Below are 57,671 nucleotides of genomic sequence, written 5' to 3'. Positions count from 1 at the left end.
CAGATAGGCGAAATACAGCCATTGCACTGCCTCACGGGCATTCACCGCCGGCTTCGCGATATCGGAGCCGTACGACTGAGCCATCTTCTTCAGCTCCTGCAAACTGCGAATTTGTTCAGATAGCTCTTCCCGCAGTCGAATAACCTCTTCTGTAATTGCGTCCACTTCCAATTGCAGAAGATCTTGCTTCTTCTCCTCGATCAGCCGGTCTACCCCATACAAGGCAACACGTCTGTAGTCACCGATGATGCGGCCGCGGCCATAAGCATCCGGCAAGCCAGTAATAATGGCAGCCTTGCGCGCTGTTTTCATCTCGGACGTATAAGCGTCGAATACGCCTTGATTGTGCGTTTTGCGAATATCCGTAAACACTTGTATGATTTCTTCCGGCAGCTTGAAGCCATAAGCCTCACAGGCGTCAATGACCATGCGAATCCCGCCAAAAGGCTGTACAGAACGCTTGAGTGGAGCATCCGTTTGCAAGCCGACAATTTGCTCCTTGCTCTGGGCGATATAGCCTGGCGCATGCGAGGTAATGGAAGAGACCGTCTGAACATCAATGTCCAAGACGCCTCCATTTTCTCTCTCTTGGTTGGTTAGCTCGCTGACGATACGCCATAGCTCTTTCGTAGCCTCTGTTGGCCCCGCCAAGAAGGAATGATCTCCTGTATATACCGTCAAATTATGATCGATAAAATCTTTCACATCGACGGCTTTCTGCCAGTGTCCTGACACGAATCCATCCCAACAGCTGCCTGCCTGTATTGTCTCTTCTCGTACTGACATGACGACACCTCCTAAGAAATTGTGGGGGATATTCGCGGCATTAAAATTTACCGTAAAAGGCATTCCGATACACATCAGCCAATTCCGTGACTAACGGCATACGCGGATTCGCCGTCGTACATTGGTCTTCAAAGGCGCGATCCGCCAAGTAATCCACACGTTTCTCGAACTGCTCTGCAGCGAAGCCAAGATCCTGGAACTTCTCCGGAATACCGAGAATGGCGTTCAGCTTGCGGATAGCCTCGATAAGGCTATTTACGCCTTCTTCCGTAGTCTTCGCAGGAAGTCCCAGCATACGGGCAATTTCGGCATAACGTTGATCTGCTATGAAATGATCGTATTTCGGGAACGATGTGAACTTGGTTGGCTTTTGAGCATTATAGCGAATCACATGCGGCAGCAAGATCGCATTCGTGCGTCCATGGGCCGTGTGGTATTCTCCGCCCCATTTGTGCGCCAAGCTATGATTAATGCCCAGAAATGCATTGGCAAAAGCCATGCCGGCGATCGTGGAAGCATTATGCATCTTCTCACGCGCAATGGGATCTGCTGTAGCAAATGACTTTTCCAAGTTTTGGAACACTAGTTGAATAGCCTTCATCGCCAAACCATCCGAATAGTCATTAGCCATTACCGAGACGTACGCTTCAATGGCATGAGTCAGGACGTCCATCCCTGTGTCGGCCACCGCTGTTTTCGGCAAACTGTACACATAATCAGGATCAATGATGGCTACGTCCGGTGTTAGCTCATAATCGGCGAGCGGATATTTGGTATTGCCCTTCTCTTTGTCCGTAATGACGGCGAATGACGTTACTTCCGAACCTGTCCCCGAGGTCGTAGGAATCGCGACGAATTTGGCTCTTCGCCCTAGACGCGGATATTTGTAAACCCGTTTGCGGATGTCCATGAACTTCTGCTTCAGGGCATCGAAGCTGGTATCCGGGTACTCGTAGAACAGCCACATCGCTTTCGCGGCATCCATAGGCGACCCGCCGCCCAAGGCGATAATGCAATCCGGCTGAAAGCTTGCCATCTGCGCCCGGCCTCGTTCCACCGTTTCCACAGACGGATCAGGCTCCACATCAGAGAATACTTCGATGTACACGGGAAGCTGTCGCTTGCGGAGATAATATTCCACACGCTCTACGTAACCCAGCTTCACCATCATCGGGTCAGTGACGATCATCACCCGCGTAATGTCGGGCATTTTCTCCAAATATTGCGTTGCGCCTTTCTCGAAATATATCTTCGGCGGTATTTTGAACCACTGCATATTGACCGTACGGTAGGCCACCCGCTTCACATTGATCAAGTTCACGGCACTCACGTTAGAGGTGGTCGAGTTATGCCCATAAGAACCACAGCCAAGTGTCAGGGATGGCAAGTTTGTATTATAAATATCGCCAATTGCGCCATGCGTGGAAGGCGAATTAACAATAATGCGCCCCGTTTGAAGCTTGCTTGCAAACGCCTGAATGACCTCTTCATTCTGCGAATGAATCACAGAGGAATGCCCCATTCCGCCGAATTTAACCACTTCTACCGCTCGATCAATCCCCTGCTCTGCGTTCTTCACCTTGTAGCACGCCAGTACGGGACTTAGTTTCTCCGCCGACAGCGGGTAGGCTTCACCAACACCAGCCAGCTCCGCGACGAGTATTTTCGTTGCCGCAGGCACCTTAATGCCTGCCATCTCAGCTATTTTCACAGCGGATTGGCCAACAATGACTGCGTTAACCGCACATTTCTCCGCATTGATCACAAGGCCGGAAACAGCTTCGTTTTCTTCTTTATTCAAGAAATAACAGCCCTGATCGACCAGCAGCTTCCTTGTTTCCGCATAGATGGATTCCTCGATAATGACAGCCTGCTCAGAGGCACAAATCATGCCGTTATCGAACGTCTTCGACAGGATCAAATCGTTGACAGCCTGCTGAAGATTGGCCGTTTTCTCAATGAAGCAAGGGACATTCCCAGGTCCGACCCCGAGGGCCGGCTTGCCGGTGCTGTAGGCCGCTTTCACCATGGAAGAGCCGCCCGTAGCCAAAACCAGCGCCACATCCGGGTGGTTCATCAGCAGTTGAGTAGCTTCTACGGATGGATGCCGCACCCATTGAATGCAGTGCTCAGGCGCTCCAGCCTTAACGGCCGCCTCCAGCAAAGTTGCCGCTGCTGCGCTGCTGGATTGCTGAGCCGACGGATGGAATGCGAAGATGATCGGATTCCGCGTTTTCGTGGCAATCAAAGATTTGAACATCGTCGTTGAAGTCGGATTGGTGACCGGGGTTACCCCCGCGATAATGCCGACCGGCTCAGCCACCATTTGGTAATTCTCGTAGTGGTTTTCCTCGATAATACCAACCGTCTTGTTATTTTTGATGCTATGGTAAATGTACTCTGTCGCGAATAAATTTTTTGTAATCTTATCCTCATAGACCCCGCGACCGGTTTCCTCCACAGCGAACTTGGCGAGAACCATATGACGGTCAATGCCGGCCAATGCCATTTGCTGTACAATTTGATCTATCTGAGCTTGATCCAGCTTGAGAAACTGCTGCTGTGCTTGCTTCGCTCTAGCTACCAGTTGGTTCACTTCTTCTTGTGCAGAAAGCTGTTCGGCGATTTTTGCTTCTTTGGTTGCCACGATTCATCCACTCCTTTATTGGTTAAACCTGTCTGCTGCCGTCTTCTGATTGGTACGCCTTTAGATTAACCTTAATCTGGAACCTGAACTATGATAAATATCACACGTTAAAGCCCAATCCCATGAACATCTTGTGAATACAATCACACATTAGTAGAGAGACAAAGCAGCAGTGCTATTTCAAAATAACTGCCGCCCATGCTGCAAGATTTCATAATCCTCAAATGTTTTGATATTCGTGACAAAATTCAAATCAATGCCATTCTCTTGCAGGAACCGATCTCCCATTTCGCTCCAAAAAACATGGTTTAATAAAGCTGACACGCTGGTCTCACCTTGGTTCAGGAGCGGTACAATATGAGAAGCGCAAGCGCGATCGTAAATCCCATGCAGCGGAAACACCTCTCCGGCTACGAAAGGAACAACCGCTTCAAATCCATCCAGCTTTCTTTGCATCAACAGGTGCCCGGCTTTACTGGAGATAAAGGGCATGTCGCAGCCAACAACCCAAACAGAGGCATTTTTGGCTAAAGATAAGGCTGCATGCATGCCGCCAAGAGGCCCGTGGCCAACAAAAAAATCCGTAATAATACGAACTGAGCGGTCTACGATGTTTAAGTAGGGTTTGGGCTCATTGGTCACAACAATCATCTCTTCGCATATTTCCCTCATGGTTTCGATTTGCTGCGCAATCAGAGGCTTTCCGTCAAACGGAAGCAGTGCCTTCAGTTCTCCCTTCATGCGACGGTTTGCTCCACCAGCCAGAATCACTCCTGAAAGCATATCCATCACGTCTCCTTCTCCAAGTGTTTTGTCTAGTTCAACTGTAGACAAAATTACTATGCCTGTAAGTGAAAAATGTCACACTCACCTATAGGTCCAGCGCGTACAAGCAGCCATGCATCAAAGCAAAAAGCCTATTCTTGGTCCCAACTGCTGAGTAGGGAGAATAGGCTTTTTTCCAAATATCATCATGTTAGCAGCCCTCAGCTTATCTGTATTTAGGCTTTACATGCAGTCGATCGGCGATCTTGTCGAACCATTTGTGGAGATAAGGCAGAATCACATGATCCACGCCATATTTGCCTGCATTAGCACCAGCCGCCAAGATGATGAAACCAAGCAGCATTAACCATGGATTCGTGCTAACCGTCCCAGCGAACATATACATCACATTCATTAGAACACCAAAGAAAATCGCTGTCGTTGTTAAGGCCCCTATGAGTAAGCCTATGCCGACCAAAAGTTCACCCCATGGAACCAGAACATTAAACCAGCCTACATGCGGAAGCGCGAAATTTTTGAGGAAAGCAACGTAATTGCCATACACCATATCCGTCGTTCCGGCCTCCAGAACCGGTTTAGCGATGGCTCCTTTTAGGAAGCCTGTTGCATCAAAAGCTTTGTCTCCTGTGATTTTATGCCATCCAGCTATCATCCATTCCCAACCTACATACAAGCGAATGATCGTCAACAAGATGGCCGCGTAATTGTTCTCTCTTAACCATTTCATCATGTGAACCAACTCCTTCGTTCTTTATGACTTGATTATAGCTCTCCGAAAATGAACCGTATGTGATAAAAATCACAACCTTAAAAAAACCTTTTCTTTATAATAAGCTTCATACTCATTAAGGTAAGGAATAAAGGAACAAGGAGAGGATCCATGATGAAACACGAAATCACCGTACATTTTAAAGTTATTCATTCGGACAAAAGCTCGCTGCTAAGAGGCATCCTATTCTTAGAAGAGAATCAGAAGCCAACCTTGTACGACTATGAACAATGTCTTAAAGCTTGTGGTCATGATGTTGCTTTAGTTGATAAAGAAAATGTCATTTTCAAAGCTAGGAAGCCTGGTGAAACCTATCTCATTCATATTTTGGAGGAGAGAGAATCTACGGTTCGAGATCAAATTGTCGAAAATTTGGTCAGAAATTTGATGGGCTGATTTGCTCAGTAGACGAAGAGGGCGGTTTTAGCTTACGTGGTTTGAGCAGTTTGGCTCAGATCCATGAATCTCCCATATTCCTGCGTAATTCCTGCAATTATGCAGGCTTTTCGTCTTGTGCATAGGCCAAAAGCGGAAAAGCCTGCGATTATGCATCCTTTAGAGAGCTTTTCTCCTTTCTTCGGAGGAAAAGCTTAAAAAGCCTGCATAATCGCAGGCTTCTTCATGTTTCTATACGATTTGATCGAAAAAGCCTGCACTTATGCAGCTTTTCCACTTGAACCTCTAAATCTCATAAAACTTGTGACCGCAGACGGAACAGAATTTGGTATCCGCCAGAACAACTTTTCCGCAGACACATTCCTTTTCATTGCGAGCTTCGCTTATTTTCTGTTCAATCAGCGCTATTTCCTGCTTGATAGAAGTAATGCCTTCGCACAGATCAGCCACATCTGTCTCCGATTGCGCTGCATTACCAGCAAGATGAGCTGCATACACGGATTCGCCAATCAAATTATAGTGCTTTTCAATCTCTTTTTCCTTTGACGAAATTTGCGTCTTCAACTTAGTAATCTCTACCGTTTGCTGTGCTTTTTTCGCAGCGTCAGTTGCTCCCTGTTTTACTTTATCAAAAAAAGACATACGTACACTTCCTCCCTAGACAATTTTCATCTTCCTAACGAATCATATGCTTACGCTGACCAAAGTAACACCTTCGCCAGATCCCTTAGGGACCGCTGCCAGAGCTAACGATAGACCATCACCATGCATCCTTATTCAGGTAAAAGGTATACCAATTATCTCCGCTTAATCTTCCCTGTCCCTCATGCCAAAAATTGTATTTACAATCACATAGTACAATCATAGCATATTTCCCATTCCCTTGCCCGTCCTGACGAACAGTTGAAGTTCACCGCTTTGCTTCATGTGATATTCCGTTGTTCGGTGATGAAAATATGAGATGAAAGAAAGACCATATGCTTTCGCAATATGGCCTAGTAAACTCAAGTACTTGGCTTAATGCTTGAAGATTTCCTACAACTGGCGTTTGATCTGCCGGTATGACCGAAACCGTAACCTTGCCGTCTGAAGTTAAAGCATCTGCTGGGGAGGGAACTCGGCTTTCGGAGACTGAGACTGCCTTTTTGGCTGGCTCGGCTGCTTTTGGCGGTGGAAGCTCGGCTTTCGGCACTTGAGGCTGCCTTTTTCGCTGGCTCGTCTACTTTTTGCGGAGGTAGATCGGCTTTCGGCTCGTGAGACTGCCTTTTGGGCAGGCTCGGCTACTTTTTGCGGAGGTAGATCGGATTTCGGCTCGTGAGACTGCCTTTTTGGCTGGCTCGGCTGCTTTTTGTGGAGGTAGATCGGCTTTTGGCGCTTGAAACTGCCTTTTTCGCTGGCTCGGCTACTTTTTGCGGAGGTAGATCGGCTTTCGGCTCGTGAGACTGCCTTTTTCGCTGGCTCGGCTGCTTTTTGCGGAGGTAGATCGGCTTTTGGCGCTTGAGACTGCCTTTTTGGCTGGCTCGGCTACTTTTTGTGGAGGTAGATTGGCTTTTGGCGCTTGAGACTGCCTTTTTGGCTGGCTCGGCTACTTTTTGTGGAGGTAGATTGGCTTTTGGCGCTTGAGACTGCCTTTTTGGCTGGCTCGGCTGCTTTTTGCGGTGGAAGTTCGGCTTTCGGCTCGTGAGACTGCCTTTTTCGCTGGCTCAAGCTCAGCTTGCTGCTTTCCCCCTTCCGAGACAGTTGCGGATACCCTTCATATACAAAAAAGGAGCCGCCAAATGGCAAGCTCCCTCCATATTTCAATCGTTTACTTATGAATTCCAATTGTCACAATTTCACAGGGTCCGATGGGCAACGCCATCTCGCCTTCAGCATCAACTTCGAGCATTGTACCGTTAGTTTCCATAATGGTACTCTTGTAGAAGTTTTTGTGCGGAATGTTGGATTGGACTTTGAGCTCGGTGTTGCTTGAGCTCATGTTGTACCAACGGAGCAGCAGATCGCCGGTTTCTTCGTTCATTTTCATTGAAGAAAACGCCATCTCGCCGCCTTTCCACTGGAATGGCGTATACGTAGGTGCGATACGTCCATTGTGAATGCCCGTTTGACATAAGGTCCACGGAATTTGGAACTGATAGGCTTCCTCATACGCGCCGAATTGTGTGCCTTCTCCGTTATGCGGAATAAGGGACAAGCGGACCGTATGCTCGCCTAAACACTGCGCTTCCGGTGTTGGGAACAATCCCCAGTCGCCTAACTCGCCCACAGCACGAAGCAGTGTTACTGCAATTGTATTGCGTCCATCACGCAAAACTTCGTATTCGTTCAACCCGAGGTTGGCAACGACCAGACCTGCATTTGCATTTGCACTCGTACTTGCACTCGCACTTGCACTTGCACTCGCACTTGCACTCGCACTTGCACTCGCACTTGCACTCGCACTTGCACTTGCACTTGCACCTACACTTGCTCCTGCACCTGCACCTGCTCCCGCCTCGCAAACCTCAACAAATGCCTGCTGATGCTGCGTATTGCTAGGGTTTTCCCATTCAACCGCCGGCACGTTGTCCCGCTGCGAAATTTCAAACATGGAATCAACGCGGTGAACATCCGCACTCAAATCAGTCGGGAACAACATCCGCAGCCGATGATCTTTGGCCTGATTGTTGAAGGAAGATTCGATCTCAACCCCTTTGCCACTGCGGCTCAGACTGAGCACGGTGCGAATCTGCATCGGCACCATTTGCGCAGAGCGCTGCGCTTTGCGATGCGGGTAATAGACCAAATCACGCTGCTCTTCTTCCAGCGTTTCGTTACCCGACGCTGGAATGGCCCAGTCGTGAATAATTTCAACAGAAGCTTGATAGGCTGTATCCTGCAGCACGCGAATTTGTGCGAGCAAGCCGTGAGTTGTCAAAGCCTTCTCACCATCCGGCTGTCTAAACATATATTCGTTGCCGATGTCCCCCGTGTTCTCATAGACGCCCAAATCCTGGTAGGTACGGCCATTCTTCTTATCTGTCATGGAGAAGGAACCGTTATCCGCGATTGCGATCTTCACTGTGTCATTTTCCATTACCCGATCTCCCGCAAGCAGTGAGGAATGGGCCAGTTTGGCTTCCCGTTTCACCCAGGCGTATGTCTTCAAACCAAGCGCAGGAACCTTCTCTGCTTCAAAAGTCACTCTCACTCTGCGGCACATATACGGTTGACGGAATTTGTCGTCAGGCAAATCGTAGCCGAACTGTAATCCCAGATCCTCGAACGTGCTTGGAATCAAATTCCCATGCTCATCCACAAGCACTCTGCCTGACAGATCCGCTGCCTTAACAAAAGCGCTGGCTTCCTCAAGGGAATAACCATCCCGGAAGTACAAACGCAAAGCATCCAACTCGATGCTCACTACGCCTGTACGCTCCCACCCTGTTGTATTGAAAACAACAACAGGCACTGCGTTTTCGCCGGCCTGAGCAAAACGCGACGTATCAACCACATCCGCAATCGCTTGCTTGCTGTCATCGACGATCGCTTCCGCGACATGGCGGCTTTTCTCAAAGCGCGTCACCATCTCTCGGTGTACTTCGTCCACGGAACAGCCGCAGATGCTGTCATGCGGGTGATTCTGCATCAATGTCTTCCACGCGTAAGTAAACAGATGATGGGGATACTTCTCCCCAGCTTTAAGAATATGTGCAAAAGCAGCCAGCGGTTCAGCTACTTTTTCCAGCATGGCTTGCCCAAGCTGATTCATCTGCTTCAAATAAACACGAGCTGACGCGGTGTTCACAAGCGTTGACCAGCCGTCCGTCCGCTGACTGCGCAGCTCGCCTTTTACCGTCGAAAGCTCCTGCTTCCCTGAACGCTGAACAGCCTCCAAGTAATCATTAAAGTTCGAATGAACAAAAGTCGTATCCGGGAACAGCTCGCTGGCGACTCGAATCGCTTCCGGCAGGTCTAATTGAACCGGCTGATGATCACAGCCATTCATGAAGAGCAGCTCGCTCGTCGACGCATATTTCTCGGCATCCGCCAGCTTGCGCTCCCAATAGGCCTTCGCTTCTTCGCGGTCTACAGGAATTTCATTCCCATTGGAATACCAGTTGGCGAAAAGAATGCCAAGCACTTGGGAACCGTCAGCTCCCTCCCAAAGAAGTTCCGAGAATGATGATTCATAATCACCATCCGAGACCGTATTGTTAAAGCCTGTTGGCTTGACGCCGCGGCCAAACAAAGCATTCGTGATGCCCGACTGCTGCATCAATTGCGGTGTTTGTCCTACTAGACCAAACGTGTCGGGGAAATAACCGATTTTGGAAACTTGGCCCACCTTTTTGGCATCTTGATGACCAATCTGCATATTGCGTACATTAGCTTCACCGCTAGTCAGGAATGCATCTTGCAAAATATACCAAGGCCCAATCAGAATTCTGCCTTCCTGAATCAATGTATGCAATCGGTCCTTCTGCTCTGGTCTGACCTGCAGATAGTCCTCTAGAATAATCGTTTGTCCATCTAAAAAGAAGCTGCGATAATTCGGATCCTGATCCATTTTATCGATCAAGGTATCAACCAGCTTAACGAGACGAACATGGTGCTTCTCATAAGGCAAATACCATTCCCGATCCCAATGTGTATGGGAAATAATATGAGCGGTTCTCTTCGTACTCATCGTTTAACTCCTCTCAATATGGACTTCGTTCGGACGGTATACGGAAATGAGATGGCCACCCGCATCTGCTGCAAAAAGAACGGAACGCTCTTTCTCCAGTGTGAACGCATAAGCAGCCCCGGTATCCGTATCCTTCACTTCGATCGTCACGTCCCAGGCAAACTCGGATACAAATACGTACAGGAAGCCATCCTTAAAGCTTAATTTTCTTCCGTATACGCCTGCGATATCGCCACCTTGCAACCAATGCAATCCGCTTGCAGCACCCGCTGACTCGATGGCATGCCGATACAGCTCGACTAACGTATCCGTTCGCTCGTTCAATTCTACAGGTAGCGGACTCCAAATCAGTCGGCCTTCCCCAAGCGGTATATCAACAACGGCATCACCAGTACTGGATTCTGCATTTCCTGCTCGCACTTCCTTCGCGATTTCAGCGATCCGGCGCTGTCCATAAGAAACCGGAAGCGCAGCACCTTGCAGCTGTAGTCTTTCTTCTCTGCGTACATTGTGCAGCTCGGCGGATCCCAGCTCCTCGGTTAGACGCGGCGTTGGTTTCCAATACGCATCAAGGCTGATTGGCCCCGTTGCGAGCAAGGTCGCGCCCGTACGCTTAACAATATCGACAAGCTGATTCCAAGCTTGCTCATCCAGATTGTGTGCACTCGGGAGCAGAATAAGCTTCGCCGGCTGTTCCTCGAGCACATCCAAATGATATTCCGAGGCGCCGCGGAATGGCATCTTCATCTGATACGCCAGCACACGGGTCATTCTGGTTGTTGCATCGAAGGCCAACTTCCGATTGGAGAAATCATTCGAATAAGGGAAGATCGCGACGATGTCCTCCAAGGCCCGATCCTGGAATAGATCCTTGATTTCCGCCATAAATCGACCAAATTCATAAGAGACATCCGCTTCTGGCTTCTCCGTACCATCGGCACGAAGCGCACCGATATGCGACTCATTCGCATTATCCATATAGAAATTGGTGTTCCAGATCCAATGAATAGCTCCTGCGCCTCCGGTTGAGAAGGCATAGGCATACTTGCGCTCGAGTAGGCTCCGCAGCTCGATCTCCGAGCGCTTCGCCCGTCCATCCGGCGTTTCGACATACATGATGCCTGTTTCTTGAATCACATTCGGCTTATGCGCTGTTTTGGCGAAAATACCATCCCAAACGAGGTTGTCATTCAACCACCACGAGTGCACAGTTGTGTAATCCACCGCTTGCTCATAGAAGAATGGGGAAGGCCGCTGAGCGCCAAGCGCTTCGTCCTGACCGACCACAACAAGATGATCCGGGCAAATTTCCTTAATCGTATCATAGAGCTCTTTGGCCCAGCGATTATGCATCTCCATTGAAAATAAACAGTAATCCAGCCAGCGTGTTCCTTTTTTAGCCCGGTGCATGTCCTGAACGTCAAAATTGATTTCTGCCACTTCAGGAATGGCTGCTGCTTCAAAAGTCGGAAGCTGCTTCGGCGACATATTCCATCGCTCCTGAAGAAGCTCGATGTGCTTGTGACGCTGCTTCAGCCACTCGACAAAAGCTTCCCGTTCATAGATATCCCGACTGGAGCGCGGACCATCGGAAAAGATTTGAGCCGGATCAAACATCGAAGGCTCGTTGATCAGATCCCAATCCACATGTGTTGTCGCACGATGGCGAGAAACAATGGAGCGGATAAAACGCTTCTGTGCTTCTACGCTTTGCGGGTCCAGATAGGGATTAACGCCCTCCCACGTCTCAGGCGTGAAGGAGAAGAAGGTGAAGGTCACCTGCAAATTGTGTTTTTTGGCGGTTAAGAAGAAAGCATCGATCGCTCTCAGCACTTCTTCCGACGCATGTCCGTCCACCTGCATGATATTGCGGTAAGCCGTCCAAATTCCTGTGCGTATCCAGTTGATCCCTGCCTTGGCCATCTGGGCCATATCCCGATCCCAAACATCGGCGTTGGGCAGGAATAGAAATTTGCGTGCCACATCCGAAGTCATATAGGTCATACCGACAACTGGCAGCGGCTGTCCATCCTTGATGAAATAATCGCGACCGCAAGCAATCGGTTGTCCCTCCGCAAGAAGCTGGTGATCGTGTCCCCAGAATCCTTGACGAAGCACGCGAAGCTCCCCATCCTCGGATGTTGCCGTGCAGGTCACTCGGTATAAACCACGTTGTATATCAAGCGGTACCGGAATGCGCACCACGTTGAATTCTTTGTTTACTTGAGCCGTCATCTGGTGATTCCAGCCTGCCTGCTCACCCTTTTCATGCTCGACACGAAGATCAAAGGTCCAGGTCTTCGAAGCGGCGCCTTTGCCAAGCAGCTGCGATTGGATCGTCAGCATCGCATGTTCACCTTGTTCAAAGCTGGCATAATTCGGCTTGATCCACAGCTCGGTAACGCCCTTCGCACAGAACGATGCCCAAGCCAGCAAGGTTTGAGTGCCCTCTTCACTCCAAAACGAAGGACTTAGCGGGACATTGACGAACATCCAGCGCGAACCTATGAACTCACCGCGTGTGTTCTCCCAAAGCACAACAGGCGCTGCGATCTCGCGGCCTTCCTTGCCGATGCTTTTCAAAAGCGGATAAATCTGTGTGCTCATCGTCCCCGCTGCACCCATTTGATGAGGCAGATCGCTGTTGCGCGTCGTATACGGCACCATATTCCATGTATCCGCAAGCGCAAACAGAGATTCCTGCTCTTGCAGCAGTGGGATCGTATCTAATGCGGTATAGGAACGAATAGGAGATCCTTCGACACGAAGAATCTCATGAATATACAACTGTTGATGGTAAGCTGTCTGCTCGCTCTCCACCATCCAGCCGCTTCCTTCCCGGCGCACAGGGCGCTTAAATGCAGCGCCGCCAACGCTTAGCAGCCCGCCGCCGCGCTGCAAGAACGCGAGAATATCGGGCCATGCCGACTTCGGAAAATAAGGAGCATGCAGATTGACGAAGCATCCGCCCTCTGCCTTGCGAAGAGCCTCGCCTAAGCGATCGGCCCCAACAACCTTTGCGCCTTGTGCTTCCAACAGCTCTTTCTGCACATCGCAGAAAGAGCTGTTTGGGAATCCCGCTTCATGAAAAATAATGACGGTTCGACTCATAGATGACCATCCTTCATTGCTTTATACACTAATTGAGAAAACAGGCTGTTCGACCACGCGAACCATTTTCGTGTAAAAATCGTTGGATCATCCACATGAAAACCCTCATGCATGAAACCCGTGTCTGCATCTGTCGCTTCAAGCATGGCAATCATCGCCAGCTTTTCTTCCACCGTGGAAGCCGTTATGCCTTGCATGGACAGCGCCATATGCCAAATGTAGTCGTCAGGCGTATGCGGGCTGCCGATGCCTTTGGCCACTTTGCCTTCGAAATAGAACGGATTCTCTTTGCTAAGCGCAAATTGTCTTGTGTTCTGATAAATCGGATCATCAGCAGATACATAGCCCAGATAAGGAATAGACATAAGCCCTGGCGTTCCCGCATCATCCATGAGGCAGTAGTTGCCGAAACCGTCCGTCTCATAGGCATAAATCGGGCCAAACGTCGGATGACGGTAAATGCCGTATAATTGGATGCCATGATCAATATCCGCTTCAAGTGCTTTCAGCTCTTGGAGGAAATCCATATCCCTGAACACCCACTCCGCGAATTCTTGCATATGGCGCAGGGCTACAACCGCGAACATGTTCGCCGGAATATTGTAGTGGAAGTCACAGGCATCGTCGCTGGAACGAAAGCCTGACCAGACCATGCCCGTATAATTCACCGGCATTCCGAGCCCGTTATTGCGCAGCGAATCCGTCGGAATTCCGTTATTGCGGGTGAACCGATATGGCGACTTTTCAAAATGATGCTGCTCTGTTTTGAACAATTCATAGATCTTGAACATCGCAGCTTTGAATCCGGCATCGAAAATATCAGTTAGCTCGGTTTCCTTCCAGTACGCGTAAGCCAATCGCATCGAAAAGCATAAGGAGTCGAGCTCAAATTTACGCTCCCAGACCCATGGCGACATTTCCGTTTGGTCGGCTTTATTCCAGTGCCAATCATTGGCCGATTCGTTAAACGCATTCGCATAAGGATCAATGTGGATGTACTGAATATGACGTTTAATCAACCCGCTAATAATGCGCTGAAGCTCTGCATCATCCTTGGCGAACGGCACATAATGCATCACTTGCTCGACGGAATCCCGCAGCCATGACGCAGGAATATCCCCCGTGATCACAAACGTGGTTCCATCCTCCATTAATTTGGTCGTTGTCTCCAAGGTATTAGGAAAACAATTTTTGAATAATTGCAAAAGCTTCGGACGATGCGCCAGCTTCTCCTCGGCTTCCTGCAATACAGCTTGAATCGCCTTAGGCAGCTCCAGCTTAGGCATCGGAATTTTCGGCAGTCTGAATTGTTCCACGGTAAGTCCTCCAAATCTATCTATTCACGAATGTGATTTTCCTCTTATTCTTTCACAGCACCGATCGTCAAACCTTGAATGAAGTAACGCTGGAAGAACGGATAAGCAAAAATAATCGGCCCGGTAGCCAGTACGACCATCGCCATCCGTGACGTATCCTGCGGCAGCGATTGCAGCAAGCCTATGCCCACAGAAGGATTGCTCGTGTTCTGGAGCAGGAACTGCATGCTGTTCTCAATACGCATCAGCATTGACTGCAAAGGCACCAAACTCGGCGTATCAATATAGAGCAGCGCATTGAACCAGTCATTCCAGTACCCCAAGGTACTGAATAGGCCAATCGTCGCCAACCCCGGAAGGGACAGCGGCAGCACCAGCTTGACGAAGATGCCGAATTCGCCGGCACCGTCTATTTTGCCAGATTCGATAATCGCATCCGGAACGGATGTACTAAAGAAGGTTCGCATAATCATGATATAAAATGCATTGCCGGCGAGCGGCAAAACTAACGCCCAGAGCGAATCCTTCAGTCCGAGCAGCTGCGTCATTACAATATAAGTCGGCACAAGTCCGCCGTTGAACAGCATCGTAAAAAAAGCGAAAAAACCGAAGAAATTACGAAATTTAAAACTTTTACGTGAAATGGCATAAGCAAAGGTAGCAGTTAAAAGCAAACTTACGATCGTCCCTACTACCGTCACAAGGATGGTAACGCCATAGGACATAAGCAGTTGATCACCGGCTTTGAAGAGATAGCGATAAGCTTCGAAACTCCATTTCTCCGGGATAATGCGGTACCCGTTCGTGTTCAGCGATTTCTCGTCCGTAAACGATATGATCGTCACAAACAGAAACGGGAACACACAGGCAATGGCGAAAAGTCCCGCGGCAAGATGTGCCATTATATTCAGTGTGGGCGGTAATTTATGAAAATCACGGGGTTTCTTCAAAGTAGCTGTTTTCACGTCAAAATTCCTCCTTTCATCGAAAAGTGATTAAAACAACGCATTATCTTTATCAAATTTTCTAACAATATAGTTGGATGTCATAACGAGAACAAAACCAATGACAGATTGATACAAGCCTGCGGCTGTACTCATGCCGATTTCTCCCGTAGATTTAAGCCCGCGGTAGACATACGTGTCAATAACATTCGTAACCGAGTATAGCGTCCCAGAATCTCTAGGCACTTGCAGGAACAAACCAAAGTCCGCATAGAAAATACGTCCGATAGCAAGCAGCGTCAGAATCGTCATCAACGGCTTCAGCATCGGGAAGGTGATATGTTTGATCTGCTGCCATTTGCTCGCACCGTCGATCATGGCTGCTTCATAAAGTGATTTATCGATCCCCATAATTGCCGCCAAATACACAACACTGCTGTATCCGACCGATTTCCAGAGATAAACGAGAACAATAATAATAGGCCAATACGTCTTGTCGTTGTACCACCGAATAGGATCGACACCGAACCAAGGAAGAATATGATTAAGCATTCCTTTATCCACGCTAAGGAAACTGAATACGAAATAGCCGACAATAACCCAAGATAAGAAGTAGGGTAAGAACATCCCTGTTTGATATAACTTCGCTAGTTTTTTATTCGTAATTTCTGACAAAATAATAGCTAACCCGACGGATAGCACTAGTCCCAAAACAATAAACACAATGTTGTATAAAAGCGTGTTGCGCGTAATGATATAAGCGTCATTCGTACTAAACAAAAATTTGAAATTTTGCAGTCCTACCCACTTACTCTCTATAATGCTTGCCCAAAAACCGTCACGGCTATATCGATATTGCTTAAAAGCAATCACCATACCGGCCATCGGCAAATAAGAGAAGAACAGGAACCAAAGCGTTGCTGGCAATGCCATAAGCAGCAGCACGCGGCTTTGTTTAACATCTCTAAAGAATGCTCCTATTCTCTGCATACTTTCCACCCCTCACCTTAGTTGCGAATAAAAAGATCAGGTGAATGCAGAACATTCACCTCATCGCTAATGTAAACTTATTTTTTACTTGCAGCTCTCCAAGCATCAACTTGGCTTTGCGCTTCTGCCATAATTTTATCCAGACCAGCCGCTTTGAACTTTTCATTCGCGAGCGGGATATATTTATCCGGATCAACAGTACCTGTCATCAGGGTTGCCCAGAACTCTTCTTTTACGTTTTGAACAGCCGCGATTTCATTGATGACCTTGGTTGGATCGAAGTTGAAGCCAAGCAGCGGCGCAGGTACGCCCGTGTCATTGAACTTCTTGAACTCTTCCCATTTGTTCTCTGGATCTTTGACATCTTTATACGTCAACAGAACGTTACCAAGAGAGAATGTTGGCATATCGTAATTTTTGGATTCCGGTAAGTTTTCCATTTTGTCGGTACCGACTTTTTTGTAATGCACGCCTTCAATCCCAGAGTCGATCATATTGCGCAATACGGGATCTGTATTCAACAGGTTCAGGAATTCCATAGCTTTCTCCGGATATTTCGAATTCGCCGAAATCGCCTGCATAGAGCCCATAACGGACCAGTTGTAAATTAAAGCCGGGCTTGCTTGCTTGGAAACAATCGGGTAGCCGTAGCTTGCCGACCACAGGTTGTCAGCGAATGGTTGGTTTGTCGCTTTATCCGAGAACCATTTGCCCGTTACTTGGACATCATTCAGCGAAGTCAACGTGGATGCTTCCGTCGGAACGTAGCCCGCTTTGTAATACTTGTTCATTGTTTTCAGAGCTTGTTTCATTTCTGGTGTATCCAAAATGTTAACCACTTTGAAATCTTTATTGTCTACGCTCACGGCCATTGGCATTTTCTCAATAATGTAATCATATGGCACGTATGGCATGTAATTTTTATCTACGGCTAATCCGTAAACGTTTGGTTCTTTGGCTTTAATCGTTTGAAGCAGCGGCTCCAAGCTTTCAAGTGATTTCACGTTATCTAGATTAAGGTTGTATTTGTCTACCAGGTTTTTGTTGAAACGCCACACGTCTTGAGCTGGCAGCTCTTTGTTGGCAGGTACGCCGTAATTATGCCCGTCTACCTTGGAGCCGTTCAGGAACGCAGGATCTAACGCTTTCACGATGCCTTGTCCATTTTTTTGCAAAAGCTCGTCAATCGGCTTGAATGCGCCTTTACGTGCGTTTTGTACGTAATCAAATGCCCATGAAGAGGTAAACATAATATCCATCGGTGTGCCGGATGCTGTCATGACTTGCATTTTCTGTGCGTAGTCGCCCCAGTCCGTCATATTCATCTTCACAGTTACGCCGATTTTCTCAGCCGTGTACTTGCTGACTTCCGCCATAACGCGGTCAACATCTTTTTGCGGTGTGCCAATCGTATACCAAATTAACTCTACAGGTTTATTTGTTGACGCATTGCCTTTCGCATCGCCAGCGTCTTTGCTGCCGCACGCGCTAAGCGTCATTGAAACAGCTAACGTCAGTCCCAGTGTAGTGACCAAGTTTCTTTTCATCTTGCTCATGTTGTATCCTCCCTAATGAATGCTTTATTGATTACGCCCAAGGGGGCTATATTTACAGTACCGCATGAAAGCATTTACAAATAGACGATAAAGTAAATGAACCTTGTCTAAACTCAAGAAAAAAACGCTACCAAAGCGTTTATATAGTAAAAAACAAGGAATGGAGAATAGAAATTAGGCTAGGGTTTCTGTTCAAATATCATACCCAGTGCCATTTACATTTCTCCATTTAAAATAAAGTAACAGCTTGCAGGTTAAAGTTATCAATAGCCTTTTCCATTATGTCCTGATTGATGGCAATATATCTGAGGGTCATGATTGCGGAGTGATTGAAGAAATGGATGCCAGAACTCTTTCTTGTGGTGTGGGAACCAATTCGGTGCGCAGCGTGTGTGCTGCGCGACGCCCCCCCCCTCTAAGCTACATGCGCCCGAGCTACCGTCGTTACTTCAGCCAAATTGACGGTAAACAGCGCATGCGTTCTGGCGCACCTTTCATTCTCCGCGTAATCTGAGAAGATCACGGCAGAGCGGCTTGCTAAGTTCCTTCGCAAGCATAGCAACAACGCTTGCTCGACGAAGAAACAAGCATTCATCTGCGTGATGCGGCGGCTTGTGAACATCGTGTATGGGATACTCAAAAGTAAAACGGTGTATCGCCTGTCGGAACCGTTGAAACAAGATGCAAAATGAATTTGTGAGCCGTCTTTTAAAAAAAGGTGTGGACGAAGCTCAACCGTAGGGGCGAGAGCCAATCTTGGTTTTGATGGGTTGGAGCTTTCCTGTAACTGGCGGGTTAGATGGAAAGTTCCGCTTAAAACCAAGAATGTGCTGATAAACAACTGAAAATTGTTCCAAAAACCGTAAATAAATGCTATTTTATGGATAGGACTTCTCTGTCTTTGAGGGTCGAGCTTTATAGCGTAAGATAGCTATGAGGGGCAGATTGATAATCCGTTAACGCTAAATCTTTACACTTATGTTGGGAATAATCCCCTAACTCGTACTGATCCAAGTGGTCATTGTTGGGGACCACAAGTAGCCTGTGATTATGTAGGCCAGTGGAAACAGGCGACTGTAGAGCACCTAACGGATATCAAAGACAATGCTTTTAAATATTTAGGTTACTATTATGCTACTGTTCTCTCTTTAGCTGGCCCCGACATTATAGCCGAAGGAATTGCAGAGGGGCTAGTAGCTGTAAAAGCAGTACAAGTATCAATTCCAGCAGTAAAAGAAGCTGGACGATACTCCGGCGCTCTAATGAAAGTAAATAAACCCGATGCAGCAGCCGATTTATTAGCAAATAGAATTGGTGGGGAATCCAGAGTGAAGTTTGCTAATGACCCATCAGGAAGAGAATTTGATGTGGTAGGTGATCAGTACGTTGCCCAAACAAAACCTGCGCTAAAGAGCCTGGATAAGCAATTTAGGAATCAGGCTAAGGCTACGATTGAAGCTGCACTAGAAACCGGTAGAAAGGCATATTTCCATTTTGAAGGACAGCCCGCCGACAGTGTTCTGCGACAATTAAATGAATATGCCGGAAGGTATAAAACAGAAATTATTATTGATATCAATCCTTTGAATCCATAGTAAAGAGGGGGCATATATGTTTGAATATCACGGATGGGCTACAATTAGAGAAAGTACAGCAGATGACGATGAAATTAAACTTTTAAACGCTGTCAATCGAATACATGAATATATAAATGACTTAAAATGGGATTCAGGCGTTATTGATTTAAAAGCAGTAAATGGTGAGTTCCATTTTTGGCTTTCTGGCCTCGATAACCATAGGCCAAGCGGGAAATACGACCCTATAGAAATATATAAATTTATTGGTAGTATTTCACCCGGTTCTTATGGGTTACTTTATTTTAAAGATAGTGACGACATCAACAATCAAAATAACATGTTTAAAGTAGTGACCCTAAAGCGTGGAAGGATCATGGAAATGGAGGATATGCTTCTTTCACCTATTATTCAAGAAATTGAAGATGAAGTTTAATAATTATTTCATCTAGCATCACCTTGCGATTAACCTCGCAAGGTTTTTCTTTCATCGCGCTTCCTAATCTCAAAGCGCATCAAAATACCGAAGGATCAAAGCCCATGCCTCCGGCAACCTCCACAGCCTCACTGTGCCTTATGCAGGGATAAACGGCTTGCCCCCAAGTTGATTCCTTGCAGGGATGGCTTGCAGTCTTTCAAACTCATTCGGACAGGCTACGCTGTCAGGAGTGGTTTGAAAGGCGCAAGCTCCCTGCTCAGTGAATCAACAGCGGCAAGCCGTTTATGCGCATAAGGCCCAGCGTGAGGCGTTTCGGTTGCCATCGGCAGCGGCTTTGATCCTTCGGATCGGTTTAAAACCCTCGTTCGCGCCGCGGCCAAGGACAGACGGCTTTTTACAAACGCGCTCCCGCAGCGCTTCGCTCCTCCCCCCTTTTGGGGCTGGATACGCTCATGCTCCTGCTGGCTTGCTCCTCACCTCGACCCTTATTCACGGCTGCACAGGCGTCCTCGGTCGATTCTCCTGCTTCATGATGCAGGTGTCTGTCCAAACAACGCTTGGACAGACAGGCATCAGGGTAGGAAGGGGAATCGATCGGCGAGGAAGCCGTTTGCCACGAATAAGGGATCGGTAAGGATAGGCAAGCCAGCAGGGCATGAACATGTATCCAGCCCCAAAGCGGAAGAAGCGAAGCCAGGGAAGTTGGGGTTTGTAAAAAGCCGTCTTTGTCCTTGTGGAAGCCGCGATCGGGAAGGTTGATCTTGGTTGTCAGGTCACAACCAAGGATTCAGTTGCTTTTTCTTCGAAGCCTAGGCAGAGAAGTTTTTCTTCAAAGCATAACCCGCAAGGTCTCCCCCCCCCATTTTTTGAATGTTTTGCTTCGAAGAACTGCCTAGTAAGAAGCTGAAATCCTTGATCTTAAATTCTCCCCTCCTGTTTTTTTTGATTGTATTACTTTGAATCCAGAAAACAACAAAAGACAAAATAACCCAAACTCATTTGATTTTTGTTATTATACTTCTATTGGTGCAAATCGTTGCTTTAGTGTTATTGCCAAAATTATTAAGCTAAGCTAGATACCTCTACAAATGCAAAGAATATCGTTTGGATTAAATATCGATTAATTTAAATAGCATAGTTAAGTCAAAAAGTAAGGATTATTATATGATGAAACTATTAGTTCTGTGACGGAAATCCCTGCTTCAATGCCTTTTCAGCCCTTATTCTAAAAGGGTTCTAACGACGAAAGAGAAGGCGGCAGTCTTAATAATTAATATTAATAAGAGCAGTGTGACAAATTTTACACTCGGGGAGATATATGAATCAATATAGTAGCTGGATAAAGCAATATTTTTATAAGCAAAACAAATACATGTTAGGTCAAGAATTAAATGAACGTATTCAAAAAAAATTTGGTGTCACTGCTGTTCACGCCAGGAAGATTATTCAACGTGCTGTAGAGGATCACGTGATTAAATCTAGCGCACCTGTTACGTTTGGAAAAGGACAATATGTCTATTGTTACTACAAGAGTGTATTGCATAAGAGATACATTTTGGAAATTGCCGAAAAAGAACGTCCTCCTGTTTTCCGTTTGTTAACTGCCATTGAAAAGTGTAATGGTGTAATATCGTTTTACGAAGCCTTGAAAATTACTGCAAGTCCGTTAGATGGCACAAAAACAAAAATGGACACCCTTTCCAATATATTAGACGATCTCAGTACACTTAGGCTTGTTAAAGTGATAAATCACGAAGGAATCAAATTCATCGTTGAAGATTATATGTCAGAAGACCACGCGTATCAAGCAGCGATCCTACATAAAGCTAATATGGAATTAGATTGCGCACTTCTACCTGATATGTTACGATGGCTAACCCTTCATAACTTTATAGATAATCAGAGTTATATTTACCGAAATAAGACCTTCCCCTCAAAGGGAGCGGAACAGAATAATTTCGTTTGGGATGCGTATGCCTATACTAAAGTAACAGGATATAATACGGTTAATTCAAGCAATCAGAACACCGAAAATAAGCAAATGTTGGTTGTATTAGATATGGTGATTCACCGGGAGTATGATTCAATGGATGTTCAGGGACTGTATAACAGGCTCCAGGGCGTATTACATAGTTCAAAAAATAAAAGGAAGGTTTTACCTATCGTCATAACTAGAGATATCTCAATATTCGCAGCAAAGCAACTAAAAAGCCTAGGATTCCTACATTTCGGCATTTCTACTATATATGGTGAAAGAATACTTGAAATCATTACGAGTTTAAAAAGAATCAAACATTTGCAGTTATTAAAGTATTCAGAGTCCGATCAATTAACAGAATTTGTTGCTAATACGCTGCTTACTATGGAAGAAAGTGGGCAAGAAGGTAATTTGCAAAATATTAAGGGGGATTTATTTGAAGTATTATTATATCCGCTCATTAAGGCTTTATATCCTAATGGTTCAATTGAATCAAACAAAATATATAAGGATGTGAATGAAGAAGGAAGTAAATTTCCGCATGAATTTGATGCGATAGTTATTGACCGGGGTCTAAAAGAAGCTATCGTATTTGAGCTAAAGGGACATAAATCAAGTAAATTCATACCTAAAGGTCCTTATGATAAACGTGATACAGTCAAATGGTTTTTCAATAACACCCTACTATGGGCAAAAAAACATTTAGAGAATGAGAATCCGCATTTTAAAGTAACTGCATGTTATATGACGACTGCACAATTTACCAAAGATGCCGTGGAGTTATTAGAAAGTTATAACCAAGGAGATCTTAAACCTAAATTAGCTGAAGTATATTACGATGGATACAAACTTCTACAATTAGCTGAATCCCGTGGGCTCGATCATATCAACAAAATATTGAGAAAACATTATATTAATAAATCGGATTTTGTAGACGGGTCTATTCCATTTTAATTGAGGAGAGAAGTAAGCTTTGCTGTCTATTATTGCGGGGCTTTTATCTGAAACTGATTATATTATATACATAGACGTAAACATTAAATAGCATAGTGTATAATAAAACCTACAAAATAAAATTCTATACGCAATAATGCTCCCAGATCGGTTTCCATGACCTGAGCCTGGTCTAAACTTAGGCTCAGGGGGATCATTTATATGGTTCATGAGCGTTAATTATCCCTTTTAAAATCCTTAAAGACCGCGATAGTAGTGAATTAATGGAGGATGTTCATCATCATCCGGTGTCATATGGTTCACTATAATTTGTTCCTCATTTAAATAATACTCTTTGAGCGATGTTTCTTCAGGTCCAAAATATTCCTTATCAACAATGATTAGCTGCCTATCCTTAAGTTCAGTTGCAAATAGTTGATAAATAAAACGATAGAACCCTTCAAATATATCTTTGTTTTCGCGTTCACTTATATTTTTCATAGGTGTATCTATCATTAAGAATGAGGGAATTTCTATCTCTTTTTTAGCTGCAAGTCGATGAACTGCAAGAGCAAAACAGCATTTAAATATCGTTTTCTTTCCACCGCTGCTCAAATTAGAGAAATTCATCACAAATAAATCATCATGTCCCATCCTTGCGATATGTGGGATAAAGTCGGTTGTATTTATTTCTACCAAATCATCTTGGTGGATACCTGAGAACCCTACTTGCCAAAGATTATCGAGAAAAAGATCTTTAAGTTCCTGTAAGTTAGTCGCATCTTTTTCAGCTTTCGATCTTGCCTCTTTAAGCTCCCGTTTTATCCTCTCCTCTTCGACACTTAAACTTTCAACTTCTTTATAAAGTTGTTCAACCTTAGCGGGTAGAGGTAATAGTTTCATTAGAGATTCCTTTCTTGCCTGGATGCCGCCAATCTCCCGCTCAAGTTCTCTTGCAAAAGCCAAGTATGCAGAATCATACTCAGATTCAAGCTCTACTAAACGTTGATCTATTTTTATTTTTTCTCTTGAAATGTTCATTCGTTCCAGCTCAACTGCATTCTTTTGACGTTCAAGTCTTATTAAGGAGTCTTGAAGTTCAAATTGTCTAGTCTTCAAATCAACTTGAAGCAGTTCAGTCTCCTCAAAGCTGGTTTCTTCTTTGATCTCTTGAGTACAAAGTTTGCAATGATTAATTGGAACCTCAAAATCTAAATCTTGTCCACACTCCGGGCACGAGCAAAAAGAGACGCCTTTTAGTGCTATTTTCGCAACAACCGACCTGTTTACTTTCATTGAAGTAATGTTGTACTCGTTTTGTAGTCTTTTTCTTGTCTTTATTTGATCCTCTATATCCAAAAAAGCTTTTGATAGTTCCATTAATGTTCTTGAATAGGCCATAGCAGCGGCTTTATATTCATCGACCAAATGGGTGTTCTTTTTAGTAATTGAATTTTTAAGTTCACGTAACTCTTGCGTCTTTTTCTCAAATTCAACATTCAATTGTTCTAATTCAACTAAAATTCCTGATGTTTCAGCAATATTGTTTTCTTTCAAAAAATTGTTTATCTGGTTGGCTGCTTCCAACTTCGACGCTTTTGTTCTTCTTGTTTCGTAAAGTTCACCTTCCAAATAAGCAACACTCTCTTGATGAAACCCCAGTAATAGTCGCATAATGTCACGACTTTTATAGCGTTTATAATCATGCTCTTCTCGACCTAAATAGTAAAACGAGCTGTCGATTTCATCTTGGCTCAGATAGCAGTACCACATAAGATCCCTAAAGCTCAATCGAATTAATTCGGTGTCCTCCCGTAATTTACTTTTACGTACTCTCGGAGGTTTAATATCGCATAAATAAAATATAAGATCAGATAAATTGTAAACAGAGCTAGAAGGGATAATCGGAATCCCATCCTTGTTAGGCGATATAGGAACAAGAATTCTCCAACTTTCCTCGAAACCTGAATCAATCCATGTTACATTGACTTGATTTGAACCCTTATCTCTGCTAAAAACCACATGTCTAAAGTTGTTTATTAATACATCTAATTCAGCCCCATTAAACTCCTGTTGTAACGCTGGTGTCTGTACTAGCTCATTCCCTAAACAAAAGTCGATAAGTTGTAATACAGTTGACTTACCTGCGCCCATCTTACCATAGAAATAAGTGATTGATTTAGCAAAAGGAACATTAATAACAGCTTTTCGACATCGTAACGAAAGATTAACCAACCGAATATTCACATTTAAAAACTCCTCAAAAGTTAATTGCTATTTCAGATACAGCACGATCCATTAGTTCATTTAATTTCGCTGTAGATAGTTTCAAAATATGAGCTTTAATCAATTTGCTTTGTTGAATCATTTCAACAAATACTTTTTCCTTCGATAACTTTAAAACAACGCTGGCTGCATCATCAGTCAAACTAAATTCAACTTTCTTACCAATCAATTTCCATTTAATTAAGCATCTAGCTTCTAATAACACAAGTAAGCGACGAAAAGTAGAACTCCACGGACTATATCTAAAGTAAAGCATTTTAGTTTCGATGTTATCTTTTTCTGCTTCCGACAATTGAATAACCTTAGTACTTGATAAATGGGTTAAAGCCCGTTCAAGTGCCGCCGGATATCTTAACAAGAAATCTAATTTTGAAAGCGTGGATACTTCCAAAACGGTTGTTTGATTTTTCCCAGTTAAGATATGCATCAGAATCATCAATCTCACTAAATGCAAATCTTCTTGGTCATCAACAGATATTACATATTCAATTAGTGATTTAGTCACGATTTTTCCATCCTCCAATCGGCTCTTTACTAAATGCAATCTTACATTCATTTGTGAGAACACCGACTAAACCTTTGAGAATTTCATAAGGAGAATGAAATACATCTTCCTTACGAGTTTTGGAAATGTCATTAAGCCGATCTTCAATGTTTTGAAGCATGTCAGTCCCATATGGTGTATCTGCTTTTCTACACCTTGACTTAGCCTCCACAGACTGATTAGTAACAATTGTTCTAATCTGATGATATTCACTTAAATACTTCATCTTGTTCTCAGCCCTATAACTATTTTCAATAAAATAATCTTCTGTGGCCGCTCGTAAATCATCCATAACGTCAATATCTTCAACATCTACAAGACCACAGGACATTTTGTATCGCATGAGTTGGCTTGATTCTGAAGGAGTTATTCCGTCAACGCTACCACGAGTGCTTAAAAAAACTCCACCTTTAACATTATCTTCAACAAGTAGTGAAACAGTATGCTTCGTAATCCTTTTAGTATTTATTTCCTCCGCATTTACAATAGAACTTCCACCAATTAACGACGAATAATCTTTCACTGCATTCTCGACCCGCTTTGAAGAGGCACTATAAATTTTTTCGCATAAAAGGCGATGAATCATTCTGATTTTTTCAATAGCAATACCTTGGCATGCTTTTGACTTGCCTATGTGATCATTAATTACTTTTGCATCAATGTCATCCATTCCCGGGCCATCTTGGACATCTGTAATTGCTAAGACACTTAATATCTCATTCATTGATGTTCCAGTTTCGCCGACCAATACTTGCAAATGTTTATTTAAGTCTCTAGGAGTGAAATCTTTAGTCATTCCCTTCTTCACCTGATTTAGTAAATGAACTAGACTTTTTCCTGTTTCATCTTTCCTAAACGGGCAATTCGAAACAATAGTAAATCCTGAAAATTTATTCGGAAACTGTTTTGAGAGCTTAATAAAACGAATTAGACTACCAGTAATAGCACTATCACCTATTTCAAATGCTCCGTCTGTTAGTTGCCTTGTTTTAACTTGAATCCCATGATATGTTCCGTCTTCTCTAACCGCCAATATATCTTCATGATGTTCACAATAAAGTTCTTTATAAGGTAAGATTCCGTTGTACATTTCAAATGCAATTAAAGCTGTATATGTGTGCTGGTATCTGAATCTTTTTTGTGTCTCATCACCGGGATCAGTAGTTGATAAATGTTCATGTGGCAATGGATCAAAAGAAGAGACAGGATCAATATTTTCATTCAAACTATATCTCCTCCAATAAGTATTGCTAGGTCTTTTGAATTATAGCAAAGTACTATTTCTACATTTTTTTTTTGATTTCCCTTTAAAATACACAAACGCATATGGATTGTTTGAAAAGTTCATTTCTTTAGCTCCACTTTGAATTTAATATACGTACGGTCTAAGCTCACTTCTCTGAAATTTCCTAGGTGGACCACTATGTGTTGTAAGCCTACAGCAAACGACGTTGTTAGAGCATTAATTTCACAAGAACTCTCCAGGATCAATGACATCAATTTGTAAATCTATGAGCTTATACGCTAGTAGGTGCAATAAAGCTTCAAACATATGTTCATACTTCTGCAATTCATCATTTGCAAATGTATAATGTTTGTTTTCATGAACAATTTTATTTCTAAAGTTGTTCAGCTCGAAAAGTAGTGTAGAGATATCTTTACCTATCTCAAGCTTTGTTAGTTCACTTACTCTCTTAAGAATGGCTTTGGGATTACCACTAATACATATTTTCGCTGCTCTTCTTGAAAGCTCATTTAAATAATCCTCTCTTAATGGGTATTCAATGAAATCATTTAAGGAAAACCCTAATTGTGACTTAAGCCCATCACCTAGAGTATTAATATATTTAATTTTTTGTGGGTCATTTGCAAATACACAATAAAAAAACTCTTCGAATGAATTTTCAATAAGTGTTGATATGTAGACTATCATTTGGTTGCTTAGTAGCTCGAGTGAATATAATATATCTGCTTTAATGCCCTCATGAATGACTGGTCTGTGTTCATCATCTAGTGGTGTATCTATTAAATTCCCTTTATCATCTGCTCTTAGTCCGTGTTTATTAGTAAATATTTTCATCGCATCTTCATCATTTACATATTCAATAAGTCTGTAATAATTTAAATTCGAAAAAAAGTTTTGCCCCCATAACCTACCGAAATTAAATTGTGCTTTCATGTTTTTTTAATATCTCTCCTTAGAAATTATTGTATAGAATTGCTATTCTGCTCCTACTACAAGTTAGTTTTTTATACATATAGGATTATCATACCAAAAAATAAAGTAATTTGGGATATTTTGTCGATTTCAGCTTTGAAGCATAACAATCCAAAAAAAAGAGAAGAGCGTTTAAGATCAAGAGTCATTGTTTTTATTAAGTAGTTCTTCGAAGGTATACATTCAAAAAATAGGGGGGGGAGACCTTGTGGGTTATGCTTTGAAGAAAAACTTCTCTGCCTAGGCTTCGAAGAAAAATCAACTGAATCCTTGGTTGTGATCTGACAACCAAGATCAACCTTCCCGATCGCGGCTTCCACAAGGACAAAGACGGCTTTTTACAAACCCCAACTTCCCTGGCTTCGCTTCTTCCGCTTTGGGGCTGGATACATGTTCATGCCCTGCTGGCTTGCCTATCCTTACCGATCCCTTATTCGTGGCAAACGGCTTCCTCGCCGATCGATTCCCCTTCCTACCCTGATGCCTGTCTGTCCAAGCGTTGTTTGGACAGACACCTGCATCATGAAGCAGGAGAATCGACCGAGGACGCCTGTGCAGCCGTGAATAAGGGTCGAGGTGAGGAGCAAGCCAGCAGGAGCATGAGCGTATCCAGCCCCAAAAGGGGGAAGGAGCGAAGCGCTGCGGGAGCGCGTTTGTAAAAAGCCGTCTGTCCTTGGCCGCGGCGCGAACGATGGTTTTAAGATCCGAAGGATCAAAGCCTCTGCCGACGGCAACCGAAACGCCTCACGCTGGGCCTTATGCGCATAAACGGCTTGCCGCTGTTGATTCACCGAGCAGGGAGCTTGCGCCTTTCAAACCACTCCTGACAGAGCAGCCTGTCCGACTAGGGTTTGAAAGACTGCAAGCCATCCCTGCAAGGAATCAACTTGGGGCAAGCCGTTTATCCCTGCATAAGGCGCAGTGAGGCTGTGAAGGTTGCCGGAGGCATGGGCTTAATTTTTGCTACGCTTGGAGTGGGAGTTATTAACGCTAGTACAATAAAACAGCAGTGATATAAAAAAGACCACCAAGCGCTATGCAAGGTGGTAGATATAGCAGGTATTCACTACTTTAGTGAGTAAAAATTTTGAAAAGATTCACTGGTCGATTGAATTTTTATCCATTGAAAAAAATCAACTATTTCCTCATCGGACCATACATCATAATTCACGAATTTTTCCCGCGGATACTGCATTGAGAATTGAGTAGTTCCTAAAATGAAGGTAACTTCATTTTCATTTTTGCCAACTATGAGATTAATTTTTACGTTGGAATCGAACCTATGGATGCTATTATTTATAAATAAGAAAGGCCCGTTAATAGTTGCAAATACTCCAAAGTAAGTATTCCCTACTCTAGAATAGTAACCTCTAGTAATATGAATATCCATAGTATCAGAGAGTGCTATTTCCCGGAAGACCCCTAAATCTATCGAGTACTCACACATATACTTCTCTACTTTAAAGTTTTTTAAGTATATTATTCCTCCTAATTCTCCAGCCATTTTTTGAACCCCTCCAGTAGTTTATCTACATCTTCATTTGGACTTGCGGCCTTTTCAATAATTTTACTGTAATCTCCGTTGTATTTTTCTACTAGAGACTCAAATGAAGGACCAAGTGGGTCTCCATATCTGTTAGTGTTTACCTCATATATATAATTCCGTAGTTCCTCTGGAGTCAAATCTTTATACTTAACACCAAGATCACGCCTCGTTTGATATAGCGTCCTTGCAATAGTTTCATCCGACATGTTACCTGCCCTTAGCTTGTCAACTTGAGAACTTAAATCTCTGACTTCCTGCTCATAGGATTGCCTTAAAGGATTACTCTTTATGCTATTTCCAATAGCTTCAATGTCTACTTCTTTTGAAGTTTTACTGAAAACCCCTTTAACACCATTCCATATTTTTTTAAAGAAGCCAGGTGACTTTTTTGCAATTGCAATTGCACCCACAGTAACTCCAATTTCAGGGCCTGCATAATCCATCGCAGCTTGGCAGAAGTCACATTGTTCGTACAACTTTTTTGCATCTTGATAATTTTGAGCTGCATTCTCAGGACCACAGAGAATAAAAGTACACCATGAATGCCCACTTGGGTCAATCCTGGTTAATGGATTGTTCTCAACATAAGTATAAAGGTTCAAGGACAAAGGATTATTTATCTGTCCTTCGTTACTATCTTCATTAACAAACCGCCCCATACTCGGATCATACCATCTCGCGCGTAAATATTGCAGCCCAGTTGTATTATCTGTCATCTCTCCACTATAACGGAACGGCTGCGCTACTGTTTCACTCGTTGTTAGCGGATTAGCCCACATGTCATAGGTATAAGTGTTTAGCGTATTACCGCTGGCATCGGTTAATCCCACAACATCGCCATGCCCATTTTATCTTTGATATCCTTGTATGGATAAAAAGAAGGAATTCTATTTTCTGGAGCGTCTAAAGTAATAGATTGCCCACAGAATAGCATTCCTGAATCCTCTGAGATAGCGGTAGATGAATAACGAACCCGCCGCCACAACAACAAGCCCCAAAAATGAATATAGTTTCAATTATGTTCTTCCCTTTCAACAATAGTAAGATACTTCCATCTTACCATGTCAACTCACTTCCGTCTGTACTGGCATCACATACGCCTGCTTCGTTTTCATCATCCAGAACACCACATTTACTAGCTTACGCATCACACATACATAAGCTTGATGTTTGGTCTTGCCTTGTTTCTGCTTGCTCTCGCCATTCTGCTGACGTTCAGGCAATTTGTACAGTCTGCCATTAAAAAAACGTCATCGTGCCAGATTGCTTTGGTCATTTAGTAGATGCATATTAACCTTGCTACACATAAAACAATCACATCATGAGTCCCACGAAAGATATTAATATTTTAATCTTATGGCTCATACTTTCTGAACGGTTATTTACATTGTTAGCGATACCGCGGCAGAAAAAGAAGAACCGCCAAGCGATAGTCGCAAGGCGGTAGGAAAAGATGTTATTTAGGCTCGACCCTGCTTATCTCAAAAAAGTCCCCACCTTTACTAACAATTAATGTATCCTTATCTTTAATCATGAAACTGCCTCCAATGTTATTCTTGCCAACACCTGGCCAATAATCAGAATAATTTGGATCTCTATATACGTCTATCCATGTAACAGATTTAGCGTTTATTCCCAATTCCTCAAAATCAACACCATTAATTGATGAAAATCGTTCTTTTGCAACTACAGTCATTTTATAATACGGATTTTTAAGGATATTTTCATCAAAACTTGCAGTTTCGGCAGAATAATTAATTTTTTTTCCTTCTAGGTATTGTATATCGGCATTATCATGTGTAGAGATAGAGGCACTTGCTAGAACCCCCTTAACAATCCAACTGCCGAAAAAAATCTCGTCTGTTTTACTAGTGCTTTCATCAGGAATTTGTGAATTTGTTTTCTTTTCATCTGTCTTAATGTTTAAAGAGGTTTCTTGAATTTGTGATGTCGTATTAAGCACTTTCTTTTCAGAGTTTTGATAAGTGCAGGCTGTACCAGTAAGTGCGAAGAACAGTGTAATTAAAGATATTGCTTTACCTAATTTCATTGTTTATTTCTTCCTTTCATGGTTTATTCCATAATATTACTTATAGCCGCTTGGTGCTTTGGGATAGTCTCGGTTATATTCCCCGCTCATGAAAATCTGCCATTCGTCCATTCTTCTTCGGTAAAGACCTGCGGATTTAATCTTTCCTTCATCCGTGGTAACTTTAACAACATCTAAAAAAGCTTCTTTCAACTTATCTGATGGATAATCTCCTGATTTAATAATAATTCCAACATCTTGGTCCTCATTGATTAACATCCCTTCACCTGCGTTAAAGACAAAACTAACAAGTGCATCGAACTGTTGCTGATTTAATTTTACGTCATTTTTAGCTGCCCAGTCAGCAACTGTTTCTACACGTGATTGTAAATCTTTTAGGAGTAATTCAAGAGCCTCTTCCTTAGTAATCCCACTACCAAAATTTTCTCCTTTTTTAATGACGTGTCCATATCCAATGGTTAAATTTTTGCTATCCTGTCCACGATACGGTTTGCCATAAAATTGCTCATAGTTGGCAACGAAATAAACTAGCTTATCACTCACTTGTGAAGGATTGTTATTGCGTCTTTCGTAGTAATTATCGTCCGCCTTTTTATTTTCCTCGGAACTGCAACCCTCACATTCAAACTTATGACCAGTTGGATCTTTGTAAAAGATAGGATTATTGCTCACATACGTAAACCTATTTTGACTCAGAGGATTATCAATTTGCCCAGCATACGTATCCTCCTGCACAAACCGCCCCATACTCGGATCATACCATCGAGCCCTCAAATACTGCAGCCCAACCTTATCATCCATCATCTCACCGCTATACTTAAACGGCTGTGGCAGATTTTCCTGCCGGCTCACTGTGTTTCCGAATACATCATACGAATATGAATTCAGTTTCGTCGTCCCAGTACTATCCATCATGTTTACCACGTCACCATGTCCGTTTTGAAGATAGTACGCCTTGCCTTGACCGTCCTCTCGTGCGACAAGTCCTTGACCACGAATGTAGCGTGCTTTTAACGTAGCCACGCCACCTACCACGTTCGCTTCCGCTATAACCTGATCGCCATCCCAATAGTAGCGTGTCTTCTGCCCATTCTCCGTTCGCTCCCAAAGCAACCCATCACCGTTGTACTTGTATGCAACATTCCCACCACTCGTGAGAGCTACATTCGTAAGACGATCACGCTTATCAAATGTACGCGTTACATCTGGACTATCAAACGGATTACTTGTCGTCATGCTCGTACGATTTCCACGATTATCGTATCCATACGTCTCATTAAATTGATCGGAAGTGGAGATGCGATTCAACGGATCATACGAGAAGTTGTTTGTGTTTGCAGGAACTTCTGGATCATTACCTATTTTCTCTGTCCTAGTCTTCTGATTACCGTTGTTATCATAGGTGTAAGTGAATGTGTTCAGCGGTGTACCATTAGATTTCTTCTCAGTTAGAGAACCAATACGGAGCCCATCATAGCTAAAGTCTGAAGTTACTCCATTGCGCTGTGTGATCTGCTTCAGCAAGCTATTGTTATAATACGTATATTTCGCATCATAATCCGTTGTAGTACTATTGTTCAAGAAATCCGCAGATGGAGCTACAATATCCAATCGATTCCTTGAATCATAATGATAATACGTATTGACCCCAAATGGATCATTCATGACAAATCGATTTCCCGCTGCGTCATAATCATACTTAATAGTTTTACCATCTGGATATGTCTGCGTACTCAATGCACCTGTAGATAAACTAAAATTGTATCCCGTAGTTCCAGTGCCATCCACCATTTCAGTACGTCTTCCAGCAAGATCATACCTGAAACCAATTTTCTCTTCGCTGGCAATAGGATTCCACGAAGCATCCGTGATTTCTTTACTCTTTAGGAAGTTCCTATTATCAAATGTGTATTTAAAATAATTCAAATTACGATCAATGAGTCCTGTTTGGTTGCTATTCGCATCATAAAAAAACTTTTCCACTTTGCTGTTTGCATCAGTCGTTTGGATCAATCGACCAATTTCATCATACTTCTTTAAGTTCGTCTTACCGTCTGGATAAGTTACCTGTAGCAGGTTACCCAGATTGTCGTATTGATAAGAAGTGGGTTCGTTTTTCGCATTTAAAACCCTTGTTAAACGCCCAATTGTATCATAATTGTAAGTCGTTGTATTTTGTGGAACTTGATTGTCTGTGGCTGTCAGAACATGACCAACATTATCGAAGGCAAAGGTACCCAGTGTCGTAGTTTTAGTTCCACCACCAGCAATCTTTTTCGTTTCTTCTTTACTTGTAGTACGACCGCCTTTATCGTAATACTCCTTAATTACGTAGCCTTCTGCATCTGTGCTGGTTTTTGTGTTTATTACGCTAGTATCGTCATAAAGAACACTTGCTGATGAACCCCCTGGATACGTGATCAGATTCTGACGACTCCACTGGTCATAGCCATAACTCGTTTTGTTCCCCAATGCATCTTCAGTTGCTTCCATACGTCCATATTTATCATAACTGTACTTCGTTTTAGATTTATAGATGCCGCGATCATTAATACCAGCATCTACTTTCCATCCAAGCGGATTCCATTTCGTAAGGGTTTGAATGCCTGTTTCGTCCGTTTGCTGTACCTGATTTTGAAAATCAAAGTAATCCACTTTCACGAAACTGTTATCAGGATGGATCGCTTTCGTCACACGACCAATCGCATCGTATTCATAAGTTGTACTTTGCGTTTTGCCATCAATAAATGTTTTTAGTTGTCCGCTCGCTGTGTTGTATTCGTACTGCTTAATCATAGTCGATGACGCGCCATTGGCATCTTTTACTGCAATTGTTTGCTTGGTAGGAAAGGCCCCGTTATAAGGAGCAGCCGCGTTATACTCCGTTTGAAAAGTGACGTAGTCTGTTGCATTTTTCTTTACTTTTGTTTGTAAGGCATTCCCGTAGGAGTCATAGGTGTCATTAATCGTTTCTTGCAAAACCGTTCCCGTTAAATTGCCCTCATGTACACGTACCGTTGTCACATTCCCATGAATAGGGTCACGAACATATTCGGTGTATTGCGTTTGGGAATTTGAGACTGGTCTAGTTACACCCACAAGTAGAAAAGACGCAGTATCGTACGTGTAAGTTGTTGTATTGTTCAGCACATCTACAGCACTAGTTACACTACCATAGTCGTTATAGGACTGTGATGTGGTCATTGTTGCTGGTACTGTAGCTCCTGTTTCAGTTTTAGCTACTGTGGTCGTGATAGGTGATGTCCATTTTCTTGCTTCATCGTACGTATAATCCGTTGTATTCGTGTAGGTTTTACCACCGTATTGAGACGTTGTCACGACTTTGGTGTTGTAAAAAACGGAAGGCGTATCCTCATTAAAATAAACCTTTTTATTAGTAAATGTCGTCTTGGTTAATCCGTTATCGACAGCTACCGAGAACTCCAATGGTGTAGTTGGGTTATATGAACTTCCAATATCGCTTAAAGGGTATGTGATATCTTTGTGATTTACCGTTTCCATGCTGTTATCCGTTTTCGTGAATACTTCTTCGCGAGATTTCACACGAAAGACTTGATTAACTGAATTGGTACCAGTAAAACGTTTGGTCGCTGTATCTTCATATTTATAGACCGATTTAGAACCCGTTGGATGTGTGACACCAACAAGCAGTGCATAGGGATTACTTGTATTAGGCGTCGTCCCAGTTAAGCTAAACAGCGCATCTTTCAGATCGTAATCATAGGTCGTTGCTCGCCCTACTGCATCAACCACTTGGTTAAGTAGTTCTTTACCATTTTGAGTTGTTTTGTAATACGTTACGGTTTGTGTTCCTTTTGTAAGAATAACGGAAGCTGAACCGTATGAAATCAAAATGGTATTGCCAATCGCATCCGTTATCGTTTTCAAGACAGAACCATAAGTAGCGTTATTTTCATACGTAAATGTGACTTTATTATTGTATGCATCGGATATCTGGAGGAGTTGACCACTCACACTGAAATGCTGTTTAACATTTTGAAGCGATTTCACCACATAAGCAGATGCAATTCCATTCACAGAAACAGTTGTATCTGAAGTAAACGTAAGGTCCTTCCACGCATAACCAACTAAGTTATTGGATGCATCGATTTTGTAAACCCCTGATCCTCCAAGGTGAAGGAACTTATTACTACCACTTATTTCAATATAGGAAATATTCCATGTCCACCCTTTACCAATAGGAAAGAGTTTCTCATCATTTGGCTTTACGGTTCCGTTGGTGTTACCATATGCAACCATTTGATTAAGCTGCGATGAGCCACTGTCATACGATCTAGTAAGCGTAAATCCAAGTCCATTTCTGCCAGGAAGACTCATATCTGATGCTTGCATAGATAGCCCACCAGAGAGCGTAGAGACAGTCTCTTGATCAAGTTTAATTGAATATGGAGCTTCGTCAGGGTGGGTGTTCACATAACTGTAATCAGGTACGGGATCAGATGTATCCGCAGCAGTTGTTACCATAGTTTCATAACTTTTCTCACCGAGAGAACTATCAATCTGGCTCTTAGCTTCTTTCGATTTGTTTACAAAACTCGGCTTAACCTTATCTAAACTTGCTTTAATTTCCCCATTAGACTCTTTCTGATCTTGTAAGGCATTCTCAGCGTCATCTAAGGTATATCCTTGATCAAGAATACCTTGAATATCATCGCTGGAGACGGAGAAGGAGTCTTTCATTTTCTTTTTACGCTTTTCAGTAGCATCATTTTGTTTTTTTTCCTGCTTATCTGAAGTCTCGGCGTAAGACACTGTGCTTGCAATTGGTAGATTTGATATTAGTAGAGTAAAGAGGAGTGTAATTGAAAATACTCTCTTTAATAGTTTATTCATTGTCTCACTTCCTCTTAGTTACTGGTCGTCGTTTTGCTTGTGATATTACCGTTTGAGTCAAACTGATAATTCGTTTGATTCGTTACCGAGTACTTATTAACTTTCAGCGTATACGGGTTTCCGCTATAATCACCACTAACACCTACTACTTTAATGTAATAGGTCGCACCACTAGTAACCTTATAAATCGTTTCTTCTCCAGCTCCAACAGTACCAATTTGACCCGATGCGACAAAGTTCATACTGGCATCGTAAACGTAGACATCATAGTTTTTCCCAGTAGGAATAGTTAAGGTAACTCTATCCATACCTGCGGCAGGTGCAACATACTTGAAGAAATCAACATCATTAGCTGAGCTTATAGAAGATGTATATGGCGTATTGTAATTGATACCAAAAGCTTGTGCTGATGTATCATTTGGTTCGTAGGCGTTAGGAACGATTAGATTATTCCTTGTTGCTGCGGTTGACCATTCCATACTGTCATTTACATTAATTTTAAAATTCCATGTTCCATCAGGTATAGCTGGTGTAGCAAAGGATGTTGCTGCACCTGTCTTAACTCCAGAATCATAACCTATTGTTGCCCAGTTGTCCTTCGAACCCTGAATACGGTAGCTTGTTTGAGCTTGCCCATCGGTATCCGTATAAGTCCAAGTGAAGTTAAGAACATTATCTGATATCGTTTGTCCGTCAGTGTACGAGGTGACAACTGCTGTAGGTAAGTTGTTTGTCTTGAAATAGTACAGTGGTGAAAATGATGATACGCCACCTTTGCTATCCTTAACAGCGACTTTCCAGCTGTACGTCGTTCCACGAACTAGTTTGTTTGCTGGAATCGTATAGGATGTCGATCCAGAATTAACCCAACCAGAGTCATTGATTAGCGTAAAACCGGACGCATCATATATTTGTACATCGTAAGCAGATTGGGTATCACCATCATCAGGGTCTGAAAATGTCCAATTTAAAGTAAGAGGCGTGACAGTTACTAAGGAAGGTATTGATGAAGTCGCGCCTCCTGGATTAAGGCTAGATGGTATATTAGGAATATTGTCAATTATGATTGGTGCTGAGGTTGTATTTACAACGCCTCCATAGTTGTCACTTGCTGTGATAAATACGTTGTTATATGAAGCAGTAGTTAAATTATCGTTATTTACATTCCATTGCAATGCCCAATTTTGTATAGTTGATGTGTTATGTACGATCGTTGATTTTGTAACACCGCCTATCGTCGCACTTATAATTATGCTATCGTTATCGAGATCACTTACTACTCCATAAATAGAAACAGTATTGGGAACGGAGTTTTTAAAAGCTATCTGTGTGGAAGTATTATTAATATTAATTATGGGGTTTTGATTTAAGTATCCCACGAATCTGAATGACGTACCTCCTTCCGTCTGATAGTAAGATATTGCTCTTGCGTTCACTAGTGATGGCCAGGATGTTGTTACATCTGTTGCTGGCTCCCCATTGATAGAAACTTTTATTGTATTATCGTTATACAAGACGTATCTGAATAATGTACCTCCTTCCGTCTGATAGTAAGATATTGCTCTTGCGTTCACTAGTGATGGCCAGGATGTTGTTACATCTGTTGCTGGCCCCCAATTGATAGAAACTTTTATTGTATTATCGTAATACAAGACATATCTGTATTGTGTACCTCCATCCGTTTGATAGTAAGCAATTGATTTTGCATTCACTAGTGATGGCCAGGATGTTGTTACATCTGTTGCTGGCCCCCAATTGATAGAAACATTAATTTTTGAGTCAACTCCCGCCGAAAAAATCAAAGCACTAGTAGTATTTAGATTCCCATAAACATTACTATATACATTCCCCGAAACATTAGGGGAATTAATAATGGTATGTTGATTTATCAATGCAGAAACATCAAGGACTCCATACCCATATTTCAGATCTTTTGCGGTATTACCTGAGTTCAATACATGCTGATCCAAGGCGCTTCTTAACTGGGTGTTTGTAAGCAACGAATTCTCTTGCTTTAACAAAGCTATCTCTCCCGAAACAAATGAAGATGCCATAGAAGTACCTTTAAAAGTCTTATAACCATTATTAAGGTAAGTGCTATTGACGTTCATCCCAGGTGCAACTATTTCCAATTCATTTCCCGTAGCCGAAAAACTCGCTCTCTGATTATTTTGATCCACAGCACCAACTGCAATCACCGAGCTATACTTCGCAGGATATTGTAGCGTATCCCCTGTACCATCCACATTTCCTGTATTTCCAGCAGCAGCTACTAGCAACAACCCGCTTGCATAAGCCTGATCAACTGCATTATGTAGTGCTGGAGAGTCCACGCTAGTTGTGATACTCATATTAATGATGTCCATTTTATTTTCTACGGCATAATCGATACCTGCGATAACATCAGACAAGTATCCTTTACCTGTAGAATCCAGAACTTTCACAGCGAATAAATCTGCATCTGGCGCTACACCAACAACACCAATGTCATTGTTCTTTGCTCCAATAATTCCCGCTACATGTGTTCCATGACCAAAATCATCATCATATGAAGTTGTGTAATCTACGAAAGAAGCACCACCTGAAACTACTAAATCCTCATGATGTGTGTCAATACCTGAATCCAACACAGCAACTTTGACACCTTTGCCTGTATATCCATTCTTCCAAGCATACGTTGCATTGACGACAGATACGCCCCAGTCCATTGCTTGTGTTGATGCAATCTGGAGTTGAATATCTGGTTCTACAGACTGAACCGTGGTATCTTTCTTTAGCTTTTCAATTTCTTTGGAAGTCATCTTTGCTGATATTGAAGCCGAATGCTTCTGTTCCCTTTTAATCTTTCCTTTGATGAGTGATTTGTCCACTTTCTTCTTTTCCTTAAACGTAACAATAACTCGCTGTTCATCATCAATTAAAGTTGATTGTGTGGAATCACTCTGAGTTGTCGCAACAGCAACAACACTAATTGGACGAATGTTCTGATCTAGAATCACCCAATTACTAGCTACACTCACATTATCAGTAGGCGACGCGACAACACCTCCAAACGGTAGTAAGCATAATAAAACTGAACTTAACGCTAAAGTTGAGACTTTCTTTTTCCATTTCCCAATCATTTAATGACTCCTCTCGTTATTTTATGACATAGACTTTAATATACCGTACATTAGTTCCCTTTTCCTTGAGAATTACTGTCGAATAAAGTCGAAATAAACGAAATTTGCATCAAATTTTGAAAATTAAAAATAACCCTCTCGAAAATGAAGAGGGTTACGATCTATACAAGGCTATTTAATAGGGGCATTACGATATATCCTTACCACACACTCCACATGTATGGAAACCGTGAAAAGAATAGCTGTATGCCCTTCCTTCGGAACACATCCTCTATTAGTACGCGGCTCCATTCTTCAGCTTCGCCACAGGAGCAAGTTGTATAAAAACAATCTTTGCAGCGCGCTCATCGAAAAATATCAGCAGATTCAATAAAAAAAGACTGCATCTAAGTTTTCCCTAGAGCAGTCCTCTATAATCCGTCGGAGAGATTCCCACATACTTTTTGAACTGTTTATAAAAGTAGCCCAGCTCCCAATAGCCGACGTCTTTGGCGATAACATGCACCTTCAAATTCGTCGTCTTCAGCAGCTCTTTAGCCTTCTCGATGCGAAATCGGTTGATATACTCCGTGAACGTCTCATTAATTTCCTTATGAAACAGCTGTCCCAAGTAGACCGGATGAATATGATAATGAGCCCCCAGCATTTTAAGAGACAGCTCCTCTGCATACGATTGCTGAATGTATTTCAGCACTTGCTGCACAATTGGGCTTCGCACATCAGAAATCAAGAAACCTATCGTCGTTTCGGCAATTTGGAGAATAGCAGCTTCCAGATCTTCCAGTGTCACTGCACTTCTGATTTGGCGAAAAGCTTCATTATAGGCTTCAAGCTCCTCGGTATGACGGATCGCTTTGATCTCCAGCTTGAAATGGATGACCATCTCCAGCGCAATATTCTGAAAATCATGCGGCGTTATCCCAGGCAGTGCTTGAATCATTTTAAAATCGTTCTGAATCTGTTCACGCAGATTTTCTTGATCTTTGGCAATAATCAGCTTCGCATAAGCCGGCCAATCGAGGATGGAGAAGTCGACCTTGCAGTTATCCGGATTCATTGCCTGCACGTTGTAATCCATTAGCTGCAGCTCCGGGTAGATCCAGAAATACTCCTGAGCTTTCTTGGCCGTTGCATAGCTATGCGCAGCTTGCTCCGAAAGCGGCTCGACACTGCCGATGGAGATGCGCGGCGGGCAATCTTGCAGATCTGTCAGAAGCTGCTGAAGCAAGGCAATCAGTTCTTGCCTTCCCTGTACCGCGTCGTCGAACGACGCAAGCAGAACGATATCTCCGTCCATATCGAAAAATGAAGTGATCCAGCTGTATGGCTCCACTTTATCGGAAATGAAAGCCACAAGCTCATCGGAGCCAGCTGGCATGCGCAGGACAGAAGCTGCCAGATAAGCACAATCAAGGTTGATGCCCAGCATGTCTGCACGTTCGGAGAATTCCAGCGGCGCTATCTGATGCGTTAACCAACGATGCAGCGTGTTATCCTTCAAAATCTGTTTGCTGTACGCCTGAACCAACTGATTCTCGTTGACCGTATTCAGCTTCTCGACGGTATTGTGAAGCGTTGCTTTCAGCTCTTGAATATTAATGGGCTTCAATAAATAATTCTCAATGCCCAACTGCATGCCTTCCTTCAAATACGAAAACTCATCGAATCCGCTGAGCACGATCACTTTCAAATCTGGATGAACGGTTCTCGCATGGCGAATAAGATCCAGACCGTTCATGACGGGCATCGAGATGTCCGTCACCAAAATATCCACGGACGTTTCCTTCAAAGCGTCCAGCGCTTTCTGTCCATTGCTGGCATTGCCCACAATCTCCAGTCCCGCTTCGGCCCAATCGATAATGTCGTACAACCCTTCGATGATAAAAGGCTCATCGTCCACAAGAAACACCCTAAACATCATACACCTCCTGTCCGCCGTCCATCGGCAGCCATATATCGACTATCGTGCCTTTGCCTGGCTCACTTTGCAGCTTAACGCCATATTCGCTGCCATACAGCAGCTTCACTCGTTGATGAATGCTGCGCAAACCGAAGGATTCCCCTTCCGATTCCTCCGCTAGAAAGAAGACCTCCAGCTCCTTCAGCCGTTCGGGCGTTATGCCATTCCCGTTGTCTTCGATCTGCACGTGCAGGAAATCCTCGACCTGCTTCACTCGGATATGCAGCTCATTATCCGTACTTTCGCTGCGCAAGCCATGTACGATGTAATTCTCGATAACTGGCTGAAGCGACATTTTCATCACGCGAATCGCCCCAAGCTTGCGGTCCCACTCCATCGAATAAGTGAACTTGTCCTTATAGCGAATTTGGAACAGCTCCAAATATAAGCGGCATGCCTCCAGCTCGTCCTTCAGGGTGTACATTTTCTTCTGCTGTACGAAGCTGCGAAATAATGCGGACAAGCTGTAAATCATCTCCCCGACATCATGAGCACCCTGGGAAATGGCTCTCATGCGAATAACTTCCAGTGTATTGTACAGAAAATGCGGATTAACGCGGGCTTGCAGTGCCGTCAGTTCTGTATGCTTCTGCTTAATATTCGCTTTATACACCCGGTCGATATACAGATTCAACTCTTCGACCATCTCGTTGAAGCTTCGAGAAATCTGCCCCAGCTCGTCCTCTCGCACATCGGGAATCCGTACGCTCAGATCCCCTTGTTTGACCTTCCGCGTGAAACGAATGATCTGGTTCGTCCGCTTGGCGACACTCATCACAACGAGGAAAGGGATCAGAATAGCGAAAAAGATACATATCGCGCTAATCATCAAGATCGTGCTCCCGATCCTCCTTGAGGAGGCTTCCAGCTCTTTTTGGGGAATGATGCCGATAACGCTGAAATTTCCCTTGCTCTGCGTCAGCTTCATCATATAGTCGCTTTGATTAGTACCACTATTGTCATACATTGCGTTAATTTGCGCCATATAGGGATACGGCTTACCGACGTACTGATCCGAAGAATCGAATAACACGCCGCCATCCGGAGAAAGCACAAGAATTGTCCCTTTCAGTTCGTCCTTATCATTACCCAGCACCTTCCAAATGCCATCTGTGCTGAAATATACCGTCTGCTGTCCAATATTTTTCAAGGTTTGCTTGTCGCTGATCGGTGTTCGGATTGCATACAGATTGTTGTCCCACTGCCCTGCGGCTTCGCGAACCCAAACATTTGGCAGCTCGACACCTTTGCTTTCAAGGGCCATCACTTCGGGGATGTAAGAGCGGGCTCGATTCGTAGGCACGATCTTCAATTGCCGGTTATGCCCCAGCACATACAAGGTCTGCTGATCCGCACTGTATAAGAGTAGATTGCGTATATCTTCGTCGTCTTCCACCTGATTTTTAAAATATTGCAAACCATCATTCCACATGCTGTTGCCGCCTAAATTGTACTGCTCCAGACTATGCTGCACATACTCCTGAAAAGGGTGCTGAAGCATAAAAGACACTCCCGCGGACAGCGAGCTGTCACGATACAAGCCAAACAAAATAGATTGTGCGGAATCATATTTACTTCCTAAATATTGATTAACGTTCGCCATTGCCTTCTTCTGTATTTCCAGTTCGCGATTAATTGCCGCTTGAGACATCGAATGATACATAAAATAAGAAAAGGAAATGATAGTAACGACCGTAATCATGGAAAAAAGGAGAAGCAGCCTCATGAACAAATTATTTTTCAAATAATTGTGATACATCTTGCGAAATCCCATCTAGGCATCAACTCCTGCTGTTAATCGGGATCATTATAACATATCCATCTTCGCTCACGAATTTCCCAGATCTTTGGAACGCAGCTTGCTTCTTAGTGGCGTTCCTGCCGAGCTGCTTCCCTTTATTGTTTTTCAAGTATGACGAGCGCATGGACACTCATGCCTCCACTCCCCATAGCGCTTTGGCTGACTACTTTCCATCCCTGAGCTAGTAGTTCATTGAGTTCACCTAAATTATTTTTTTTGTCAGTCACGTAGTTAACTATTATCGCTTTTTGCATATCGCCTACAGCTCCCTTTTAACAATTTTTGTATGCTATTATCATACTACTACTCGCTTGAAAATACGAAAAGGGATCATCACAGGTGGCTTGCCACTCGTGATGATCCCTTTTCCGTTCACAGACAACCAGTTGGTGCAGCACTCTTCCTCCATATCGCCGAAAGACAGCCTTATCACCAACAAACTACATATTCCCATGAGCCATCAATTGCTTACGCGTCTCGCCAAAATGTCCACTCGACTTGCGCAATTCTTGCATTACTGTCGAGGAGTCGACTTGGAATTGGAGCATCAGGATTGCCACTCGCGCGTCTCCGCTTGCCATGTCGCAATAACGGCGGGCTACTTCCTCGTTGACCTGAGTGGCTTCCATGATGATATGGATGACGCGTTTGCGCAGCTTGTCGTTGGTTGCTTGCACGTTCACCATCAGGTTTTTGTATACTTTCCCCAGACGAATCATCGTGGCGGTTGATATCATATTCACCACTAATTTCTGGGCTGTTGCGGCTTTCAAACGGGTTGAGCCCGTCACAACCTCCGGCCCTACGCTCACCTCGATCGGGTAGTCCACTGCTTCGCTCAAAAGTGTATTGGCATTGCAGGAGAGGCCAATTGTCGGTACGCCCATTCGTTTAGCCTCTTGCACAGCACCGAGTACATAAGGCGTTTTGCCGCTTGCCGCAATACCAACAAGAACATCTCGGCTGCTTAATTGCTTCCGCACTTCGTCTCTACCTGCTGCTTCATTGTCCTCCGCATCTTCAACAGCTTCGAATATGGCGCGTGATCCCCCAGCGATAATCGCCGTCACCAGCTCTTTCTCTGTGCCAAAGGTTGGCGGGCATTCAGCGGCATCCAGAATGCCCAGCCTCCCGCTTGTTCCTGCCCCGATATAGAATAATCGTCCACCGCTGGCAAGCCTCTCTACAATAACCTCAATGGCACGTTCGATCTGCGGAAGCGCCTCCTTGACGGCTAGCGGAACCTTCTGATCCTCTTCATTCATTAAAGCAATAATATCCATTGTGCTTAACATGTCCAACTGTTCACTTCGTTCATTGCGCTGTTCTGTCGTTAATTGGATGTTCATGGTGTTTTCGTAAACTCCCTTCCTCATCTGTTATTTCACTGCGCCTGCTGTCATTCCGCCTGTAATCTGCCTTTGGAATATGAAATAGAAGATCAGCACCGGCACCATGGCAATGGTCAGCGCTGCGAACAAAGGCCCCCATTCCGTCCGATACTGCATCTCGGCTTGCATAACCGCAATACCGACAGGCAGCGTGTATTTCCCCGGCGTATTGATAAAAACAAGCGCCATAATATATTCATTCCAAATATTCAGCACCGTCACAATAGCAAGCGATACGATGCCTGGCTTCGCAAGCGGAAGCATAATTCGAAAAAATGTGCCGTAATGATTGGCGCCGTCAATAGCAGCCGCTTCTTCCAGCTCTTTGGGCAGCGTCTTGAAGAAGCCAACTAGCATAAATACACCAAATGGAACAGCGGTAATTGCATATATCAACATTAACCCGCTTAGCGTATTGGTCAGATGAAGATCATTCATTAGGAAAAAGAGTGGAATAATGCCCAGGAAGGCCGGAATCATTTTATAAGCCAAATAGGAAAGAAATAACACGTTGCTTCCTCGAAACGTATATCTGGCAATGACATAAGCCGTAGTTGCCGACAGTAACACGCCACAAAAAGTGCTTACGACTGTTACACTTATGGAATTAAGAAAATAATTCCCGAATTTATATTTCTCCCAAACATACGAGTAATTCTCCCATAGCAAAGGGAAGTTCGGCAGCGCCCAAGGGTGATTGAACAGGAACTGTTGATTATCCTTCAGCGAAGCAATTAACGTCCAAATCAAAGGATAAATGACACAAGCGGACCAGAATACTAAAATGACAGTCATACACCAGGTCAGAAGATTAGATTGTTTCATCCGATAGCTCTCCTCATGTCAATTCGATGGATTCTCTTTTCATCAGACGCTGGAGCGTGATCGTTGTAATTAAAGCGATGACCAGAATCAACACCCCGATGGTTGCTCCATAGCTAAAATTACCGTAATGAAAGGCCTGTGCATACAGATAGGAACTCATCACCTGAGTCGCATTATCGACGCCGCCTTCGAATGTCATGATGCTGACGATGATAAATGAGCCGCTGAGGGTCGTAGTCACAATCCAGATGACCGAAGTCTGAACTTGTTCCCATGCCAGAGGAAGCGTAATATTCCAAAATTGCTGCCACTGCTTAGCCCCGTCAATATTCGCCGATTCGTATAGTGATTCAGGAATATTGAGAATACCTGCGATAAGCAAAATAATCGTAAAGCCGATACCCGCCCATATCGAGGTTGGCAGCAAGGCAAATATGGACCATTTTTCCCCTAACCACGCGAACTGAAACGGTTTACCCGTCACACCAGAAATAAAAGAATTAATAAAGCCAATGTTGGGATTATAAATAAACCGCCATAGCACACCTACAACAACAACCGAAATGACATTCGGGATGAAAAAAACGGAACGGTAGAAGCCTGCGCCTTTAATTCGAAAACGCGTGAGCGCAACGGCCAGCAGCAGGGTAGGAATCATAAAACCGATGACTTTGCCAATAACAAGAATATAGTCATTACGGATCGTTTTCGGGATGACTTCGTCGTGAAACATATTCTTATAATTTTCCAGCCCGATGAAGTTGTAGGTTTCGGAACCACCAGACCAATCAAACAGGCTCAAATAAATCCCTTTTAGCATGGGATATACGAGAAAAACACCGTACAGAAGCAAAGTTGGCATTACGAATGAGGCGACAAATAGTTTCCGCTGTGCTTTAGATCCCAGATTCAAGTCATCCTTCCTCCAATCAAGTTGCTATCTATTCTTTCTATTTATTCTTCTCGCGTTGTTTGGCCGCTCCGTCTTCAAGGCGTTTGGCCCATTCTTCTTTATTGATTTTGCCGGTCACCAAGGCGAGCGTGGCATCCTTTTCGATCTTGAACAGTTCTTCCGGCAGCACCGGAATTGGCGCAATGATTACATCGGAGGAGGCAAAATAAGTGCTGGCTTGCTTCACGAGCGCGCTGACTTTATCCGCTTTGCTTAGATCTGCTTTCACATTCAGAACAGATCCTGTCAGCTCTGCCCAAGCTAAGGCTTGCTTTTTCGTAAATACGTATTGCAGATACGCTTTGGCCGCATCAGGATTTTTCGCCTTTTTGGCGATACCCATTGTCGCTGTTGAAGGAATAACGATGGATTTTCCGGCTTTATCCTGGACAACGGAAGGAATGAATCCAAACTCAAATCCAGCAGGAATGTCCTTCTTCATTTCGTTTTCAATCCATAAGCCATTCGGGATAAAAGCAGCCTTGTGCTGCAGGAACTGCATTTGGGAATCAGTATGGTTCAATGCTGCAGAACTGCCTTCGATAAATCCTTTCGTATTGAGCTCGATCAGCTTATCCAAGGCTTTCATGACAGGCTCGCTTTTGAACACCCCGGTCTCCAGCGCATTAATCTTGTTAATGATCGCAGGATCACTGCCATTAGCGGCAACGATCGCAGAATTGAGCAGCCCGCCAATGATATATTGTGGATAAACACCAGTATGGATATAGGGTGCCATTTTGCCGGAATCTTTCACTTTCTGCATAGTGTCCATGAAGCTAGGCCAATCTTTCGGCTCATCCCAGCCATTCTTGCGCAGCTCAGCCTTGTCATAGAAAGTGCCGTACGAACCGAAGACGAGTGGCAGCGTGTAGGTTTTGCCTGGTTGGTATTCTTCCGGCTTGCTGAACAGGACATCCAAGATTTTCTCGCCATCGGCGTTTTTCGCATCTTTGAGCCAATCGGTTAAATCCATCAATTGATTATCAATAAACATCTGCCTTGCATTAGAGCCTGCGCCATTGATGAACATCAGATCCGGCGGATTGCCCTGAATCCAGCGCGGTTTCATCTGTTCGTTGATTTGCGGCCCTGCTGTTTGTGTGATTTTCAGTTTCGGATTCAGCTTCTGGAATTCATCAATGGATTGCTTCCACCAAGCATCTCCGTAGCCGCCGACAAAATACTGGATTTCCAGCTCCCCAGTCAATTCTTTCGTTGCTGCCGTTTGCGCATTCGTGACAGCGGGACTTGCACTTGCCTCTTTTTTGGTGTTCTGCTGACTGCAGCCCGTCAATAATCCAAACGTTACCATAACACCCATAAGACTTACGCTGATTGACTTCATTTTCATACCATCGAGCTCCCCTTTTAATAAAATAGATGACATCGTCTTGCGAAGAAATCACTGCTGTTTATCTGGTTGAAGGTTTACATCTGCATCCTTATTGCCGTGAATACATACCTTCTATTCAAATCGGCAAACTCAGGATTATATATAAAAAGAAGCAACAAAGTTACTTCCTTTGTATATCTCCTACTTCTTTGACTGCTGTTTCACAAAATTAATGCCAACACGAACCTCATCCAGCAATTGGATTGACTTCTCATAATTAGCTGTCAGCACACACATGAATAAAATATCAATAATATGCAGCTGAGCCAGTCGCGATGAAGTTGCCGCGCTGCGGAATACCTCTTCCTGCTTGGAGGAGACGTATAAGTTGATATCTGCGATTTCACTTATTGGCGATAAGCCGTAGCTCGTTAAGCTGATGGCAACCGCGCCTCTGTGCTTCGCTAGTTCCAACACTTTGCCAACCTCATAAGTCTCCCCTGAGAAAGAAATGCCAATGACGACATCTTGCGGGCCCATTTGGGCAACCATCATCGCAGATAAATGAAAATCAATGCTGGACGTCGTTGACGGGTTAATCCGCACGAATTTGAGATGTGCATCTTGGGCAATAACACCTGAAGCGCCTATGCCATAGAAATGAATTCTTCCGGCATACTGAAGCACCTCGACGGCTTTGCTCAAAGCTTCATAATTCATGATCTCCGCCGTTTCCTGCAAGGATCGAATGCTGTTGTTGGTAATCTTCTGCACAATAGACTGCTGAGACTCATGGGAAGCGAAGTCAGTGAAATCGGCTTCTGACGTGTTCCGCATATCTCCAGCTACTCTGAGCTTTAATTCTTGAAACCCGCTAAGACCTAACGATTTGCATAATCGGATCACGGCCGATGCACTCGTAGCGCTTAATTCACCTAATTCATTGGCTGTGCTGCGTATTGCTTCATGGGGATTCTCCAGAATATAAACGGCAATCTTACGCTCCGAGGGCGGCAACTGTTCGGCAATTTCCTTCAACATAATCAAGCCGCCTGATAAAGATTCGGCCAGATGATTTTCTGCCATAAGCTTCCCCCTAAATGGTTGGTTTCGAGATTGCTTCCATAGCCACTATAATGGCGCCCTCTACAGGATCTGCATAAGGCGGCTGATATTGGCCTGCTCTATGTACGCTTAACCCTTCAACAAACCGGTTCTTGATAATATCCGAGTAAGTAAATATAGAACCTGCAACGGTCACGGGGATCGCTTCATGAAATGATGCGGACTTCCTCATTAACCCGCGAACCAGTTCAACTAGCTCGTCTCCAGCTTCGCGCAGAATTTCCACTGCCACTCGATCTGAATGCGTGGATGCTTCAATGACCAATCTGGCTAAGCTGGCAATCTCGTTCTTACTCTTTCCCTCACGATATATATAATGAATGAGCTCTTGTTCACTTGCAAGCTGGAGCGTATCCAGAACCATTCCGGTTAATTCCGTTGGCGACTGCCTGCGATCATAGGCTTTGCAAACGGCTTTGAGCGCTTGAAGTCCAATCGAGTAACCGCTTCCTTCATCACCGAGAATATGGCCCCAGCCTCCGTTATAAACCAGATGACCCGCTTGGGACACGCCTATCGCATTGGAGCCCGTACCGCAGATAACAAGAATACCTTCCTTATCCGCAGGCTGCATAGCCCCGCGAAGCGCGACATACAGATCGCTTTTCACCTTATAAAAAGCATCTGGATGCAGGTGCAATCGCTGACCCAATTGTTTGAGCTCATGTTCAACCATCAATCGATTAGCTTCCAGCCGTGTACCGGCAATGCCAGCGCATAGGCCAACAACGTCTCCCTGAGGAATGCCTTGAGCTTCCAATCCATACTGTACAAGCTGATGAAGTCTATCAGTCATTTGCTCAAAACCGACACTCAGCGGATTCGTCCCCTCCCCGATATTCACTTCTCTCTGAGGCTTCAAAAACGGATCATAATCCTCTACTTTCTGGAAAACGCATGTCGTTTTGGTGCCGCCTCCGTCAATCCCAATGACATATGGCACAATCGGTTCACTCCAAGTGGATAGGATGGGTATAGGTCAAATTATATAGTCACTAAAATTGCATGTCAATAATATTTTAAAAATTCTAAAATTTTATTTCAGAACAGAAAAATAAAAAAAGCCCTATTCGCTTTTATCGCGAACGAGCCCTGTTTCCATTTACCATTCATAGTCCTAAAATGACATCCAATGCCCATATTTGGCCAAAAACTCTTCCTTCTCTTTATAGTCCGGCATCACACTTCCGACACGTCTCCAAAAGGAACGATCATGGTTCATGTGCAGCAGATGACATAACTCATGGATGATCACATAATCAATCACTTCAATTGGAGCCATAGCTAGACGATAATTGAACGTCAGCTTTTTGGCTGAGCTGCAGCTGCCCCACTTCGTTATAGATTCCACCACTTCAACGGTTTTGGGTTTTACTTTCAGTTGAGCTTGATATTTGGGTATGCGTTCCCCTACAATCTTCTTGCAGCTTGAGAAATAAAACTTCTTGAGGTTTTTTTTCAGCTCATCTTCCGCTAACCCCTTCGTTTCTATTAACTCATGAAGACTATAGGCTTTCCCCAAATGAAGAAATTTACGATCTGGATACGCTGGTTGTTCAACTTCATTGTCCATCAGTTCTCAAGCCTTTCATTCTGTCATAACCTTCATGCACACGTATATTCAATCCTTCTTCAGGCAAATGGCTGTCGATTCTCTTACAATCAATTCCGGCTGCAAAACGACCGAGGTGTTTCTTTTGGACCCTTGAATCAGCTTCAGCAATAGACGGACAGCGTGCTGCCCCATTTGCTCCATAGGCTGACGAATCGTCGTAAGTCGCGGATGAATTTCAGCAGCAAAAACTTGATCATCATAACCAATAACCGAAAGATCGTCCGGTATCTTGTAGCCCTCGCTCTGGAAAGCCTCCATAACGCCAAGCGCCAACCCATCATCCCCTGCAAAAACGGCAGTCGGAATAATTCCGCTCTGCATCCACGCCTTGGCTACATCGAAGCCGCTGCGAATGCCAAAAGACTCCGTATGCGTAACGATCAGCGGCGATAGCCCAGCATCCGATAAAGCTTTCTCATATCCACGTTTTCTTTCTCTAACGCTTAGAAAATGATCAGGTCCGCTTACGTGCGCTATGCGCGTATGTCCCAGTTCAATCAAATGCTTGGTTGCTTCAAGACCGCCTATGTAATTATCAACATTCACCGTCAAGGCTCTTGAGTTGGCAACATGGTTATCAATAATAACGAAGGGGATTTTCTTTCTTTTTAGCTCCATGACATAATTCTCTTCGTCCAGAAGCGAAAGAACAATGATACCATCCACGCGATCCTCTTGAAATAAGAAATTGGTCTTTTGGTCCGGATCACCTTCGGTTCGAGAGAAAATAGACAAGGCCAGGAAATAACCGCTCTCTTCCAAACTTTGATTCACCGTATGAACAATCCCGTCAAAAACAGTATCCTTTAACGTTTCCAGCGTAAGCCCAATTAAACCCGTTGAACCACGCGCCAGACTGCGGGCAGCAGAATTCGGCCGATAGTCCAGATCCTTAATTGCTTGCAATACCTTCTGGCGATTGCTCTCCCGCACTGTCCCTACGTTATTCAAGACTCTAGACACAGTGACGAGAGAAACACCCGACTTTTCAACTACATCCAAAATGCTCACTTTTTTCATTGCTACCGAGCTCCCTGTTCCGATAATTACCTGTATAACCTAGTATAACACAACATGCTGATTATATAAGCGTTTACACATCTGAACAGTAGGAAAAACCCAGCTGCTGGACATAACCCTTTGGGAAAAGGAACTATGATCCGCTATATCACTTAAAATCCGCTATTCGCCTCCGAAAGGGAAGTACGTTCCTCTATTCCACCTCTCTAGCGTGAAATTCCAGCAAATTGGACAAATTAGCGTACTATAGTTCCGTTTGACGGGCCAAATGGCTGTTTAAAGGATGAATAAGGGAACACAGTTCCCTTTCCTGAATGCGATCCCCCAATCCATCCCTAAACGTAAAAAAGCCAAGGAAATGCTCCCGCATCCCCTGGCTTTCTTCAACATTATTTCAATCCCGCAGCAATGGCTTTCCAGAACTTCTCATCTTCCTCGCCCATGGCATAGACCGAAACACCTGCAAGTTCATAAGTCAGCGTATAGTGCGTTTTGGTCTTGATGCTCGTTTCATCTTCGTACCAGACCACATGCTTGGAGCCGTCTTTCGCCGTATACTTGAAAGTCATTGATCCTGATGCGTTATCTCTTGTTGGCTTGCCTTTGGTGCTTGTAATCAGCTGTGGAATGTCTTTCCACGGAATTAATTTGTTGCTGCTGTTCGTCTTATCCGACAAATTCCAGTCGTTTCCGTAAGCTGGAATACCCATGATGACTTTCTCTGAAGGCACATAAGTAATCGAGAATTTAAGCGCCGCTGTCATCCATGGCTTGCTTGCCACTGAACCTGGGTCCGCCCACACGCCATGCTCGTCATAAGTCATTACTTGGATGAAATCTGCATAAGTGCCAAGTTGTTCATAATCGAATGCGCCCGACCAATCGTCAGCAGGGTCATCGGTATCTTTGGCAGGAACAGAGACCATCGTTAAATACCCTTGCGCTTTCATAATACTGGCAACGTCCTTCACAAAGCTGGTCAGAGCATTGCGGTCGCTTGCCAAAACAGACTCAAAATCAACATTAATCCCTTTGTAATGATTCGTTTTCACTAAAGCAACCATATTAGCGATCAACTTTTGTTTGGCGGCAGCATTGGTTAATACTTGATGAGCGGCATTGCTGTCCCAATCTGTTGCTCCATAGTTGGATACCAAAGCATAAGGCAAGATACCAACGGAATTGGCATAATTCACCGCTTGCGTCGGGATGGTTCCAACAATGTTGCCACTTGCATCGGTATTGAAAGTATCTGTGGAAATTTGATTGATGTAGCTGTGATAGCTTGTAAGAGCTGCAGCCGAATCATTCGTGTAATAACCTAAAATAATTGGAGAGTTCGCACTGGCTTTGGCAGAAACACCGGCTGATAGGGTAAATACAAGTGCAGCAGCTGTAAGAAAACTAGCCATTCCTTTGATTTTCATAGACATAATTCCTCCTTTGGTTTGGAAAGCATGCATAGCGATTAATGGATACCTTTCATCGTTACTGCCTATGTCCTCCCTTCCAGCGTAGTCAACTCCCATTAAGCTTCAGCAAACTGCGGCAGATAAGCCTTGTTTTGCTCTAGCATTTCCTTCAGCATACGATCGGCAATATTGACCGAAGGTATGAGGGGATGATGGCCCAAGGCCTGAAGCGCCAGACTGCGGTCTCCATGTACAGCCGCTTCAATTGCGAGCTGCTCATAGGTTTTCACAGCATGTATCAAACCTTTGACTGAAACCGGAACATAGGAGACAGGCAAAGGAATAGGCCCCTGCTTCGTGACAACACAATTCACCTCAATACAAGCATCTTGTGGCAAAAAGTCCAACGTATGGCCATTGGCCACATTCAACGTTTGAATATCGCGTGAATCATTATAAAGTGATTTCATGAGATTAACAGCGGCTTCCGAGTAGTAGGTGCCTCCACGCTTCTCAAGCTGCTTCGGCTTCTCTGCCAAATTCGGATCTTGGTACAGCTCGAACAACTCATCTTCCAAGCGTTTGACAACCTCTGCGCGCGTGCCTTCTTTCTTCGACGATGCTATTTGATCTTGCAGCATTTCCTGCGTTAAATAAAAATATTTCAAGTAGTAGGAAGGAATAGCGCCAAGCCCATGGATGAAATCGGCATTCCACTCGGATTGCGGGACATTTTTCGCCGAATATCCCTCTTTCAGATCGAACAGCTTCTCCAGCTTGGAATCACCGTCAACGCTAACCTTCGTCACCCAGTTCAAATGATTAAGACCCACGAATTCCGCATAAATCCGCTCCACCGGAACCTCGAATAAAGCGGACAGCCATTTATAAACGCCTGTAGGCGAATTGCATAAACCAATCGACTTGATCTTCGAATATTTATTAATCGCTTCGGTGACCATCCCTGCCGGATTCGTAAAATTAAGCAGCCAAGCCTCGGGACACAACTCCTCCATATCCTTGCAAATATCAAGCAGCACGGGAATTGTACGCAGCGCTTTCATCATCCCCCCGGGACCCGTCGTTTCCTGACCAATCACACCATATTTGAGGGGAATCGTCTCATCCCAGATTCGTGCTTCAAGAAGGCCGACACGCATCTGAGTAGATACGAAGACGGCTCCCTCCAGCGCTTCGCGTCGATTCATCGTCAAATGAACCGTCATCGGCAATCCAGACTTCTCAACCATTCTTTTGGCTAAACTCCCTACAATTTCAAGCTTGTGTTGGCCTGCGGGGATGTCTACCAGCCAGATTTCCGATACCGGCAGCTGCGCATGATTGAGAATAATCCCTTCGATTAATTCCGGCGTATAGGAGGAACCTCCCCCAATAACAGCAATCTTCAATAATTCACTCATGATAGACGACTCCTTTGATGTTTGTTATTTGACCTAGCTTTTCATAAGTCGAAGCGGCAATCGTCATTCCGTCTTTCTCCATGGCTAACAGGATGGAACCGACCACCGGCTCTACTGTCAAAATGTTCAACTGACAACCAGGAGCTGCCTCGCGAACCTCTTTTGCAATATAAGGATGAATGAACTCGCCATTTCCTTTCGTTAACACGCTGCCTGCCAATACAAGATCGAAGTTCTCATCCTGCATTAGCAAGCGTTCAATGACGGATCTGGCGGATAAACCTAGTTCAGCGCCTTGTTTTTGCAAAATTTGGATAGAAGCCTGGTCCCCTCTTGCGGCGGCATCGAAGATCAGCTTCGTCAAGTCCGACGGAATCCGCTTATGAAGATCAAGAAAATGATGAAACATCTCTTCAACAGAACCATAGCCCAGCGTCTGTAAAATTAAATCCGTCAGCAAAGTGGGCTTGATGCGCCCCTCCCATGCCCGAATGACAGTCCGAAAGGCTTCAATCGAAAGCTCGCTGCCTCCGCCAAAATCGCCAAACGCATAACCAAATCCGCCGCACTGGATCATCTGACCATGCTTATTAATGCCAGCTGCATTCATGCCAGTTCCACAGATGAGCACAGCGCCATATGGCTTGGCTGTTCCCGCACGCATCGCGATAATCGTGTCACATACGATATGGGCATTAGCAAATCCATAGCTTTGAATCATGGGCCTTAATATGCGATAGTCCGCTTCTCGATCGGCCCCCGCTAACCCAAACCAGGCGACACGTATATCCGCAGGCTGAAGGTTCGCTTGATTAAGGGCTTGAAATACGGCATCTTTAATGTTCGAATTGGCTAATTCTACATTGATTTGGTGATTGCCTGGGCCGCTTCTGCCGCTTGCCAGCCAATTGCCGGTTTCATCTGTAAGGATGGCGTATGTTTTCGTGGCGCCTGCATCCACACCTAAGTAATAGTTCAATCCATTTCACTCCCACCATCATGGTTACTTTTATCTCTGTTTGTAATTAGCTGTTGAATGTCTGATGATTAGCTGGGGCTGCAAGAGCACTGAACTATTCCTTGGTGCGCCGCCAATGAGCTTAAGCAAAAGCCGAACCGCTTCTTTGCCCATTTGTTCCACAGGCTGACGAATCGTCGTGAGCTGCGGATGGATCTCAGAAGCAAATAGCTGATTATCATAACCGATAATCGATATATCATCCGGAATGCGGTACCCTTTGGCCCGAAATGCATCCATTGCGCCTAATGCGAGCGCATCGTCCCCTGCGAATACAGCCGTTGGAACCACTCCTGCTTCGATCCACGCTGTTGCGGCTTGAAAGCCGCTGCGAATTCCGAATTCGGTATGAGCTACCGCAAGTGGCGCAATGCCGGATTGCTCCAATGCTTTCTCGAAGCCGCGTTTGCGTTCTCTGACACTAAGAAAGTGTTCGGGGCCGCTCACATGAGCGATACGGGTATGACCTAACTCAATTAAATGCTTGGTCGCTTCGAATCCCCCAACATAATTATCAACATTCACAGTTACAGCTCTGGTGTTATCATCGTGATTATCAATGATCACGAACGGAATGTTTTTGCGCTTCAGCTCCATAACAATTTGCTTCTCATTCAGTGGAGAAAGCACGATAATGCCGTCGACACGATCCTCCTGAAATAAGAAGCTATTTTGCTTCTCAGCCTCTTCCTGCGTCGGTGAGGAAATGGATAAGGCTAAGAAATAGCCTTTCTCCTCCAAATGTTCATTCACCGCTTGAACAATATCGTGAAAGACCGAATCGTTCAATGTAACCAACGTGAGCCCAATTAATCCCGTTGTTCCACGCGCCAAGCTTCGCGCAGCTGAATTAGGCTCGTAATCCAATTCTTTGATGGCTTGCAGCACCTTTTGCCGATTGCTCTCGCGAACCGTCGTAACATTGTTAAGAACCCTTGAAACCGTAACTAGAGAAACACCTGACTTTGTGACAATATCCAAAATACTGATCTTTTTAATTGCAATCGAACTCCCGTTTCGGTGATTTTATTGTCGTTCAATTCGATCCAATTGTTTAAACGTTTATACTTAAGGGGGATGATGCTACTCCTTCAATCCCCCTTCTGACAATCCGCTCACGATATACCGATACAGAAATAAGGAAATAATGACCGGCGGCAGCGAAGCTACGAATCCTCCGGCTGTCATAAGGCCCCAGTCGATACTGTGTTTGCCAATAAATTCTCGAACGGCAATGGGTAGTGTTTTGGAAGCATACGTTTGGCTGAAGGCACTTGCAAAAATAAATTCATCCCACGAATTCAAAAAGGTGAAAATAGCGGTTGCGGCGATACCTGGCAGCGCCAGGGGCAAGATGATTTTGTACATCGTTTTGAATTTACCGCATCCATCCATGTAGGCCGCTTCTTCCATCTCTTTGGAAATGGATTGAAAGTACCCGCTCATGAGCCAAATAGCAAAAGGCAGGCTGGTTGCGATATAGGCAATAATCAGTGCCCAAGTCGTATCCAAAAGCGGCTTCGTGTGCAGGATAATGATTGAGGTAAACGGGATGGATAAGGTTAATCCCTCTCTCATCATGATGTATAGCGGCACGATAATACTGATGGAAGGCAACAGCTGCATAGCCAAAATAATGAACAGCAGTGAGACCCGAAACGGAAATTTGATTCGCGCCAAGGCATACGATGCAAATACGCCTACGAAAATTGTAATCGCCGTTGTCCATAAGGAGACCGATAAACTATTTTCTAAGGCATGCACAAAATCTTTGCCTGTACTCCCTTGAAATAGCTTCACATAGTTGCCAAACGTCGGCAAATGGGGGAACAAATGCCCGGATAATAGCTCTTGCGATTGGCTGACCGAAGAAATCATCAAATACAGAAAGGGTGAAAGCGTAAATATTGTTAGAAGTATAATGCCCAACCACAAATAAATGGGGGGAATCAGCTCACTTGGACTGACTTTAAATAAACGAACTCTCCAAGATGGGGTTCTGCTTGCTGCCTCTCTGCTCACCGTTCTTCCCCCTTACTGTTCTTTCTGCTGTTTCTTCAGCATGATCATATAGATGACAATGAAAATTAAAATGAAAATGGTGGAAATCCACGCCATCGCTGACGCTCTGCCTAAATAAAAGTAGCGGAAAGCAAAGTTATACGTTAGATAACTAACCGATGTATTCGGATTTCCTGTAAAAACCGTTAAAATGTCATACACCCGAAATGCGCCAATTACACGCAGTACGAGAGCAATC

General features: G+C 44.1%; 43 protein-coding genes and 1 pseudogene (2 of these 44 cut by a window edge). 5 read left to right on the top strand and 39 right to left on the bottom strand.

From position 1 onward, the window contains the following. The 4 genes from pflB to HQN90_RS14400 all read right to left on the bottom strand — a co-directional run. On the bottom strand, positions 1–786 hold the beginning of the coding sequence (gene pflB, locus HQN90_RS14415; RefSeq protein ID WP_173219627.1) for a formate C-acetyltransferase. It extends 1,473 nt beyond the left edge of the window; the window shows 786 of its 2,259 coding nt (coding positions 1–786); it begins with the start codon at positions 784–786; its stop codon lies off the left edge, out of view. 40 nt (positions 787–826) lie between these two features. Further along, positions 827–3,433 carry a bifunctional acetaldehyde-CoA/alcohol dehydrogenase gene (gene adhE, locus HQN90_RS14410; protein WP_173219624.1) on the bottom strand — a complete coding sequence of 869 codons (2,607 nt, stop codon included), beginning with the start codon at positions 3,431–3,433 and terminating at the stop codon, positions 827–829. 180 nt (positions 3,434–3,613) lie between these two features. Beyond that, on the bottom strand, positions 3,614–4,222 hold the full coding sequence (gene mobA, locus HQN90_RS14405; protein ID WP_173219621.1) for a molybdenum cofactor guanylyltransferase: 609 nt from the start codon (positions 4,220–4,222) through the stop codon (positions 3,614–3,616). Positions 4,223–4,424: 202 nt separating this feature from the next. After that, positions 4,425–4,949, bottom strand: coding sequence for a DoxX family protein (locus tag HQN90_RS14400; RefSeq protein ID WP_173219618.1), 525 nt, complete (start codon positions 4,947–4,949; stop codon positions 4,425–4,427). A 150-nt stretch (positions 4,950–5,099) separates the two neighbouring features. Here HQN90_RS14400 and HQN90_RS14395 point away from each other — a divergent pair, with 150 nt between their 5' ends. Then, positions 5,100–5,384, top strand: coding sequence for a hypothetical protein (locus tag HQN90_RS14395; RefSeq protein WP_173219614.1), 285 nt, complete (start codon positions 5,100–5,102; stop codon positions 5,382–5,384). A 285-nt stretch (positions 5,385–5,669) separates the two neighbouring features. Here HQN90_RS14395 and HQN90_RS14390 read toward each other — a convergent pair whose 3' ends face one another. The 8 genes from HQN90_RS14390 to HQN90_RS14355 form a co-directional block, all read right to left on the bottom strand. Next, complete coding sequence (locus tag HQN90_RS14390; RefSeq protein ID WP_173219611.1) at positions 5,670–6,026, bottom strand: zinc ribbon domain-containing protein; 357 nt, start codon at positions 6,024–6,026, stop codon at positions 5,670–5,672. Positions 6,027–7,191: 1,165 nt separating this feature from the next. Then, entirely contained in the window at positions 7,192–10,053 is a 2,862-nt protein-coding gene (locus HQN90_RS14385) for an alpha-mannosidase (RefSeq protein WP_173219608.1), read from the bottom strand. A 3-nt stretch (positions 10,054–10,056) separates the two neighbouring features. Then, positions 10,057–13,164: a beta-galactosidase gene (locus tag HQN90_RS14380; RefSeq protein ID WP_173219605.1), complete on the bottom strand. Its 3,108-nt coding sequence runs from the start codon at positions 13,162–13,164 to the stop codon at positions 10,057–10,059. Continuing rightward, the gene (locus tag HQN90_RS14375) at positions 13,161–14,480 is read right to left on the bottom strand and encodes a glycoside hydrolase family 125 protein (RefSeq protein WP_079414261.1); all 1,320 of its coding nucleotides are present in this window, start codon (positions 14,478–14,480) and stop codon (positions 13,161–13,163) included. The genes HQN90_RS14380 and HQN90_RS14375 overlap by 4 nt, the downstream gene beginning before the upstream one ends. Before the next feature lie 44 nt (positions 14,481–14,524). Continuing rightward, entirely contained in the window at positions 14,525–15,382 is an 858-nt protein-coding gene (locus HQN90_RS14370) for a carbohydrate ABC transporter permease (protein WP_173219827.1), read from the bottom strand. A 93-nt stretch (positions 15,383–15,475) separates the two neighbouring features. Next, on the bottom strand, positions 15,476–16,414 hold the full coding sequence (locus tag HQN90_RS14365) for an ABC transporter permease (RefSeq protein WP_173219602.1): 939 nt from the start codon (positions 16,412–16,414) through the stop codon (positions 15,476–15,478). A 77-nt stretch (positions 16,415–16,491) separates the two neighbouring features. Then, the gene (locus HQN90_RS14360) at positions 16,492–17,970 is read right to left on the bottom strand and encodes an ABC transporter substrate-binding protein (RefSeq protein ID WP_173219599.1); all 1,479 of its coding nucleotides are present in this window, start codon (positions 17,968–17,970) and stop codon (positions 16,492–16,494) included. A gap of 415 nt (positions 17,971–18,385) precedes the next feature. Next, positions 18,386–18,592, bottom strand: a complete 207-nt coding sequence (locus HQN90_RS14355) for a hypothetical protein (RefSeq protein WP_173219596.1) — start codon at positions 18,590–18,592, stop codon at positions 18,386–18,388. A 640-nt stretch (positions 18,593–19,232) separates the two neighbouring features. On the opposite strand from HQN90_RS14355, the gene HQN90_RS14350 reads away from it, so the two are divergent. The 3 genes from HQN90_RS14350 (at position 19,233) to HQN90_RS14340 (ending at position 22,915) form a co-directional block, all read left to right on the top strand. Beyond that, positions 19,233–19,565, top strand: a complete 333-nt coding sequence (locus HQN90_RS14350) for a restriction endonuclease fold toxin (protein ID WP_173219593.1) — start codon at positions 19,233–19,235, stop codon at positions 19,563–19,565. Positions 19,566–19,581: 16 nt separating this feature from the next. Then, the gene (locus HQN90_RS14345) at positions 19,582–19,980 is read left to right on the top strand and encodes an Imm7 family immunity protein (protein WP_173219590.1); all 399 of its coding nucleotides are present in this window, start codon (positions 19,582–19,584) and stop codon (positions 19,978–19,980) included. A 1,321-nt stretch (positions 19,981–21,301) separates the two neighbouring features. Continuing rightward, positions 21,302–22,915, top strand: coding sequence for a hypothetical protein (locus HQN90_RS14340; RefSeq protein ID WP_173219587.1), 1,614 nt, complete (start codon positions 21,302–21,304; stop codon positions 22,913–22,915). A 237-nt stretch (positions 22,916–23,152) separates the two neighbouring features. Here HQN90_RS14340 and HQN90_RS14335 read toward each other — a convergent pair whose 3' ends face one another. The 4 genes from HQN90_RS14335 to HQN90_RS14320 form a co-directional block, all read right to left on the bottom strand. Next, complete coding sequence (locus HQN90_RS14335; RefSeq protein ID WP_173219584.1) at positions 23,153–25,141, bottom strand: AAA family ATPase; 1,989 nt, start codon at positions 25,139–25,141, stop codon at positions 23,153–23,155. A 13-nt stretch (positions 25,142–25,154) separates the two neighbouring features. Further along, positions 25,155–25,685: a hypothetical protein gene (locus tag HQN90_RS14330; protein WP_173219581.1), complete on the bottom strand. Its 531-nt coding sequence runs from the start codon at positions 25,683–25,685 to the stop codon at positions 25,155–25,157. Next, positions 25,678–26,949, bottom strand: coding sequence for a dsDNA nuclease domain-containing protein (locus HQN90_RS14325; RefSeq protein WP_173219578.1), 1,272 nt, complete (start codon positions 26,947–26,949; stop codon positions 25,678–25,680). Before HQN90_RS14325 ends, HQN90_RS14330 begins: the two co-directional genes overlap by 8 nt. A gap of 243 nt (positions 26,950–27,192) precedes the next feature. Further along, a complete protein-coding gene (locus HQN90_RS14320; RefSeq protein ID WP_173219575.1) occupies positions 27,193–27,903 on the bottom strand; it encodes a hypothetical protein in 711 nt (236 codons plus the stop codon). A gap of 730 nt (positions 27,904–28,633) precedes the next feature. On the opposite strand from HQN90_RS14320, the gene HQN90_RS14315 reads away from it, so the two are divergent. Next, positions 28,634–28,867, top strand: coding sequence for a hypothetical protein (locus HQN90_RS14315; RefSeq protein ID WP_173219573.1), 234 nt, complete (start codon positions 28,634–28,636; stop codon positions 28,865–28,867). A gap of 141 nt (positions 28,868–29,008) precedes the next feature. Here HQN90_RS14315 and HQN90_RS14310 read toward each other — a convergent pair whose 3' ends face one another. The 23 genes and pseudogenes from HQN90_RS14310 to HQN90_RS14195 form a co-directional block, all read right to left on the bottom strand. Further along, complete coding sequence (locus HQN90_RS14310; protein WP_173219570.1) at positions 29,009–29,446, bottom strand: hypothetical protein; 438 nt, start codon at positions 29,444–29,446, stop codon at positions 29,009–29,011. Continuing rightward, a complete protein-coding gene (locus HQN90_RS39615) occupies positions 29,431–30,318 on the bottom strand; it encodes an RHS repeat-associated core domain-containing protein (RefSeq protein ID WP_338042321.1) in 888 nt (295 codons plus the stop codon). The genes HQN90_RS14310 and HQN90_RS39615 overlap by 16 nt, the downstream gene beginning before the upstream one ends. 234 nt (positions 30,319–30,552) lie before the next feature. Then, complete coding sequence (locus tag HQN90_RS14295; protein WP_173219390.1) at positions 30,553–30,711, bottom strand: hypothetical protein; 159 nt, start codon at positions 30,709–30,711, stop codon at positions 30,553–30,555. 233 nt (positions 30,712–30,944) lie between these two features. Beyond that, a complete protein-coding gene (locus HQN90_RS14290; RefSeq protein ID WP_173219567.1) occupies positions 30,945–31,538 on the bottom strand; it encodes a hypothetical protein in 594 nt (197 codons plus the stop codon). Positions 31,539–31,574: 36 nt separating this feature from the next. Continuing rightward, positions 31,575–36,413, bottom strand: a complete 4,839-nt coding sequence (locus tag HQN90_RS14285; RefSeq protein WP_173219564.1) for an RHS repeat-associated core domain-containing protein — start codon at positions 36,411–36,413, stop codon at positions 31,575–31,577. A 14-nt stretch (positions 36,414–36,427) separates the two neighbouring features. Beyond that, positions 36,428–39,535: a S8 family peptidase gene (locus tag HQN90_RS14280; RefSeq protein WP_173219561.1), complete on the bottom strand. Its 3,108-nt coding sequence runs from the start codon at positions 39,533–39,535 to the stop codon at positions 36,428–36,430. 397 nt (positions 39,536–39,932) lie between these two features. Next, the gene (locus HQN90_RS14275; protein WP_338042320.1) at positions 39,933–41,456 is read right to left on the bottom strand and encodes a response regulator transcription factor; all 1,524 of its coding nucleotides are present in this window, start codon (positions 41,454–41,456) and stop codon (positions 39,933–39,935) included. After that, the gene (locus HQN90_RS14270; protein WP_173219558.1) at positions 41,446–43,269 is read right to left on the bottom strand and encodes a sensor histidine kinase; all 1,824 of its coding nucleotides are present in this window, start codon (positions 43,267–43,269) and stop codon (positions 41,446–41,448) included. Before HQN90_RS14270 ends, HQN90_RS14275 begins: the two co-directional genes overlap by 11 nt. Positions 43,270–43,391: 122 nt before the next feature. Next, positions 43,392–43,550: a hypothetical protein gene (locus HQN90_RS14265; RefSeq protein ID WP_173219555.1), complete on the bottom strand. Its 159-nt coding sequence runs from the start codon at positions 43,548–43,550 to the stop codon at positions 43,392–43,394. Positions 43,551–43,736: 186 nt separating this feature from the next. Then, positions 43,737–44,645, bottom strand: a complete 909-nt coding sequence (gene murQ / locus HQN90_RS14260) for an N-acetylmuramic acid 6-phosphate etherase (protein WP_173219552.1) — start codon at positions 44,643–44,645, stop codon at positions 43,737–43,739. A 30-nt stretch (positions 44,646–44,675) separates the two neighbouring features. Next, positions 44,676–45,512 carry a carbohydrate ABC transporter permease gene (locus HQN90_RS14255; protein WP_173219549.1) on the bottom strand — a complete coding sequence of 279 codons (837 nt, stop codon included), beginning with the start codon at positions 45,510–45,512 and terminating at the stop codon, positions 44,676–44,678. 13 nt (positions 45,513–45,525) lie between these two features. Further along, entirely contained in the window at positions 45,526–46,374 is an 849-nt protein-coding gene (locus HQN90_RS14250; protein WP_173219819.1) for a carbohydrate ABC transporter permease, read from the bottom strand. A gap of 88 nt (positions 46,375–46,462) precedes the next feature. Beyond that, positions 46,463–47,818 (bottom strand): extracellular solute-binding protein, encoded by a 1,356-nt coding sequence (locus tag HQN90_RS14245; protein ID WP_173219546.1) that lies wholly within the window; start codon positions 47,816–47,818, stop codon positions 46,463–46,465. A gap of 183 nt (positions 47,819–48,001) precedes the next feature. Further along, positions 48,002–48,886, bottom strand: coding sequence for a MurR/RpiR family transcriptional regulator (locus HQN90_RS14240; protein WP_246362363.1), 885 nt, complete (start codon positions 48,884–48,886; stop codon positions 48,002–48,004). Between the two features lie 10 nt (positions 48,887–48,896). Further along, positions 48,897–49,868: a BadF/BadG/BcrA/BcrD ATPase family protein gene (locus HQN90_RS14235; RefSeq protein WP_173219543.1), complete on the bottom strand. Its 972-nt coding sequence runs from the start codon at positions 49,866–49,868 to the stop codon at positions 48,897–48,899. Between the two features lie 174 nt (positions 49,869–50,042). Continuing rightward, positions 50,043–50,459: pseudogene (locus HQN90_RS14230) on the bottom strand (M48 family metallopeptidase); the annotation flags it as partial. Positions 50,460–50,546: 87 nt separating this feature from the next. Further along, complete coding sequence (locus HQN90_RS14225; protein WP_173219537.1) at positions 50,547–51,560, bottom strand: LacI family DNA-binding transcriptional regulator; 1,014 nt, start codon at positions 51,558–51,560, stop codon at positions 50,547–50,549. Positions 51,561–51,949: 389 nt separating this feature from the next. Then, on the bottom strand, positions 51,950–52,987 hold the full coding sequence (locus HQN90_RS14220; RefSeq protein WP_173219534.1) for a glycosyl hydrolase family 18 protein: 1,038 nt from the start codon (positions 52,985–52,987) through the stop codon (positions 51,950–51,952). 101 nt (positions 52,988–53,088) lie between these two features. Next, positions 53,089–54,393 (bottom strand): 6-phospho-beta-glucosidase, encoded by a 1,305-nt coding sequence (locus HQN90_RS14215; protein WP_173219531.1) that lies wholly within the window; start codon positions 54,391–54,393, stop codon positions 53,089–53,091. Then, entirely contained in the window at positions 54,386–55,372 is a 987-nt protein-coding gene (locus HQN90_RS14210; RefSeq protein WP_173219528.1) for an N-acetylglucosamine kinase, read from the bottom strand. Before HQN90_RS14210 ends, HQN90_RS14215 begins: the two co-directional genes overlap by 8 nt. 30 nt (positions 55,373–55,402) lie before the next feature. Next, a complete protein-coding gene (locus tag HQN90_RS14205; RefSeq protein WP_216855315.1) occupies positions 55,403–56,392 on the bottom strand; it encodes a LacI family DNA-binding transcriptional regulator in 990 nt (329 codons plus the stop codon). A 102-nt stretch (positions 56,393–56,494) separates the two neighbouring features. Beyond that, on the bottom strand, positions 56,495–57,433 hold the full coding sequence (locus HQN90_RS14200; RefSeq protein WP_173219525.1) for an ABC transporter permease subunit: 939 nt from the start codon (positions 57,431–57,433) through the stop codon (positions 56,495–56,497). A 12-nt stretch (positions 57,434–57,445) separates the two neighbouring features. Further along, positions 57,446–57,671, bottom strand: the end of a protein-coding gene (locus HQN90_RS14195) for an ABC transporter permease subunit (RefSeq protein ID WP_173219522.1). 701 nt of this gene lie beyond the right edge of the window; the window shows 226 of its 927 coding nt (coding positions 702–927); its start codon lies beyond the right edge, outside the window; the stop codon is at positions 57,446–57,448.

It is taken from the genome of Paenibacillus alba, from assembly GCF_013204855.1.
Classification (GTDB): Bacteria; Bacillota; Bacilli; order Paenibacillales; family NBRC-103111; genus Paenibacillus_E; species Paenibacillus_E alba.
This window is presented reverse-complemented; position numbering and strand designations above follow the sequence as displayed.

What these genes read in the sequence shown, in the direction of transcription:
- HQN90_RS14290 (WP_173219567.1), bottom strand. Translation starts at nt 31,538, where the DNA reads ATGAAATTAGGTAAAGCAATATCTTTAATTACACTGTTCTTCGCACTT.
- mobA (WP_173219621.1), bottom strand. Translation starts at nt 4,222, where the DNA reads ATGGATATGCTTTCAGGAGTGATTCTGGCTGGTGGAGCAAACCGTCGC.
- HQN90_RS14320 (WP_173219575.1), bottom strand. Translation starts at nt 27,903, where the DNA reads ATGAAAGCACAATTTAATTTCGGTAGGTTATGGGGGCAAAACTTTTTT.
- HQN90_RS14240 (WP_246362363.1), bottom strand. Translation starts at nt 48,886, where the DNA reads ATGGCAGAAAATCATCTGGCCGAATCTTTATCAGGCGGCTTGATTATG.
- HQN90_RS14395 (WP_173219614.1), top strand. Translation starts at nt 5,100, where the DNA reads ATGATGAAACACGAAATCACCGTACATTTTAAAGTTATTCATTCGGAC.
- HQN90_RS14225 (WP_173219537.1), bottom strand. Translation starts at nt 51,560, where the DNA reads ATGAAAAAAGTGAGCATTTTGGATGTAGTTGAAAAGTCGGGTGTTTCT.
- HQN90_RS14215 (WP_173219531.1), bottom strand. Translation starts at nt 54,393, where the DNA reads ATGAGTGAATTATTGAAGATTGCTGTTATTGGGGGAGGTTCCTCCTAT.
- HQN90_RS14360 (WP_173219599.1), bottom strand. Translation starts at nt 17,970, where the DNA reads ATGAGCAAGATGAAAAGAAACTTGGTCACTACACTGGGACTGACGTTA.
- HQN90_RS14365 (WP_173219602.1), bottom strand. Translation starts at nt 16,414, where the DNA reads ATGCAGAGAATAGGAGCATTCTTTAGAGATGTTAAACAAAGCCGCGTG.
- murQ (WP_173219552.1), bottom strand. Translation starts at nt 44,645, where the DNA reads ATGAACATCCAATTAACGACAGAACAGCGCAATGAACGAAGTGAACAG.
- HQN90_RS14390 (WP_173219611.1), bottom strand. Translation starts at nt 6,026, where the DNA reads ATGTCTTTTTTTGATAAAGTAAAACAGGGAGCAACTGACGCTGCGAAA.
- HQN90_RS14280 (WP_173219561.1), bottom strand. Translation starts at nt 39,535, where the DNA reads ATGATTGGGAAATGGAAAAAGAAAGTCTCAACTTTAGCGTTAAGTTCA.
- HQN90_RS14385 (WP_173219608.1), bottom strand. Translation starts at nt 10,053, where the DNA reads ATGAGTACGAAGAGAACCGCTCATATTATTTCCCATACACATTGGGAT.
- HQN90_RS14310 (WP_173219570.1), bottom strand. Translation starts at nt 29,446, where the DNA reads ATGGCTGGAGAATTAGGAGGAATAATATACTTAAAAAACTTTAAAGTA.
- HQN90_RS14400 (WP_173219618.1), bottom strand. Translation starts at nt 4,949, where the DNA reads ATGATGAAATGGTTAAGAGAGAACAATTACGCGGCCATCTTGTTGACG.
- HQN90_RS14345 (WP_173219590.1), top strand. Translation starts at nt 19,582, where the DNA reads ATGTTTGAATATCACGGATGGGCTACAATTAGAGAAAGTACAGCAGAT.
- HQN90_RS14350 (WP_173219593.1), top strand. Translation starts at nt 19,233, where the DNA reads ATGAAAGTAAATAAACCCGATGCAGCAGCCGATTTATTAGCAAATAGA.
- HQN90_RS14220 (WP_173219534.1), bottom strand. Translation starts at nt 52,987, where the DNA reads ATGAAAATCAAAGGAATGGCTAGTTTTCTTACAGCTGCTGCACTTGTA.
- HQN90_RS14245 (WP_173219546.1), bottom strand. Translation starts at nt 47,818, where the DNA reads ATGAAAATGAAGTCAATCAGCGTAAGTCTTATGGGTGTTATGGTAACG.
- HQN90_RS14340 (WP_173219587.1), top strand. Translation starts at nt 21,302, where the DNA reads ATGAATCAATATAGTAGCTGGATAAAGCAATATTTTTATAAGCAAAAC.
- HQN90_RS14270 (WP_173219558.1), bottom strand. Translation starts at nt 43,269, where the DNA reads ATGGGATTTCGCAAGATGTATCACAATTATTTGAAAAATAATTTGTTC.
- HQN90_RS14370 (WP_173219827.1), bottom strand. Translation starts at nt 15,382, where the DNA reads ATGGCACATCTTGCCGCGGGACTTTTCGCCATTGCCTGTGTGTTCCCG.
- HQN90_RS14315 (WP_173219573.1), top strand. Translation starts at nt 28,634, where the DNA reads ATGGTTTTAAGATCCGAAGGATCAAAGCCTCTGCCGACGGCAACCGAA.
- HQN90_RS14255 (WP_173219549.1), bottom strand. Translation starts at nt 45,512, where the DNA reads ATGAAACAATCTAATCTTCTGACCTGGTGTATGACTGTCATTTTAGTA.
- HQN90_RS14355 (WP_173219596.1), bottom strand. Translation starts at nt 18,592, where the DNA reads ATGTTCACAAGCCGCCGCATCACGCAGATGAATGCTTGTTTCTTCGTC.
- HQN90_RS14275 (WP_338042320.1), bottom strand. Translation starts at nt 41,456, where the DNA reads ATGATGTTTAGGGTGTTTCTTGTGGACGATGAGCCTTTTATCATCGAA.
- HQN90_RS14380 (WP_173219605.1), bottom strand. Translation starts at nt 13,164, where the DNA reads ATGAGTCGAACCGTCATTATTTTTCATGAAGCGGGATTCCCAAACAGC.
- HQN90_RS14250 (WP_173219819.1), bottom strand. Translation starts at nt 46,374, where the DNA reads ATGCCAACTTTGCTTCTGTACGGTGTTTTTCTCGTATATCCCATGCTA.
- HQN90_RS14265 (WP_173219555.1), bottom strand. Translation starts at nt 43,550, where the DNA reads ATGCAAAAAGCGATAATAGTTAACTACGTGACTGACAAAAAAAATAAT.
- HQN90_RS14285 (WP_173219564.1), bottom strand. Translation starts at nt 36,413, where the DNA reads ATGAATAAACTATTAAAGAGAGTATTTTCAATTACACTCCTCTTTACT.